The organism is Spirosoma koreense, assembly GCF_054777875.1.
Window position 1 is genome coordinate 173,015 of record NZ_BAAHAC010000022.1, and the last position, 57,671, is coordinate 230,685.

The 57,671-nt window shown below is 52.3% G+C and carries 38 protein-coding genes (2 of these 38 running past the window's edge); 20 read left to right on the plus strand and 18 right to left on the minus strand.

The annotated features are described in order from the left end of the window. From ACYVC2_RS14325 to ACYVC2_RS14345, 5 genes are all read left to right on the plus strand, one after another. Positions 1 to 202 carry the 3' end of a SusC/RagA family TonB-linked outer membrane protein gene (locus tag ACYVC2_RS14325; RefSeq protein ID WP_461103134.1) on the plus strand. 2,831 nt of this gene lie to the left of the window's left edge, so only the last 202 of its 3,033 coding nucleotides appear in the window; its start codon lies beyond the left edge, outside the window; it ends in the stop codon at positions 200 to 202. Between the two features lie 92 nt (positions 203 to 294). Beyond that, complete coding sequence (locus ACYVC2_RS14330) at positions 295 to 1,686, plus strand: RagB/SusD family nutrient uptake outer membrane protein (RefSeq protein WP_461103135.1); 1,392 nt, start codon at positions 295 to 297, stop codon at positions 1,684 to 1,686. A 91-nt stretch (positions 1,687 to 1,777) separates the two neighbouring features. Beyond that, the gene (locus ACYVC2_RS14335) at positions 1,778 to 2,686 is read left to right on the plus strand and encodes a hypothetical protein (RefSeq protein ID WP_461103136.1); all 909 of its coding nucleotides are present in this window, start codon (positions 1,778 to 1,780) and stop codon (positions 2,684 to 2,686) included. Positions 2,687 to 2,698: 12 nt separating this feature from the next. Further along, complete coding sequence (locus ACYVC2_RS14340) at positions 2,699 to 3,190, plus strand: hypothetical protein (RefSeq protein ID WP_461103137.1); 492 nt, start codon at positions 2,699 to 2,701, stop codon at positions 3,188 to 3,190. 136 nt (positions 3,191 to 3,326) lie between these two features. Continuing rightward, positions 3,327 to 5,702, plus strand: coding sequence for a M43 family zinc metalloprotease (locus tag ACYVC2_RS14345; protein WP_461103138.1), 2,376 nt, complete (start codon positions 3,327 to 3,329; stop codon positions 5,700 to 5,702). 298 nt (positions 5,703 to 6,000) lie between these two features. Here ACYVC2_RS14345 and ACYVC2_RS14350 read toward each other — a convergent pair whose 3' ends face one another. Both ACYVC2_RS14350 and ACYVC2_RS14355 read right to left on the minus strand, forming a co-directional pair. After that, positions 6,001 to 6,486, minus strand: coding sequence for a hypothetical protein (locus ACYVC2_RS14350; protein ID WP_461103139.1), 486 nt, complete (start codon positions 6,484 to 6,486; stop codon positions 6,001 to 6,003). A gap of 57 nt (positions 6,487 to 6,543) precedes the next feature. Continuing rightward, positions 6,544 to 9,027, minus strand: a complete 2,484-nt coding sequence (locus ACYVC2_RS14355) for a PA14 domain-containing protein (protein WP_461103140.1) — start codon at positions 9,025 to 9,027, stop codon at positions 6,544 to 6,546. 309 nt (positions 9,028 to 9,336) lie between these two features. Between ACYVC2_RS14355 and ACYVC2_RS14360 the strand changes: the two genes are divergently transcribed. The 3 genes from ACYVC2_RS14360 (at position 9,337) to ACYVC2_RS14370 (ending at position 12,904) form a co-directional block, all read left to right on the plus strand. Then, entirely contained in the window at positions 9,337 to 10,356 is a 1,020-nt protein-coding gene (locus ACYVC2_RS14360; RefSeq protein WP_461103141.1) for a LacI family DNA-binding transcriptional regulator, read from the plus strand. 67 nt (positions 10,357 to 10,423) lie between these two features. Continuing rightward, positions 10,424 to 11,830 (plus strand): glucuronyl esterase domain-containing protein, encoded by a 1,407-nt coding sequence (locus ACYVC2_RS14365; RefSeq protein WP_461103142.1) that lies wholly within the window; start codon positions 10,424 to 10,426, stop codon positions 11,828 to 11,830. A 78-nt stretch (positions 11,831 to 11,908) separates the two neighbouring features. Continuing rightward, positions 11,909 to 12,904 (plus strand): glycoside hydrolase family 43 protein, encoded by a 996-nt coding sequence (locus ACYVC2_RS14370; protein WP_461107133.1) that lies wholly within the window; start codon positions 11,909 to 11,911, stop codon positions 12,902 to 12,904. A 10-nt stretch (positions 12,905 to 12,914) separates the two neighbouring features. Here the strand turns inward: ACYVC2_RS14370 and ACYVC2_RS14375 are convergent, their stop codons facing one another. The 8 genes from ACYVC2_RS14375 to ACYVC2_RS14410 form a co-directional block, all read right to left on the minus strand. Then, the gene (locus tag ACYVC2_RS14375; protein ID WP_461103143.1) at positions 12,915 to 13,415 is read right to left on the minus strand and encodes a hypothetical protein; all 501 of its coding nucleotides are present in this window, start codon (positions 13,413 to 13,415) and stop codon (positions 12,915 to 12,917) included. Positions 13,416 to 13,564: 149 nt separating this feature from the next. Continuing rightward, a complete protein-coding gene (locus ACYVC2_RS14380) occupies positions 13,565 to 15,742 on the minus strand; it encodes a glycoside hydrolase family 20 zincin-like fold domain-containing protein (RefSeq protein ID WP_461103144.1) in 2,178 nt (725 codons plus the stop codon). Between the two features lie 7 nt (positions 15,743 to 15,749). Beyond that, positions 15,750 to 16,550 carry a polysaccharide deacetylase family protein gene (locus ACYVC2_RS14385; RefSeq protein WP_461103145.1) on the minus strand — a complete coding sequence of 267 codons (801 nt, stop codon included), beginning with the start codon at positions 16,548 to 16,550 and terminating at the stop codon, positions 15,750 to 15,752. 23 nt (positions 16,551 to 16,573) lie between these two features. Beyond that, a complete protein-coding gene (locus ACYVC2_RS14390; protein ID WP_461103146.1) occupies positions 16,574 to 20,011 on the minus strand; it encodes a VCBS repeat-containing protein in 3,438 nt (1,145 codons plus the stop codon). Between the two features lie 100 nt (positions 20,012 to 20,111). Continuing rightward, positions 20,112 to 21,650 carry a RagB/SusD family nutrient uptake outer membrane protein gene (locus tag ACYVC2_RS14395; RefSeq protein WP_461103147.1) on the minus strand — a complete coding sequence of 513 codons (1,539 nt, stop codon included), beginning with the start codon at positions 21,648 to 21,650 and terminating at the stop codon, positions 20,112 to 20,114. 34 nt (positions 21,651 to 21,684) lie between these two features. Then, entirely contained in the window at positions 21,685 to 24,825 is a 3,141-nt protein-coding gene (locus ACYVC2_RS14400) for a SusC/RagA family TonB-linked outer membrane protein (protein ID WP_461103148.1), read from the minus strand. A gap of 664 nt (positions 24,826 to 25,489) precedes the next feature. Beyond that, complete coding sequence (locus tag ACYVC2_RS14405; RefSeq protein ID WP_461103149.1) at positions 25,490 to 27,016, minus strand: NADH-quinone oxidoreductase subunit N; 1,527 nt, start codon at positions 27,014 to 27,016, stop codon at positions 25,490 to 25,492. A gap of 93 nt (positions 27,017 to 27,109) precedes the next feature. Next, on the minus strand, positions 27,110 to 27,922 hold the full coding sequence (locus ACYVC2_RS14410) for a TerC family protein (RefSeq protein WP_461103150.1): 813 nt from the start codon (positions 27,920 to 27,922) through the stop codon (positions 27,110 to 27,112). Between the two features lie 493 nt (positions 27,923 to 28,415). Between ACYVC2_RS14410 and ACYVC2_RS14415 the strand changes: the two genes are divergently transcribed. Both ACYVC2_RS14415 and tamL read left to right on the plus strand, forming a co-directional pair. After that, positions 28,416 to 33,500, plus strand: coding sequence for a translocation/assembly module TamB domain-containing protein (locus ACYVC2_RS14415; RefSeq protein ID WP_461103151.1), 5,085 nt, complete (start codon positions 28,416 to 28,418; stop codon positions 33,498 to 33,500). Between the two features lie 150 nt (positions 33,501 to 33,650). Continuing rightward, a complete protein-coding gene (gene tamL / locus ACYVC2_RS14420; RefSeq protein ID WP_461107135.1) occupies positions 33,651 to 35,954 on the plus strand; it encodes a translocation and assembly module lipoprotein TamL in 2,304 nt (767 codons plus the stop codon). Positions 35,955 to 35,959: 5 nt separating this feature from the next. On the opposite strand, the gene ACYVC2_RS14425 is transcribed toward tamL, so the two are convergent. After that, positions 35,960 to 36,685, minus strand: a complete 726-nt coding sequence (locus ACYVC2_RS14425) for an arylesterase (RefSeq protein WP_461103152.1) — start codon at positions 36,683 to 36,685, stop codon at positions 35,960 to 35,962. 123 nt (positions 36,686 to 36,808) lie between these two features. On the opposite strand from ACYVC2_RS14425, the gene ACYVC2_RS14430 reads away from it, so the two are divergent. After that, entirely contained in the window at positions 36,809 to 37,498 is a 690-nt protein-coding gene (locus ACYVC2_RS14430; protein ID WP_461103153.1) for an ABC transporter ATP-binding protein, read from the plus strand. A gap of 114 nt (positions 37,499 to 37,612) precedes the next feature. Continuing rightward, complete coding sequence (locus ACYVC2_RS14435) at positions 37,613 to 40,114, plus strand: ABC transporter permease (protein WP_461103154.1); 2,502 nt, start codon at positions 37,613 to 37,615, stop codon at positions 40,112 to 40,114. A 43-nt stretch (positions 40,115 to 40,157) separates the two neighbouring features. On the opposite strand, the gene ACYVC2_RS14440 is transcribed toward ACYVC2_RS14435, so the two are convergent. Continuing rightward, positions 40,158 to 42,128 (minus strand): CotH kinase family protein, encoded by a 1,971-nt coding sequence (locus tag ACYVC2_RS14440; RefSeq protein WP_461103155.1) that lies wholly within the window; start codon positions 42,126 to 42,128, stop codon positions 40,158 to 40,160. A 516-nt stretch (positions 42,129 to 42,644) separates the two neighbouring features. Here ACYVC2_RS14440 and ACYVC2_RS14445 point away from each other — a divergent pair. The 6 genes from ACYVC2_RS14445 (at position 42,645) to ACYVC2_RS14470 (ending at position 49,161) form a co-directional block, all read left to right on the plus strand. Continuing rightward, the gene (locus ACYVC2_RS14445; RefSeq protein WP_461103156.1) at positions 42,645 to 43,571 is read left to right on the plus strand and encodes a bestrophin family protein; all 927 of its coding nucleotides are present in this window, start codon (positions 42,645 to 42,647) and stop codon (positions 43,569 to 43,571) included. 209 nt (positions 43,572 to 43,780) lie between these two features. Continuing rightward, positions 43,781 to 44,119, plus strand: coding sequence for a PadR family transcriptional regulator (locus ACYVC2_RS14450; protein WP_461103157.1), 339 nt, complete (start codon positions 43,781 to 43,783; stop codon positions 44,117 to 44,119). Continuing rightward, positions 44,116 to 46,812 carry an ABC transporter permease gene (locus tag ACYVC2_RS14455; RefSeq protein ID WP_461103158.1) on the plus strand — a complete coding sequence of 899 codons (2,697 nt, stop codon included), beginning with the start codon at positions 44,116 to 44,118 and terminating at the stop codon, positions 46,810 to 46,812. The genes ACYVC2_RS14450 and ACYVC2_RS14455 overlap by 4 nt, the downstream gene beginning before the upstream one ends. Positions 46,813 to 46,936: 124 nt before the next feature. Further along, the gene (locus ACYVC2_RS14460) at positions 46,937 to 47,845 is read left to right on the plus strand and encodes a helix-turn-helix domain-containing protein (protein ID WP_461103159.1); all 909 of its coding nucleotides are present in this window, start codon (positions 46,937 to 46,939) and stop codon (positions 47,843 to 47,845) included. A 98-nt stretch (positions 47,846 to 47,943) separates the two neighbouring features. Beyond that, complete coding sequence (locus ACYVC2_RS14465; protein WP_461107137.1) at positions 47,944 to 48,708, plus strand: SDR family oxidoreductase; 765 nt, start codon at positions 47,944 to 47,946, stop codon at positions 48,706 to 48,708. A 111-nt stretch (positions 48,709 to 48,819) separates the two neighbouring features. Next, positions 48,820 to 49,161 (plus strand): hypothetical protein, encoded by a 342-nt coding sequence (locus tag ACYVC2_RS14470; RefSeq protein WP_461103160.1) that lies wholly within the window; start codon positions 48,820 to 48,822, stop codon positions 49,159 to 49,161. A 102-nt stretch (positions 49,162 to 49,263) separates the two neighbouring features. Here ACYVC2_RS14470 and ygiD read toward each other — a convergent pair whose 3' ends face one another. The 5 genes from ygiD to ACYVC2_RS14495 all read right to left on the minus strand — a co-directional run bounded on the left by ygiD (position 49,264) and on the right by ACYVC2_RS14495 (position 54,232). Next, positions 49,264 to 50,097 carry a 4,5-DOPA-extradiol-dioxygenase gene (gene ygiD / locus ACYVC2_RS14475; protein WP_461103161.1) on the minus strand — a complete coding sequence of 278 codons (834 nt, stop codon included), beginning with the start codon at positions 50,095 to 50,097 and terminating at the stop codon, positions 49,264 to 49,266. Between the two features lie 69 nt (positions 50,098 to 50,166). Further along, on the minus strand, positions 50,167 to 50,727 hold the full coding sequence (locus ACYVC2_RS14480; RefSeq protein ID WP_461103162.1) for an NAD(P)-binding domain-containing protein: 561 nt from the start codon (positions 50,725 to 50,727) through the stop codon (positions 50,167 to 50,169). Between the two features lie 139 nt (positions 50,728 to 50,866). After that, a complete protein-coding gene (locus ACYVC2_RS14485; protein WP_461103163.1) occupies positions 50,867 to 51,436 on the minus strand; it encodes a Crp/Fnr family transcriptional regulator in 570 nt (189 codons plus the stop codon). Between the two features lie 80 nt (positions 51,437 to 51,516). Beyond that, positions 51,517 to 53,292, minus strand: a complete 1,776-nt coding sequence (locus ACYVC2_RS14490; protein WP_461103164.1) for a DUF885 domain-containing protein — start codon at positions 53,290 to 53,292, stop codon at positions 51,517 to 51,519. 130 nt (positions 53,293 to 53,422) lie between these two features. Continuing rightward, positions 53,423 to 54,232 (minus strand): methyltransferase domain-containing protein, encoded by an 810-nt coding sequence (locus ACYVC2_RS14495; protein ID WP_461103165.1) that lies wholly within the window; start codon positions 54,230 to 54,232, stop codon positions 53,423 to 53,425. 231 nt (positions 54,233 to 54,463) lie between these two features. On the opposite strand from ACYVC2_RS14495, the gene ACYVC2_RS14500 reads away from it, so the two are divergent. Together ACYVC2_RS14500 and ACYVC2_RS14505 are read left to right on the plus strand one after the other, a co-directional pair. Next, positions 54,464 to 55,843: a Gfo/Idh/MocA family oxidoreductase gene (locus ACYVC2_RS14500; RefSeq protein ID WP_461103166.1), complete on the plus strand. Its 1,380-nt coding sequence runs from the start codon at positions 54,464 to 54,466 to the stop codon at positions 55,841 to 55,843. Positions 55,844 to 55,943: 100 nt separating this feature from the next. Beyond that, positions 55,944 to 56,819, plus strand: coding sequence for a glycoside hydrolase family 16 protein (locus ACYVC2_RS14505; RefSeq protein WP_461103167.1), 876 nt, complete (start codon positions 55,944 to 55,946; stop codon positions 56,817 to 56,819). 194 nt (positions 56,820 to 57,013) lie between these two features. On the opposite strand, the gene ACYVC2_RS14510 is transcribed toward ACYVC2_RS14505, so the two are convergent. Then, positions 57,014 to 57,671 carry the 3' portion of a zinc-dependent alcohol dehydrogenase family protein gene (locus tag ACYVC2_RS14510; RefSeq protein WP_461103168.1) on the minus strand. 314 nt of this gene lie beyond the right edge of the window, so the window shows 658 of its 972 coding nt (coding positions 315-972); its start codon lies beyond the right edge, outside the window; the stop codon is at positions 57,014 to 57,016.

Consider the following 57,671-nt stretch of genomic DNA (forward strand, 5'->3'; position numbering starts at 1 on the left):
TCCCAAAAAAGTAATAAGCAAGGCAAAGATTGCGAACGCACGGCTTTATGTATCAGCCACCAATATTCTGACCTGGACTCGCTATACGGGACCTGATCCGGAAGTAAGTACACTCGATGGGTCAACGACGGCACAGGGGATCGACTTTTTTACGTTCCCTCAGATCAAAACGGTGGTAGTAGGCGCAACAATTGGTTTTTAAACAGATGGAGGTCCGCGGTTAGCAGTCGCACTGATGGCTGCTGTTAGATCGCCTTCCGACGTCAATTTATAAATTTCGAATTCAGACCGGCAATGATTCGCTTTATACGATATAGTTTTTTCCTGACGCTACTCAGCCTGTCTTCATGTCAGGATGTGCTGCAACCGAAGCCAGCAACGTTGCTGGTCGACGATTTGGTCCTGAACGAACCCAACGATGTTCAGCCGGTTCGGCTTGGGCTCTACAGTGCCTTCCGAAGTTTGGCAACGCCGAACATCATTGCCGGCGACTTTACATCTGATTACATTCAGGCGAACGGAACGTTCCGGGATGAAATCGAACTGGGAACGAAAAAAATAACGGCCGCCAACGGGGCTGTCGATGCGCTCTGGATCGGTATCTACCGGACCATCTACGTAGCCAACTTTATTCTGGAGCGTTTGCCTAACATAGCCACGGTTACTGAGGCAACCCGAAAACAGGTTACTGCCGAAGCGTTGTTTATGCGCGCCTGGGCCAATTTTATCGGCGTTTATAGCTTCGGAGACATTCCGAAGGTTACTACCATCGATCAGCCTACCAACAGTAAAGTAGGCAGAACAGCGCAGGCTGACATACTGGCTTCCGTGATAGCCGATTATCAGGCCGCTCTGACGAATTTACCCGACGTTACGACGGCATCTACCAATGCCATAACGAATGCCACTTATCTCAATAAAGTGAATTGCCGGGCGGCTATGGCCCGCTATTACCTGTATCAGAAAAACTGGGCGCAGGCCGAACAACTGGCCACGCAGGTCATTAGCTCCAACGTTTACACGCTACAGACCAATTTTTCCGACGTTATTACCAAAGACTTTACAAGTGAGTCGATCATTGAAGTGGGTTTTAACCTGACAGATGACCCAGGTACGAGTAATGACCTGGTTACTGGTTCTCCCGGTTTAAATAACCTGCTGGTCGGCCGTCGGGAAGTGATTCCGTCGAACCAACTGGTGAACGCCCTGATTTCGAATGCGGCTGGTACCCGTAGCGCAACCATTACGTTCAATGCCCAGCAGCAACGGGGCAATGATAACGGCTGGACCGTGCGCAAATATGGCACAGCTTCCGAAGACAATAACAACGTGGTACTGATTCGGCTGGCCGAAATGTATTTGATCCGAGCCGAAGCTAGAGCTCAGCAGGGTAAGTTAACGGGCGCAAGTGGGGCCGTCGCCGATCTGAACGTGCTACGGACCCGTGCTAAGGCTCCGGCTATAACGGCAACAGCGCAGGCTGACATTTTGCTGGCAGTCGAACAGGAACGTGTCTACGAGTTAGCTTTTGAGGGGCAGCGGTGGTACGATCTCGTTCGGACAGGTCGGGCGCAGACGGTCATGTCGAATTTTACGCCCAACTGGGACAGCCATTACGAGCGCTGGCCGATTCCACAGCGGGAAATCCAGCAGAATCCGGCTCTAACCCAAAATCCGGGTTATTAACAGAGTGATAGTTGGGGTTAATGTCAACCATTGACGTCATATCTCAAACCAGTAGAAAAACAGCAAGCCTATAAGACCTTAATGGTTATTTATGAGACTTAATAATAAACCGACCCGTTCGAGCAAAATCGGCCACTGGCTGCTGGCCTTACTAGCTGTTGTGGCAACAGGCTGGGGAATGAGCAGCTGTGAGCAATCGGATGTCGACCGGACATTCGAAGGACCGTACTTCGTTCGATTTACGGACTCGACGCTGAACTACAAGGAAAGTTATAGTAAAACCATTCCAATCAAGGTTCATAATGTCGGGCCTATCCTCAATCAGCCGATTACGATTAACTATACAGTAAGTGGGACAGCACGTGAAGGCAAAGATTATTCGGTTGGCGATACGAAAGGAACGGTTACGATCCCGGCCAACCAGAGTTCGGGGGCCATTAACCTGAAACTCATCAACAATGCTAACAACATTCTGGAGTCGCAGACGATTATTTTCACCCTAACCAGTGTGCAGCCCAGTTCCCTGCAGGTCGGTTTCGGAAAAGATAATATCGTTGGGAAGCAACTGAAATTTACGATTCAGGACGATTGCCTGTTTGGTGGTCTTTATACAGGAAGCGCACTGGTACGGGGACGTACCTACACGGTGCCTGATGTTGAAGTCACCAGCACCGACTGCAAAACGTATACCCTGAACAACTGGAACATTGGTCTGACAGAATTTCCGGTTATAGGCAACAGTTCGCTGTTCTCGTTTGTGGCTCAGAAGCCTACCCTGACGTTTACTGATAACGGCGACAATTCACTGACCATACCGAAGCAGACCAATGATAATCTTGGTAGTACTGGTTCGTTGCAGGGAAATGGGGCCTGGAATCCTCGGAATCGCCAGCTTACCCTGAATCTTCAGGCTACGGTTCAGATCGGAACCCTCAAGGATACGACCGTGGTCTACCGCGATACGACGCTTCTTTTTACCCAGACCTACATTCCACAATAAAGCTGCTATCCTATGCGATACGCTATACGATTATTACTTGTGCCGGCATTGACCGCGTGGCTGCTAGGTGGCTGCTCCGAAAAGATCGATCCTAAGCCTGCTACGTATTCGCAACTGCTGACCGGTACCGATAAAAAAAGCTGGCGGACAGTAACATTTCAAATTATTGACGCAGGCACTGGCTCTGGTGTAATACCCATTACCCAGAGTGGGATAGACCCATGCATTACAGATGATCTGGTAACGTTCTACGCCAATGCCGAACATAAACTGGAGGCTAGCGAAGGCAGCACGAAGTGTAAGTCATCGGACCCCGATATCTACCTGACCGATACCTGGGCCCTGGTGAATGCAAACGCAACGCTTGACTTTTATCTGCCCGTTCTCAACGGCAAATACCCATGGACGATTAAGAACCTGACAGCAAACTCATTGACGATCCAGTACTATTTTCCGGATATTGACGCCAGCTACCAGTTTACGCTTAATTCAACGACTAAGTAAGTTAACAAACATGGTTCGCGGAATGTAAGTGTTTATCAACGGGTAGCTGATCGATAGGCTGTAAATCTATTCCTAAGGCTCTCTGGCTCTGCTCGGGCTAAGATGATAAACTAACCGCCCTCAACTAGTTAGATATATGGTTCGATCACTACTAAGCTTGTTTCTGGGGATACTTTTGATGTCAACGGTATACGCCCAGACAACAACGCCCGAATTTAAACGGTGTGGCACCATGGAGTTGGATAGCCAGCGCCGGGCCAGTCATCCGGAGCTTGGTTCGCTCAACGACTTTGAACGGGAACTGCAACTGAAAGTTCTTGATCTTAAAAAGAAAATGCAGGCTGGGCGGCTGGCCGCTACGGTGATCACGATTCCAATTATTGTGCATATTGTTCATAATGGCGAAGCCGTGGGGAATGCGCATAACATGAGCCTGGCACAGGTACAATCGCAGATTGCCACGCTGAACGAAGATTACCGTCGCCGGGTAGGCACTCGTGGTTATAATACAAACCCCGTCGGGGCTGACATAGAGATTGAATTCTGTCTGGCGGCTCTCGACCCACAGGGGCGAGCTATGGCCGAACCCGGTGTTGAGCGTATCAATGGAAACCGAGCCAGCTGGAGCCAGAGCGATATAGAAGGAGTGCTGAAGCCCGGTACAATCTGGGACCCCAACAAATACTACAACATTTGGGTACTCGATCTGCGCGAAGCAACGTCCGGTGGCGGAAGTATCGTTGCCTATGCTCAGTTTCCCAGCCAGTCCAACTTACCCGGTATTGGCACATCGTATGCCGCCAGTACCGATGGGGTGGTTTGTAACTTTTATGCTTTCGGCAATGCTGAGAAAGGAAACTTTGCCGGCTTGGTTGCCCCGTATAACCTGGGCCGGACGCTGTCGCACGAAACCGGTCACTGGCTCGGATTGCGCCACATTTGGGGAGATGCCAACTGTGGCGATGATTTCTGTGCCGATACGCCCCCGCAGGCATCTGAAAGCCGAGGATGCCCAACGGGCCGGGTGAGTTGCGGCAGTACGAACATGGTCCAGAATTATATGGACTATTCCGACGATGCTTGTATGAATATTTTCACGCTTGACCAGAAAGCGCGGATTCGGGCTGTTATGGACATTAGTCCGCGCCGGAATAGTCTGTTAAGCTCAAACGTCTGTGGAACTCTGGTTGTTGCGCGGCCACAGTCCGATTTCCGGTCCGAAACCCAACAGGTGTTGTTAGGAGGACAGGTTAAATTCAATGACCTCTCTCAGAACTTTCCAACCAGCTGGCAGTGGACGTTTGAAGGTGGTACGCCTGCGACCTCAAACGAGCAGAACCCAACGGTTACCTACACTCAACCCGGTAAATTCAAAGTAACACTGGTTACGTCAAATGCGGTTGGCGCATCCGATCCGGTCACCAAGACGGCCTACATTGAAGTGCTGAATCAGGGCCTTTGCAGCGATGTCACTAACTTCAATGGAACTCCAACCATAATCCGTGAGCCTGGCGGAACAGGGTATCTGGCTGGTCAGAATAGTAAACGCACCCAAGCCGTTTCGGAGTTTTTTGCCAATAAGCTGGGTTACCTGAATTTAGCGGGGGCATCTATTAAGTTTGGGATCGCTAAAGCCGCCAAAGGAACCGCTACTGAAGCGGTTGTAACATTTACCGTCTGGAACGGACGGGGTTTCCAGAGCGGACCCGGTGCTATTCTGGGTCAGAAAGACGTTCCGTTGCGTACTATTTTGGCCGATGTTGCCAATAATCGCGCCACAAACATCGTCTTCGATAAGACAGTGCCTTTGAGTGGTCTATCGTATCATATCGGTGTTACACTGCCTTACGCGACCGGCGATACAGTAGCCGTAGAAACGACGAAAAACGGAGAATCACTCCAGGCAACGGCCTGGCGGCAAAATAGACAGGGGGACTGGCTCCGCTACGCCGATAGTCTGGGGATCAACGTAGCACACAATATTGCTGGTCACGTTGGGCAGAAAGCATCTGTACAGGTGGCGTCGTCCGCTATTTTTGTAAATCCAGGAGAAACTGTAACGCTCAACGCTCGCGGAGCAGGTGTGCTGAACTGGGTAGGGCAGGGGCTAAACACCACTCTGGGCCCCCAAGTAATTGCGCAACCTACGCAGACGACTTCATATACGGTGTCTGGTTCGGGTACTGATCTGTGCACAGCTGATGCCGTAGTTCAGGTTTATGTCCGGACGGGAACGGTTACGGCCGTTACACCGCTGGCCGAACAGGCCCTGCAGATTTCACCGAACCCCAGTGATGGCCAGATGACCGTTACGTTTAGTGGTACACAGCGGGGTGCTTTGACACTGGGTGTGCGCAACGTCAATGGAGTGGAAGTGATGCAGCAGAAATATCAGAAAACGACAGATGTGTTCCAGCAATCGCTCGATATGAAGTCTTCACCCAGCGGAGTTTATTTTGTCGAGGTCCGGATTGGCGAACAGGTCTTCCGAAAACGGATTGTGAAGCAGTAGACTGGTGATAAGCCTGGGTGATATAGGTAGTAGACCCGCGTGTTTTACATAGATTCCGTTAGTTCTCCAAAAATGGAAGCTCGTCAATTAACAATTGACGAGCTTCCATTTTTAATATCAATATTTACCAATTCGATAGTAATCGAACTAGTTTGGTCAGATTTTTTGCCATTGTTATGCAGTCATCCACTTCTGATTTATAAGAAATAAATTTGGGCCGGTCTGACTACTGGAGAATTCAAATTTTCTATTGTATAAGTCAAATTACGGAAAAGAATATTTCCCAAAGCAATTGGCCTTAATTGTCTAATTTATTTACTACAATTTGAGTTCTGACCGCTTCGATCAAATCCTGAATACTAACTTCTATGGTATTACCATACTCAGTAAAGTATTCGTCCAAAATTTCAAATTTGTTATACCTCGATGGTACCATACCAGACAACCTCTGACTTGCTGCATACCTAACTTGTAAGTTATTTCCGACACGTTTTATCTTCAAAGCGCCTAAGTATTCATCCGCGAAGTCAAAAGGTAAATAATTGGTTTCGTTCTCATCAAGATTTTGTATTGAGACAATCCATTGTTCTAATAAATACTTTAATACCATTCTTACCTTATAATCAGTTCCGTTACCCGGTAAAATCCCATCGTCATCAATAAAGTTATATGTATCGGCTGGCCTGTTTATAGATAAGGAGGGAACGCAAACATGAAGATCTTTATGAGCAGGAAAATCTTCATTATCAATGTAGTTGATAGATAATATTGAGGCCTTTTGCATGTTTCTTTGTTTTTTGTTTTTCACTGCTCTCCAAAGTTGGAGAGCAGTGAAAAAATGTTACTTAACAATAAAGGGGTAAGCTGTGTTTAGGTTCGAAATCGTTCCGGGTTTGATTTTAATCAGTATAGTTGATGTTGTCTGATTATTCCCAATATTGTTTTTTCCGCCAACTTTGCCGATCTCTCTACCCATGTCCACTACGTAATTTATGAAACCGCTTCCAGATGGATCGGGGACACCTTGTATTCCTTGTACATTTATTTTCTCCCAAGCCTCATCGACAACGGACAGGACTTGTTTAGCATCGCCATAAAATACTCCATGATCAGGTTTAGTTAAATCATCTTTCATGTGATCAAATATGTGACTTAGTCTGTTCCCTTTATTTTCCATCGTGAAGACCAACCCACTCTTTGAAACCCAATTTCGGCCACCATCATATTTCAATATGTTACGACCCCATTTGCTAATTGTTGACAATTGACCTCCAATAGGAAGCATTGCACCAAAACTAAGCGCAGCGTCGGTTGCATTACCTTTAAGTATGTAAATTCCACCATTTATTGCATTAACAACGTCACCTGCTCCGGGGACCATTCCTGCTACATCAAAGATGAAATGTACAGTGTTACTTGACACATTTTTACAGGCAATCAACAAACACTTGTAGTCAGACCAACCTGGATTCTGTATTCTTAATACTGCCATTTCCCGGCTGACTTTGAAGACATAGCTCATGCCGGTCAAAATGGGTAACCCTGGATTATAGTCAAAGGGAGGTTGACTTAACTCAGAGTAGCCACTGATGTTAAGCTGGTTTCTGAAGAGTAGTACATCAATCGGAGCTTTCTGCTGAAAGTGATCAGTATAAACCATTACCGATTCCCCCAATTCCTGATTGACGGCTAAAAGTGCTTTCTCATCGTCCGAAAAAATCACATCCCAATAACGTGCTCGTTGGTAAAATTGGATTAACCGTAAATCGTACGAGGATTGATTGTAATTGGGAGGTGTCCCTCCGTCTAATCTTGGGGGTGTGTTACCACTTGGATTATAGGGATAGGGTGATACCGGATCTCCATCATCATCGTTACCACTTGGTGGCGTGTTTTCAAGATTACTGCAGGAAGATTCCTTATACATTCTTAGAACTCGATCATTACATATTTCGATTACTGTGCATCCAAGCTGATATCGCTCAATTGTGCATCCGTAGGTTACATCGAATGCTGGTCTGGCATTAGCATTTTCCGTTGTCGGATACAATCTACAGGTGGGTACTAATTGAGTGGCCTGTCCCGGATACTCCCAATAGAGTTGGGCTTGAGCGCCTGCGGTGTTATCATAAAAGAATAATTCTATTCTGCATCGCTGGCCTGCTGTCGAATAAATTGAGCCTTGTTGCCAGATAGGACCGTGTGAATTCCAGTCATCAATAATGAGCTGTCCGTTAATGAATAAACGAGTACCATCATCGTTATTGGTTTTAAAAGTATAGTTTCCACTGACTGGGGCCTCGATTTGCCCTGCCCAGAAAACATTGAAGTTGTCATCATTGATTGACCCAGGCATAGGAGAACCGCCCCAGGAAAAATTAATCATGGCATCTTTACGGACTGTTAGTGGCGCATTGGCAAAGATTGTTCCATTTGAGTAATATCCCGTCAAACCACTACCTATACCACAACCACTGGTTGGTGGATTTGGCGTTGTTCCTCCTGTACAGCCGATAGCTGTTCTGGGTGAACCCGGCATGTCATTATTCACTCCACACATGCGCACCGAAATGGTATGATTCTGCCCATTCTTCCAGGGAGCATCAGCAGGGAAAGCGTAGCTAAAACCATGATAACGGGCAGCTGGGTTATTGAAGTAATTGGCTACGTCTGGCCGGTCTACGTTGGCACTAATACCAGAGTAGGTTTTCACCCCATCGATGTAGATATCAATTGTCTGAGTTTGGCCCAGGTTATTCATATCCAAAGCCCAGCCCCGTATGCCATTACAATCGGCATCGTCCAGTGTACTTTGAGGATTGCTTACTGAACAGCTACCGGCTGGTGGATTACCGCCACAGCCTGGCGAAAAGGCTGTCTGCTGACTTGAACAGCCATTCAGGCTGGCGCTGATCGTAACGTTGGTGCCAGCAGGAATATTGACGACCTGGTTTCCCTGTACACTCCCTGCGCTGCTACTCACACTGGCGCCTGCCTGGGTACTAAAACTTACCGAGTAGGTACTGCTCCCATTGCAGGTAGGCGTACCTAAACTTAACCCCGGCGGTGTACAACCACCGCCACTGTTACCATCGACACACAGTCGATCTAGAATAAAAGTACCGCCTGCTCCCTGAATACGCAGGCTATTCGTACCCGCCTGTAAGTTGATCGGAATTGTTGTTTCCACGAATGGCCCTGTCCAGCTAGCGTTGCTACCAGCAGAAGCGGTTTGCAGATTGCCATTGACAACAATGCCGAATTGAGCTGTTTCACCGCTGCAATACCAGAGATGAAGTGGAATGACAAAGTCATTATTGACCAAGTAATTGAGAGCGCTATAGGTAGAAGTGTAAGTAACCTTCCTGGAATTGAATGAGGGCAAGCTTATGCTGCTTCAGAATTTGAGGCTTTAGAAGGTTACAGTCAGGCAACCGGTTGCAATCGAGTTAATTATAGAAAAAGTTCAAGAAATTTCTGTACTTGCAGGGAAAACCATATAAAGTGTTCCTTATCAGCTTGATTTCTGGTGTAATTACGCGCTGAAGCCTAGGTCAAGGGACTGAAATCATTTTTTAATTCAACCGATTGCAGCGTGCGTATTGCCTTCAGCAGTCGCACAACTATCCAGTCAATGCAACGAGACGTAACGATTTATGATATTGCCCGGCAACTACACCTCTCACCGGCCACGGTAAGCCGAGCGCTGAACGACCACCCGGCTATTAGCAGCAATACCAAACATATCATTGCCAACAAAGCCAGGGAAATGGGGTATCGCTCGAATACCTTTGCCAGCAATCTGCGTCGTCAGCGGACCAATACCATTGGGGTAATCGTTCCGCGGCTGGATAGTTCGTTTATGTCGACCGTGCTTTCGGGAATGGAAAAAGTAGCCAACGAGGCTAACTATAACCTGATCATCAGTCAGTCGCTCGAATCCGTTACGAAAGAAATAGCCAATGCAAAGACCATGTTCGATAGTCGGGTCGATGGCTTGCTGGTATCACTGGCTGCTGATACCGATGACCTCGATCATTTCAATACGTTTTTTCGCAGAGGCCTGCCCATTATTCTGTTCGACCGCGTCATGATGCAGAAGAACTGTACCAGCATCGTGATCGACAACGTAAAAGCAGGCTACGAGGCCACTGCGCATCTGATTGCGCAGGGGTGCCGGCGAATTATGCACGTAACGGGTAACATCAAGCGAAATGTATATCTCGATCGGATGAACGGGTATAAGCAGGCGCTGGCGGATCATCAGTTGGCAAACGACGAGGACCTGATTCGGGTGACAGACCTTACCCGCCAGGCCGGACTCGATGTAGCTTTTGAGATCAAGCAGATGGCTTCACCCCCCGATGGGCTGTTCGTATCCAGTGATTTCTGCGCCGTAAGCTGCATGGGAGCCTTGAAGGAAAGTGGCTTTGCGATCCCGAACGACATTGCCGTGGTTGGCTTCAACGACGACCCGGTTTCGCAGGTGATCGAGCCAAACCTGACAACCATTCACTACCCCGGTCAGGAAATGGGCGAAATCGCGGCACAAAGCCTGATCAACCACCTGAATGGACTCTTACTGCTGAATACGACCAACACCATTCTGCTGAATTATGAATTGATTGTCAGGCCGTCTTCATTAAAAAGCTAACAAGCTTTGCGGGGGCTGTTTCCGGTCTGACCAACCACGATACTCCTCAACCCTATCATCTCTGATTATGAAAACGATGCTGTATCTGTTGGCGCTGAACACCCTGACGGGCTGGTGGGCATTCGCCCAATCTCCGCAATCTCCGAATCCGGATTCGGCTCGAAAAGCGTTCATGGCGGCTCAGGCGGTTATTCAGAAGCAGTCGGCGGAAGACCATCGGCAAATGATGGACCAGCTGCACATTACCTCGCTACGACCTGGTCCTTCGGGCGATCCCAAAGCGCCCAATTTTGCCAACGTCGACGAAGCACAGGCAACGCCTTACACCAGCTTACCCGACCCACTGACGCTGAAGAACGGCCGGAAAGTGACTACCGCGAAACAATGGTGGAATCAGCGACGCCCTGAAATCGTGGAAGATTTTGACCGGGAGATTTACGGACGAATTCCTGAAAACGTACCCGGAGTAAGCTGGAAAGTGGTCAGTGAAACGAAGGAGATGAACGGTGATTTCGCAGTTATCACCAAAAACCTGATCGGGCATGTGGATAACTCCGCTTATCCGGCCATTAATGTGGATATCGAACTGACGCTGTCGACGCCTGCCAATGCGGCAGGCCCGGTGCCGGTTATGATGAGCTATGGATTTCGCTTTCCGGCCGGCTTCCGCATGCCGGCTCCGACGGCGCCCAACTCGGGTACGGCAACCATTGCGAAACCAGAGCCAACCTGGCAGCAGCAACTGCTGGCCAAGGGCTGGGGGTATGCAATTATATACCCGACCAGTTACCAGGCCGACAATGGGGCGGGCCTTACGAAAGGTATTATTGGACTGGTCAACAAAGGACAGCCTCGCAAAACCGACGACTGGGGAGCGTTGCGGGCGTGGGCCTGGGGGGCCAGCCGGGCTATGGATTACTTCGAAACCGACAAAGCCGTAAACGCGAAGAAAGTAGGTATCGAAGGGCTTTCGCGCTACGGAAAAGCGACTGTTGTTACCATGGCTTACGAACCTCGTCTGGCTATTGCCTTTGTCGGATCATCGGGCGAAGGGGGTGTTAAGATTCACCGCCGTAAATTCGGAGAGCAGGTCGAGAACGTGGCGTCGTCGGCTGAGTACCATTGGATGGCTGGTAATTTCATTAAATACGCCGGCCCCCTGACGCCCAACGATCTACCGGTCGATGCGCATGAGCTGGTGGCTTTGTGTGCGCCACGACCTGTTTTTATCAGCTCGGGTTCTCCGCAGGTCGAAGGCAACTGGGTCGATGCAAAAGGCATGTTTCTGGGGGGCGCTTACGCTGGTCCGGTATACCGGCTTCTGGGCAAGAAAGATCTGGGAACGATGGCGTTTCCGCCGATGGAAACTGCCCTGATTGAGGGCGACATTGCATTCCGCCAGCATAGCGGAGGGCACACGACTGGTCCTAACTGGCCTACCTTCCTGACTTTCGCCGACCGCTATTTTAAATAAACTTGACCTGGTTCGCTGTTAAATACTAGCCCCATGCTAATTCCGAATAAACAAGTGCTGGTTGTGTTCGGCTGCCTGATGACGACCATCGGCCTTAGTCAGAATGCTCCGATGAAGCCTAAGCCGCTGGTCACCAAGCTATATACGGCCGATCCGTCGGCTCATGTATTCAACGGCAAAATCTACATTTATCCCTCGCACGACATTGAAGCCAATGTGCCGGAAGACGACGAAGGTGGGCATTTTAACATGCGCGACTATCACGTTTTCTCGATGGATAATATCGGCGGAAAGGTCACGGACCACGGTGTCGCGCTCGACCTTAAAGATATTCCCTGGGCAGGTCGTCAGTTATGGGCACCGGATGTAGCTTACCGGAATGGGACGTATTACCTGTATTTCCCCGTCAAAGACAAAGAGGACGTTTTCCGGATTGGCGTAGCCACGAGCAAATCGCCAACGGGGCCTTTTAAAGCTGAACCCAGGCCGATTCCGGGCAGTTACAGCATCGATCCGGCCGTATTTGTCGATACGGATGGTACCGCTTACATGTACTTTGGCGGCATCTGGGGTGGTCAGTTACAGCGCTGGTCTACCGGTAAATACAACAAAAACCTGAAAACGGATCTTCAGAAAGATGCCGAACCGTCGCTAAGCGCTAAAGTCGTTCGGTTGAAGAAAGACATGCTCACCTTCGACGAACCCGTTCGGAATGCTCAGATTGTCGATAAAGCCGGTAAACCGCTGCTGGGCGGAGATCATGACCGCCGGTTTTTCGAAGGTGGCTGGATGCATAAATACAAAGGCAAGTACTATTTTTCCTATTCGACCGGCGACACGCATCTGCTGGCCTACGGCACCAGCAACTCGCCGTATGGACCCTTTACGTACCAGGGCGTAATTATGAAACCCGTTACGGGCTGGACTACCCACCACTCCATCATTGAATTCAAAGGCAAGTGGTACATCTTCTACCACGACGTCGAACTGTCGGGGAAAACGCACCTGCGAAACATCAAAGTGCGCGAGCTGAAACGAAACCCCGATGGCTCAATCGAAACGATAACGCCCTGAAAGCGCGTGGTCATAATGGCTTGAAGGTATACGTTATTTTCACGCCTTTCGAGCTATCGAGCCCCAGGTTCTGTATAATACCCAGCAGCACGCCCTGGCCGGGGTTGGTGGTAGTCGAGTATAAAAAATAACTAAGCGTAAGCGCTGAAGCCGACACACCACCCAGATTGTACACTTCTTTTGCTGAGCTGAGTGGGCTTAGCTCCAGTTGCGTTTCGTTGGTGATGAGTTGCCAGGTGCAGTTGATAGACTGATTGTCGTAATACGAGATGGCCGTTCCGTCTGCGTTGAATTGCAACTGATAACTGGATGCGTCCAGCGCATTGTTCGGATTGCCCCGGCTGTAGATAATCACTGATTTGTTATCGACCAGCGATTCAGCCGTATAGCTTTGGATTTGCCAGGTATTCACCATCAGTTGATGGGTAGCTGATGGCTGAGGATCATTTTTTTTACAACTGCTTAGCACAATGCTCAGCATTACCGTCAGGGATAGAATTGCCAGTCGCATGCTCAGGAACTATTGATGCGCAAATGTAGGCGGTTCGGCCATTCAAACAGAGCTTTTTACCGAAGCCGCATTCAGAACCGGGGCACGGCTTCGGCGAAAAACGTAATCCTTAAGGCAAAAATTTTCCAGAAAGTATCTTTCTACATTGGTCATTTCCCTGTAACGACCTGCGCCTGCTCAGCCAGCTCGATATCCCTGACGACGGCCGGGCGAAGTTTCTCCCAGTGAAACCGAAGCTTGTTGTTTTCTTCCCAGGTATGTCCTTTCTGCTCGGTCAGATGCACCAGAGGCATGTCGTTGTAGAGCGGGCGGGTGATGGCGACGACTTCGTCCCAATACCGAAGCGCAGCCTTCAGGTGCGTAATCGCCTGTTGTTTCTGAGCCTCCTGGCCGTTCGTGCGATAGGTTTGCAACGCAACGGCTGCTTTCAGTTTTTCAGCCAGATGCAGGCCCAGATTCGACCAGACTTTTACGTCTGCCACTTCGTATAACAACGACCGGTTGGCTGATGTGTTGATAGGATCTACGAGTTGCAGGGCTTTCCGGCAATCGGTTTCCAGCAGGTTGGCCAGTAAAGGAGGAGTGATTTTCGCGGCTTCGAACGTGCCGCCCGCCAGCGACGTTTTGACATAATCGCTGACAGATACGTAGTTGGGATCTAGCGTGGGCTGACTAATTTGCTGATCGACAGAAATATAGCCGACATTCTTGTTGGCATCGAAAGCCATCATCCCTTCGCTGTAGAGCGAAAAATCCCAGGTGAAGTCAAATGAAGCGGCCAAACGCAGAGCTGTAGCCGAAGCCAGTGAATACGCTTCCAGCAAATGACTGGCCGAAGGGCCGTAGCGCCGGACAAACTCCGCGTTGAAAACAGCATCAGGTGTGGCCGGATTGTACAGCAGTCGCCCCCAGAGTTTGTAAAATAACCACTGCCGTTCAAACGCATAGGTCCAATTGACTGCCCCTCCCGCTTTTGTAAAATAATCTTTTGCCGGAATGTACGTTTCTGAACCCAGAAAATAACCGCCGACGTAAGGCTGGTTGTTTGCCGCAATGTGCGCCCGGACAAAGTTGGGAACACCCCAGCGCAGGCAGAAGAAATCTTCGTTTCGGGCCGTCCAGGTAATTTTGTAAGCGGTTGATACAGGGTTGAAGTACGTATCGTACAGTTTTCCGCCATGCACTTTCACCAGGGTGGGCGTCGAGTGGGCGTGCGACCAGTTGTACTTCAAATCGGCCCAGATCGGGCCTTCAATAAACGGCAAAGCGGCTTCGCTCTCGATGGATTTACGGGTTAGTTTTTCCGTATCGATACTAGTAATACCTAGAGAACCCGTCGTGCTGGAGAACGGAATCCGGTGGACCAGCTTCGTTTTTCGACCGGCCTGACGCATGCCCTCAAGGATGGTAGCTTTCATCCAGTCTTCGCGTTTTTGTGGAGTCATGCCGCCCATAGCCTCGCCCAGGGTTAAGCCAAAACCCGTCAGTTCCGGGTATTCCTGCAGGACCTGCGTGACGCATTCGCGGGTGTATCGCCGGACAATCGCCGAGGTGTCGCCATCGATAAAATGGTGATGGGTCAGGTTGTTCAGTTTCGGATTGACATTGTACGCTTTCGAGAATTCGGGGCTGGTAAAAATGTTGAACGGAACCAGATACGTTTCGATCGCCCGCTCGTTGGCCATTCGGAAAATAGCCCGAAACAGCATCTGCCATTCGGCTAGTTGCTGGTCGTTGAAGGGTGTAGCCGCCGGGAAGTTGGTCGGCCGGATCATAAACGTGTATGGATGCAGGTTCCAGAGACTCAGCACGTTGAACCGGTTAGCGACCATCATGTCCAGAAACGCTTTCCAGTACAGGGTATCCCGGCAGGTGGCGTAGTGCAGATCGAGCGCGTCGCTGTGCCGGTAAGTATCCCACGGCAGATCGAACTTAAGGGCCCGGAAAGGCAGATGTGGGCGTTCGCTGCGGGTACTTATTTTCTGGAGCGAAAGGCCATTCTGCACGTCTTCGACGATGGATAAACTGCCGTAGATCAAGCCGCGTTCGTCGCCCCCGGTAATGATCAGCCGATTGCCTTGTTTTTCAATAGTATAGGCTTCACTTCCCAATTGCGGATCGGCCGGCGCCAGGCGGATCGCATAGTCCCAGGCACCAGCCCGTGCCAGCACGGTATAGGCTCGTGCTGCAAGCGCCTGGGTGAGCTTGGCCACGGCATAGCGGCTTTGCGCACTTGGGCTGGCCTGCTCGATAACGACGCGCTGGGCCGTTCCGGCAGAAACAAAGCCTATCCAGACGACCAGGAAAAACAGACGTTTCTGTATCATTGACTGACTAGTGCTGCTTCGATCGATAGTCTTTTGCATAGCGGGCCACGTCAATAAATGGAGCTACCCAGATATCGCCTTCGTGCTGCTTCAGGTAACGGATCAGCTTATTATGCTCGGGCAAAGCCGCATTAAGCGAATGGCCACCGCCTACGCCATGAAAGAGAAAGACAATCAGTGAGTTGGTTGCCTGCGCTTTCTTCACCAGATCGATCATTTCCTCGCCCGTTTGCCCGTTGATGGCGTACGAACCGATATTGGCGAAGTCGATTTCGGTGATCTTTTTCATTTCGCTCTTCGTGCCCCGAGCGGCTACAAAATCGGTTTCGACAAGTTTGTAATAATCCACATCCCCAATTTTCGTATCCCCGCAGGGGTAGGCAAACGTGCGGGTCGTCTGACCATCCAGGGTTTTGAGCAGAACGTTGGTCATCCGGATTTCGTCCGTCATGCGCTGGACGGTGTATTTGCTCAGATCGTTGGCCGGTTTGACCCACTCACGGCCGGGGGTGTTGCCCGTACACGGATGAAACAGGGTATGGTTGGATAACTCATGACCGCGGACCGCAGCCGCACGCCAGCGGGGAATGTTCTCGACGAAACCTGGAAAGTAACCGGATAAGTAAAAGGTCCCCTTCAGCCCCAGCGAATCCAGCACGGGAATGACATTGGTGAGATGAACCAGCAGGGCATCATCGTACGTAAGCGCCACGGCGCATTTCTTACCGTTCCAGACGGCTGCCGTATTCTGGGCAATCGTCAGCGTGTGCGCTAACAAAAGAGCGCTGAGTAAAATCGCTTTTTTCATACAAAGATTTTGTTTTGACAGGATTACCGGGCTGCAACTTCGGCTTTATCCTTAATCTTGTCAATCCTGTTCATCCTGTCGGGAAACGGAACGCACCGGTTCAGCCGCAACCCTTGTGAATTGACGGCCGTTACCAGCAACATATCCTTGTTTTTTCCAGTCATCAGGACCGACGCTCGGGCATCCCCCCGAATAACCAGGCCGCTGGCGATTGGGGCAGCCGGTTTAAAATGCCCTCGTCCATCACCCAGCAACACAACCCCAACCGACGCGTCTTCGCGGCCCATGTTGACTTCGTTGGGATAAAAATTACCGGTCAGTACCGCATCCAGGTGGCCATCCTGATTGAAATCGTGCACCACAATCCCAAAAACCGGCGATTCCTGCACGGTGCGGGGAAGGGCATGAACGCTAAATTTTCCCTGCCCCAGGTTTTCGATATAGGCACTTTGCAGATACGTCGCCCGCGCCTGGTAAGCCCCCGTCCGGTCGTCGTCGCTCAGCAGATCGTTAAAGGTAGCAACTGCGTAATCGGCATATCGCTGGTATTTTCGCCGAAATTGGATTACCTGCTGATTGAGCGCGTCGCGGGGAACGGCCGGATAGCAAACACCCTGGATGTAATAACCCATGAGCGGGTCGATGGTGCCATCGCTGTTGAAATCTTTGGCGATAACACTGACGGGCTCGTGCTCGGAAGCTCTGTACAAGGTGTTTAATCCTTCGTTGCCAGCCAGATAATCCAGATCGCCATCGTGGTCGAAATCGCCCTGTGCCAGACTGTTCCACCAGCCGGTCGTGTTCGGAATCTGGACGGGTGAAGTTGCCTTAAAAGTGCCCTTTACGTTTTTATACAGCGTAAGCGGCATCCACTCGCCCGCCAGCACCAGATCCGTCCAGCCATCCTTGTCATAATCGGACCACAGCGCAGCACAAACCATACCTACACGCATCAGAGATGGACAAAGCTGAGCCGTTACGTCGGTAAAGTGTCGTCCACTGGCCGATGCATCGTTTCGCAAGAGGTAGCTTCGGGCCGGAAAGGGATACTGACCGGGAATCTGGCGACCACCAACGAACAGATCGAGGTCATTGTCGTGATCGAAATCGCCCGCTACCACGCAGGAGCCACTGCCCGACAAATCGGGTAATGTGCCTTCCGGCGCCAGGCTAAAATCACCTTTACCGTTGTTGAGGTACAAGCGGTCCTGGTAAAAAGCGCGCTCGGTGGCCGGTCGTTCGTTACCGCCATTCACGACATACAGATCCAGGTCTCTGTCGCCATCGGCATCGAAAAACAGGGCATTGGTTGCTTCCTGGTCGACGGGCGCCGGAAACGATTTTTTCGTAAATCCGCCCGACGCCTTCTGAATAAACAGGCAGGCTTCGCTGCCCCGATACGACCCACCGACAAAACAATCGTCGAGCCCGTCGCCGTTGACGTCGCCCTTGGCCAGTGCAAAGCCCGACCGCGACAGCATTTTGTGCATAGCCGCCGTTTGTTTGAAATCGACAAAGTCCGACTCCCGATGCACAAAATCGATCGGATATACGCTCGTTACGTCGTCAAAAAGTCGTTGTTCTGCTTTGGGCAGCCCTGCTTTTGTTTCCGGATTCGATTGCCGGTACGATACTGTAAGCACCTGATCTGGCGTGACGTTTCGTTTGGTTTCCGTACGCCCGCCCGGCCAGTCGATTCGTACGGAGTCGATTTTGACCTGTCTGCCTATCCCGAAATGCAGAGAAGGGTCGATAGACGACAGGTATCCGCGAACGACGCTCTGCTCGGCGAACTGCATCTGACCACCCGCCCAGAGGGTTACCCGAGCGCCAAGGCCCTGCCGATTGGTCGAATCGCCCTGTAGTCGGATGGTTAAATAATGCTGATCCGGAGTTTGCTCACGGCTCCGGTTGCGGTAGATGAGTGCTTCGGCATCCACATTATTTACCGCCAGATCGAGGTCGCCATCGTTGTCGAAATCGGCGTAGGCGGCCCCGTTGGCGTACGATTTCGTGTTGAGCCCCCAGGCTTCGGAAACATCGGCGAACGAAACCGCGCCGGTATTGCGGAAGGCGTAGTGAGCCAGCGGAATCTCCGGAACTTTATCGAGCAGTTCGAGTCGTTTCCGGGTGTTGTACTCGGTGGTGCCGAAGCCAGAAAAATCCTCGTTGAAGTTGATGAAGTCCCGGTCGGTGACATTTTTGCGGTAGCCGTTGGTAATGTAGATATCTTTCCAGCCATCGTTGTCATAGTCGGCGAGCAGAGCGGCCCAGCTCCAGTCGGTCTGGGCTACATCGGCCATTAGCCCTACTTCGCTGAACAACGGCGTATTGTTGCCGCCCAGGTTTCCCAGATTCAACTGAAGGGAGTTGCGCATGTACTGCATCTGGTTGCCATACTGAGCTGAAACGCTCATTTCTTTCCGGTCGTAATCCTGTCCGGCCAGCATCATTTTGAGTCGGTTATTCTCTTTCGGCAGCATATCCAGCTGCATCAGATCGGGACGGGCGTCGTTGTTGAGGTCAGCGGCATCGATGCCCATACCGTATAGGCTCGTGTGGACCGTGGCCTGTTTGATGGCGTTGGTGAAATGGCCGTTTCCGTCGTTTAAGTAAAGAATGTCGCTGCTGGAGAAGTCGTTGGAGCAATAGATGTCCGGGTAGCCGTCCTTATTCAAGTCGCTGATGATCAGCCCAAGACCCAATCCGTCGTAAGTGATGCCGGCTTGCGCAGAGACGTCTTTAAAAACCGGATGCCCGGCCCGGCCCACGCCTTCGTTGCGGTAGAGCTTGCCGGTGCTGGGGTGTGTGCCATCCGACACCACCGGGCGGACATGGGCGGGATTCTGAAAATCGGGAGCTGTGTTCAGTAAAAAGGCGTCTAAATCGCCGTCGAGGTCGTAATCGAAAAAAGCCGACTGGGTCGTAAACGCCGGATCGGCCAGGCCATAGTCGGCCGCCATTTCTTTGAAAACCGGCTTCCCATTTGTCAAGCCCTGATGCACGAAGAGCAGATTTCTGGTCTCCTTGAGTGCCGGATGGCTTGCCACCGAAACATAAATGTCCAGCCAGCCATCCTGGTTGATATCCGTCACTACCACCCCCGAGCACCAGCGGTCGGTGGTCAGGCCGGCTGCTTCCGTGACGTCATCGAAAGCAAACGCATCGCCACCCGTTTTCCCTTGATTGAGATACAGCCGGCTGCTGGTCTGATTACCCGTGAAGAATACATCTGGATAGCCATCGTTGTTGAAATCGCCGATACCGACCCCCCCACCGTTGTAGAAGTTCGTGAATGTAAAGCCGTTCAGGCCATTGGTAGGCGTCAGATTGTTGGCAAACGTAACGTGGGTCCGACTGCTGGAAAGCTGTTCGAACAGGGTAGGGGAAGCCTGGTGGCAGGCTGTCAGAACACTGCCGAGTAAGGTTAGCCCAAGTAGCCAAAACCGTCTTGTCTGCATAGAGAGTGCCGCGAATCGATAATAATGGATAATGTAAAATGAATAATGGACAATGAAAATCCAGTCATTGTCCATTATTCATTTTACATTATCCATTCCGTTAATACCCAGGATTTTGTCCTTTGATTCCAATATTTGGGTTGTTGTCGATTTCCTGCTGAGGAATGGGCAGCAGTTCGTGCTTGCCTTTCTGGAAATACGAAATTGGCTCCGTCTTTAACTTACCCTGCTTCCGCCACCGCAGAATATCCCGGTTCCTGATCTCTTCCCCACTCAACTCGACCCGGCGTTCGTGCATGATGGCTGCAAGGATCTGATCTTTGGTCGAAACGGGATAATTCGCCGTTGGGTAAGCAGGCATCGCTACACTGGGACGAGCGCGGGTCATATTCAGGTACGAAATGGCGCTGGCGGTGTTGCCCAGCTCATTTTCGCATTCGGCCATCGACAGTAGCGTTTCGGCGTAGCGCATGATCCGCTGGTTGATACCCCCCGTTGTCGAAGTTCCCGCCTTATACATCAGGGTGAATTTCCGCCAGCTTACTTTCTGCACTTTGCCATCGACGGTCGAGCTGTTGCCGTTCTGAATCTCGTCGGTCAGAACCGTCTGGTCTTTGTTATACTTATCGCCGGTGGTGTAGAACGATTTAGCATAGCGAGGATCAGTCTTCGCATCGCCTTTACTGGGGCGCTCAAACTCAGCCAGCAAACTGTTCGACGGAATAATGTTCCGCCACCCAATTCCCGAATATTCCTGTGTCCGAACGGTTTCTTCGGCGCCCGCCGTACCGTCGCCATCACCATTCCAGTTGAATGAACCACCCGAGGGGAGAAAGTTTACTTCCCAGATCGACTCCTTGTTAAATTCGCCTTCTTCGGTAAAATTGTCATTGTACTCGTCGACCAGCGAATAGAGGCCTGAGCTAATGATTTTCTGAAGTTCGGTTTTCGCATTCGTGTAATCGCCCTGTTGCATATAAACCCGTGCCAGCAGCATCTGTGCGGCCCCTTTGGTGGCGCGTCCCTGATTGGACGCGTCGTAGGTGGCGGGCAGTACATCTTGTGCCGCTTTCAGGTCGGCAACAATGAACGCATAGACATCGGCTTCCGACGATCGGGGCAACGAACCCGCTACGGATGCAACGTAGTTTTTATACAGTGGAACGCCCCCCCACATACTCACCAGTTCGAAATAAGCCCAGGCCCGCAAAAATTTTGCCTCGCCCACGGCTTGGGTAGCGACGCTGGCGGTCAAGGATTTAGCGGCAGCCGTTTTATCGATGACCACATTCGCCCGGTGAATAATTCGGTAGGCTCCCGTCCAGACCGACGAGACCAGCGAATTATCGGTGCTCTGGACGCCCAGCAACAATTGGTTCCGGGGGGTTTCGAGCTGCCCTCCACCTGCCGCTACATCATCGGAACGGATATCGTGGGTAAAGAACCACTCACGGGCTACCAGGTTGGTAGATTGCAGAGCCGCATAAATACCATTGGTTGCGCTCTTCATCTGTACGTCATTTTGAAAATAACTGTCGGTCGTAACCGCGTTGGGATTGAGCTGATCCAGGCTTTTTTCGTTACACCCAACCGCCAGGCCCAGTAATAAAACACCGACTGAGAAATAGTGCCTTTTCATAAAAAAAGAGATGCTTTGAGTTCGATAAAGTCAGTTAGAACGTGAGCTGTAGACCAGCCAGTAAAGTGCGTGCCTGTGGATAGTTGGCGTAGTCGATACCGCTCCGCAACAGGGTTCCGTTGCGCGCGTTAATTTCTGGATCGTAGCCCGTGTATTTGGTCAGCGTCAGCAGGTTCTGGCTCGATACGTACACCCGCACCTTACTCACCACGCCATTGGTCAGACTTCCCAACGCCTTGACCGGAATCGTATACCCAATGGACAGGTTTTTGATCCGCATGTATGAACCATCCTCGATAAACCGGTCCGACGTACGGCTGTTGTTGTTCGGATCGCCAGCGACCGCCCGTGGCACATCAGTATTCGTGTTGGTGGGTGTCCAGGCGTTCAGCACAGCAGGGCCCGCATTGAATAGGCGAAGCATCCCCTGCGTAACGACTTTGGTACCGTTGTAGATTTTGTTGCCGTAGGTTCCCTGTAAATACAGTGTGAAGTCGAAGTTTTTATAGTTAGCCGTAAAGTTGGCGCCATAGTTGAACTTTGGCAGGTAGCTGCCCAGATAGGTCCGGTCGGACGCATCAATTTTACCATCGCCATTGAGGTCTTTAAAGCGAATATCGCCAGCCGACGTGTTTTTGGCCGGGTTGTCCGCATCGCGCGCAGCGGGCCGGTTCTGCACGGGCGCACTGTATACCTGGTCGATTGACTGGAAAATGCCGTCGGTTACGTAGCCGTAGAACGACTGGATCGGCTGGCCGGTTTCGGTTTTGGTAATATCCGATCCGCCGTAGTCGGCGTTCGAACCCGCATAAATCGCAGCGGTTGGGGTAGCCAGGCTCAGCACCCGGTTGCGGGTAATGCCGATGTTAGCCGATACGTTTCCACGGAAATCGCCTTTGGCGTAGTTATAGCCCGCCTGGAATTCATAGCCCCAGTTTTTCATGCTGCCAATATTGGCCACAGGAGCGTTGCTGTAACCAATCGAGTTTGGAATGGGAACCCCCAGGATCAGCCCGTCGGTAAACCGGTTGTAGATTTCGGCAGTAAACGTGATTTTGTTATTGAACAGCCCCACATCAATCCCCCCGTTGACCATGTCGGTCGTTTCCCATTTCAGCTCGGTATTCCCCAGCGAGTTGAAAAATGAACCCAGGGTATTGGTCGTACCAAATGGGTACTGGGTTGCATCAGCCGAAACCACCGACTGCCAGGCGTAGTTGCCAATGCCGTTAAAGCCCGTCTTACCATAGCTGACCCGCAGTTTCAATTCGGATACCTGGGGCATACCTTTCATGAAGGCCTCCTGATTGATGCGCCAGCCGACCGAGGCCGATGGGAAGTTCCCCCATTTGTTGCCCGGTGCGAACAACGACGAACCATCCCGTCGAATCGACGCGCTCAGGAGGTACTTGCCATTGTAATCGTAGTTGACCCGACCGATGTACGAAATCAGGTCCGTTTCGCCCCGCGTGCTCGAAACCGACGGATTGCTAACCCCCTGAATCATGTCCAGATCGTTGTTGGGCCGGGTGCCTGAACCGGTAAATCCAGTCGAGAGCACTTTCTGGGTTTCAGCCGCGGCCAGCACGCTCAGGCTATGTTTGCCAAAGGTCTTATCGAACGAAAGCTGGTTGGTAAATACCTGAGATATGGTGGTGTTGCGGGTTTGGGAAACCGTAGCCGAAGTCCGCGATACATAACCATCGTTGTAGATCGGGTTAAACGTGCCAATATTGGTGAAACCCATATCGACCCCGTAATTGAACCGGTATTTCAGGTAGTTGGTCAGGCGCACATCGGCGTAAACGGTCGCAAACGCTTTCAGGAATTTCGTCCGGGTAATGTCCTGGTTCGGAGCCCGCAGCGGGTTTTCCGGATCGGAGCCGTCGGCAGCCGTTGGCGCACTGTAGCCACCTACTTTGGTAGGGTCGGTCGTTGGCCAGTAGGGCATCATCCGCAGCGCGTGCATCAACTGCGACCGGTCGCCGGTGGTTTCACCCCGCTGGTTGCTGTAGGCCGCGGTGAGTGTTTGTCCAATGGACAGAAACTTAGCAACCTGATGATCGGAGTTCAGCCGTAGCGAACCGCGCTCAAAGTCGGTTCCGATCATGATTCCCTGCTGTTTAAAGTAGCTGCCCGACGCAAAAAAGCGCGATGCCGCATTGCCACCCGAGAGCGACAGTTGGTGCTGGGCGATGGGGGCGTTGCGAAACAGCTCATTCTGCCAGTTGGTCTCGGTCTGGGCGAAGGTCTGCGTGGCACCGGCGTAGATGGGCTGATTCAGGTCGTTCAGCCGGGCTGGTAGGGGAATACCCCCGCCGGAAGTCAGCGCTTTGGCGTATTGTACGTACTGATCACGATTGAGGACGTCGATCTTATGCCAGGCGCTTTGCGTTCCGACGTACGAGTCGAGCGTAATTCGGACCTTGCTGTCACGGCTCCCTTTCTTGGTCGTGATCAGAATAACGCCATTAGCTGCCCGTGAACCGTAAATAGCGGCCGAACTGGCATCTTTCAGCACTTCCAGCGATTCGATGTCGTTGTTGTTGAAGCTACTGATGTCGCCGGTCGGTACGCCATCGATGACGTAGAGCGGGCCCGACGCGTAGTTGATCGAGCCAATCCCCCGAATCTGCACGGTCGGTGCGCTTCCTGGATTACCGTTGTTGACGACCGAGACACCCGGAACCCGGCCCTGGAGCGCGGAAGCCACATTGGGTACCGGCAGAGCCGTGATTTCTTTCGGCGTAACTGTCGAAACGGCACCGGTCAGCGAAGAGCGTTTCTGGGTACCGTAGCCCACGACAACGACTTCTTCCAGCGAACCGGCATCGGCTTCCAGCGATACGTTGATAACGGATTGGTTGCTGATCGTTATCTCCTGTTTTCTATAGCCTATGTAGCTGAATACCAATACTGAACTGGCGTTGGGTACGTCGATGCGGAACGCCCCCCGTGTGTCGCTGGTTGTGCCGCGGGTTGTTCCTTTGATCTGGACATTGACGCCGACCAGTGGATCGCCTTTTTCGTCGCGTACGGTTCCCGAAACGGGCTGGTCGGCGGGGGGCGTGTAGGCCAAGCCGTTGGTGACCAGCGCTGTTATAACCAATAACGGGTAGAGGCCCAGCCGCAGAAACTGGCGAAACAGGCCACGAAGTGGTAGTTGATTTAGCATAATCATGAAGGTTGGTTTTTCGGTTTAGAAATGGCAGAAGCATGGCATCTGAGACGGGATGCCTTCTGTACAGGAATAGGAGGAGAGTTGCCGGAAACCTATCAGGCTTCTGGCGATGGCTTTAAAAAGTCAGTGGAGATGGGTTGGAGTAAGTAGTCGATCGGTCATAAGCAGGAACGGGTTTAGTAAAAAAGGATTAAACAGAATATCTATGAGTAAATCTTCCGCTGAATCCGGCCGCTGGTCATAAAGTGAGCCGGTCAGCATAGCCGGTTGTCGAAGAAGTGTCCTTAGATCTCACGGACTGGTTTATCTATGCACTTTTATTCCTGAATAATGTCTTGTCAATCACTATATTGGTTTGTGTCCAAATGACACTAATTAATTTAGACCCTTTACGAATTCTATTTTTACTTTACTTAGTGCAAATATCAGAATGATTTCGATATTCGCAATCGATTGCATTAATTTTATATTAAATAAGTTTATTCTGCAGCCATAATGCCCTCCACAACACAATATTGTAGACTAAAAGCCCCGCTAAGAGATTAGAATAGAAGAATCCGTAAAGCTAATGACAGGCGAAAAGAGCCTAATCTGTTTCTTTTAAATTGAGCTAGCCAGGGACGGCAGTCGAATACGCAGGTAATTAGCAGAAGAAGGGTTACCAGTTGGTCAATAACCTGAGCAGCACGTCCGGTTTGAGAAATAGGCCAATAATGGGGACGGTCAGACCAAGGGTTAGGTAGACAAGTGATTTGGGAAGGCGAACGGCTGCGGGCCGATCGGAAGTGTCCAGGGCCGGACGAAAGAAAAGCAGAAAGGGAATTTTGAGATAGTACACCAGCGAAATAAGCGCATTCAATAAGCCCAGACCAAAGAGCGCCAGCAACCAGTTATTTCCTGTTTGTTGGTAAGCATCGTAAAGCGCCGAAAAGGACAGGAGTTTTGCGGTGAACCCTACGGTTGGTGGCAGGCCTGTCAGCGCAATCATCACGATCGTCAGTGCAACGGAGAGCAAAGGTTGTCTGGGGCCAAGGCCCGAAAACTGGCTGATCGTCAGCGAATTTCCCTGGCTGCGGGCCAGCAGATCGATCAGGAAAAAAGCGGCCAGGGAGATAAACAGGTAGGTACCGGCATAAAAAAGGACCGCTTCAAAACCCGCCTGATTCATAGCCACTACGCCCACCAGCAGAAAGCCAGCGTGCGCAATCGTCGAGTACGCCAGCAGTCGCTTGGCATCGGTCTGCCGAAGAGCCGATAGATTTCCAATCAGCATGCCCGCCAGAGCCAATACCGCCAGCGGGGTTTGCAGGCTGGCCGCCGAAACGCCACCCATCGGCGAATCGGCTGGCAGGGCCGTCACGATTCGCATAAAGACCAGCACGGCCGCAGCTTTGGGGGCTACTGAAAAAAACGCAGCTACCGGCACCGGCGCAGCTTCGTAGGCATCGGGTGTCCAGATGTGAAAAGGTACCCCCGCCAGTTTGAATAGTAGGCCGGCCAGTGTCAGCAATAGGGCAACAGTCACTACAGCCGTATCCTGATTGGCCAGTTCAATACCAAACGCCGTAGCGGTTATATCGAGCGTACCTGTCATGCCATACAGCAACGACATACCGTAGAGCATGATTGCCGAACTGATGGCCCCGAATAATAAGTATTTGATGCCGCCCTCCGACGCTTTTCGGTCGGCGGAGAGGGCGGTCAGTAGGTAAGAACAGATAGAAACGAGTTCGATGCTCAGGTAGATACTGAGTAAGTTGACCGAAATCGTCATCAGAAAAAGCCCCAACGTCATGCCGATCAGTAAAGCGTGCCATTCTGGTGGTAGAGCCGGTCGATTCGTCGCGCTTACTGAAGACGGCTCGGTGTAGGCCAGCGATTCATAAAGCAAAACGAAAAGTGCGCTGAGCGCAATGAGGACCTGCATGAAAATGGCCTGATTATCAATAAATAACAGCCGCATGAACAGGAATCCCCGCGTGGTTGACAACCCCGCCCAAACGCCGGCGACTGCTACGGCCACAATTCCCAGTCCTGCCAGGATTCGGCGAGCCCGCATTGGGGCGTTGCGAAGCAGCAGCAGTTCGGTTACTAGCAGCACACAGAAAGCTACCGATAACCAGGCCTCTGGTCCGAAGCCACCCAGGCTGCTGAGAATGTCGTTTAATTGATCGGTAAGAGACAAGAGCTGAAAGTGTCGGTAGAAGCTAGCGGTCAGGAGTTAGTAAATAGTTCTCAAACAACTACTCCTGACCCCTGACCGCTAATTACGCTGTTTTTATATAATTCCGTCGCGGTTGGGCTGGCCTTCATAGCCATGCAGGTGAACAGGGGTCTGCTTTTTGCGCAGGCGGATATTCAGAAATTCGACCAGCAGCGAGAAGGCAATGGCGAAATATAGGTATCCTTTGGGCACCGCACCGACTTCCTGATTGAAGATCGACACTTCGGACAGGTGCGCGCCTTCGGCTATCAGCATAAACCCGATCATGATCAGAAACGCCAGACCGAGCATCTGAATCGTAGGATGTTCATTGACAAACTTACCCACGGGGCCGGCAAAGAACATCATGATCAGAATCGATAAGACCACGGCAATCATCATAACGGCTACGTTCTGCGTCAGACCAATGGCCGTCAGGATGGAGTCGATTGAGAAAACGATGTTCGTGATGGCAATTTGGGTCACCACACTAGAGACCGTCGTTTTACTTTTTGTGCCCTCCTGCGTCTCATCGTCAGCGTGTCCTTCGAGCTTATGGTGAATCTCCGACGTGGCTTTATAGAGCAGAAACAAGCCTCCGCCAAACAGAATCAGGCTTTGCCCGGTGAAGGCGGCTTTAAACCAGCCTGTATCGACGTGTGTGAATGGTTTACTTAAGGATATGACAAACGAAATACCCAGCAGCAGCAGCAGTCGGAAGGCCATGGCCAGTATCAGCCCGATGTTCCGGGCTTTAGGCTGCTCCTGTAACGAGAGCTTATTGGCCGCAATGGAAATAAAAATGATGTTGTCGATACCCAGCACGATTTCCAGAAACGTCAGGGTCAACAGACTGATGATGGATTCAGCCGTAAACAGGTCGCTCATAGTTGATAGAAGATCCAGCCCAAAATTACCGGCTGCGGACCGGGTCTGCAACAACTTGTGCAAGAAAGAACAACGGACCGGATAAAAGGTTAATGGGGTATATTGCTGGTAAAGTGAAGATCAATTGAAAAATCCGGCAACAATGGCCCGCTTAATTGCGTATATAGGAAGCAGGTGAGCCGCCACGAATCGATCCGTTCGATTCGTAGACAAGGCTTCAGACGCCGATTTTTTGTCGGGAGCCGGACCGTCGCTACGGTGGGCTGTAGTTCCTGGCAGCACCATTGGCAACCGGGGCACGGCTCCCGGCAAAAGTTTTAAGACATTTGGTAGCTTTTGCGTTAACCAGTAACATAAATTCAGTTGGGGTAGTTATGCAACAGGAACTTTAAGCGGGAAAAGGTGTCCCTCGACCTGACTAGTCAAAGGAAGTAGCGACCCGCGCTGATCGACCTTATAATCAGTCAGCTGCCTGTCAGAAAATTTACATACTGTGGCGAAAATTATCGTTCGTGTTTTACTGGGTTTGCTTGCACTCGTCCTATTGCTGGTCGGGTTTGTGGTGTTGGTCGCCACCACACCCTGGGGCCAGCAGTTTGTGACGAAGCAGGTCAATTCGTACCTGGCCCAGAAACTGCAGTCGCCTTTTCACATTGGGCGCATCAGCTATTCCATTCCGGACTGGATCGAGCTGGAAGATGTTTTTTTTAAAACGCCCAAAGGTGATACCCTGCTCAACGGCGGCCGAATGCGCATCGACCTCGATATGTGGGGGCTGCTCAACAACCGTGTGGCGCTGAATCAGATCGAGCTGGAACACATTCGGCTGAATGTTAACCGGACCTTGCCCGACACCACCTTCAATTTTCAGTATATTCTCGACGCCTTCGATACCGGTTCTGCACCGGAACCCTCCGATACGGTATCGACGCCAATGGCCATCAACCTAACGGGTATTGCGCTGCGCGACGTTCGGATCAAATACCTCGACGATGTGACGGGTGCCGATGTGAATGCCTACCTGGACAGTTTGCGGGCCAGGTTCAGCGAAACGGACGTTGCCAAGTCGAAATACCATCTGTCGGACGTAGCGGTCAATGGCATGAACGTGTACACCCGACTCTATGAAGGGCTGCCCACTCCGCCCAGTGCACCCGGCAAGCCCGGCGATACACTCGATCTGGCCCTGGGGAAGTGGCAGATCAATAACGCCAAATGGGATATCCGGGTCGAAACTGCTGATTTTCGCACGCAGGGTAGCGCAGAACGGTTGGCTATGGAGTCGGACTTTCTGTACCTCGAAGGAGAAAAAATCGGAATCAAATCGCTCGATTTAAGCAATGCCGACGTGGCGGCCATCCTGACCAAGCCAGCCAAAAAGTCGGTGCCTGCCCAGTCTGCTGCCGCATCCACTGCCAGTACGGGCGCACCCGGCTGGCAGGCCAAACTCACCAACGTACGGTTTGCCAATAACCGCATCCGCTACGATGATGAAACGGCCCCCCGCCAGAAGAAAGGACTGGACTATAGCCACCTCGATCTACAGAATCTGGGTATCGACGGGCGATTTCTGGTCTATCAGGACCTGGGTAAGCGTGGTCAGCGCATCAGTGGTCAGCTCCGTAACGGCCGGTTCCGGGCTACCAGTGGATTTGTGCTACAGAAACTTGAAGGAAATCTGCTTTATACCGACACGACCACGACCCTGACGAAGCTATACATCCAGACGCCTACTACGCTCCTGCGTGATCAGGTGGTGCTACGCTACGATTCGCTGGGGCAACTGAGCAATCCACGATTTGCCAAACGGGTGGGCGTACGCGTGAACCTGCGCCAGAGTCGGCTTTCCGTCGAAGATGTGCTGCAACTGGCCCCCTTCCTGGCCGACACGCCCCCGTTTGCGGGCAATAGCGGGGGCGTGTTCAGGGCAAACGCACAAGCGTCGGGTACACTGGCTGCGCTGAACATTCCCCAACTGGAATTCGATATGTTGTCGGGTACGAAGCTGGTTGCCAGCGGTCGGCTGACCAACGTGACCGATCCAGACCATCTGGGGGTCGACATGGACGTGAAGGAAGCTGTTACCAACCTGGCAGACATTAACAAACTCGCGCCCAAAGGCTCTATTCCCTCGTCGATCGCGCTGCCGCCGGGTATAAAATTGACCGGTAAAATCAGTGGTCAGTTGAACGATCTGGTGCTGGATGCCAACGTCAATACGGTCTGGGGGACGGCTAGTTTCGACGGGCGGCTGGCCGGATTTGTAGCCGGCAAAAACCAGACCTATAAAGGCACACTCAACCTCAACGATTTCGACGCAGGAAAGTGGCTCAAACAAACAGGCACTGTCGGTAAAATAACCGGTCGGGCCACGGTCGATGGGCGCGGCATCGATGTCAACACGCTTACGACCAATTTTGATCTGGCCATTCAATCTGCCGAACTAAGCGGCTATACCTATCAGAACCTGACCGCCCAAGGGAAACTGGCGGCCGGAAATCTGGCCCTGACCGGAGCGCTCAAAGATCCCAATGCCAACCTGGCCCTGGACATCAAAGCCGCATTGAAAGGCGATTTTCCTTCCGTAGCCGGTGAGACAGTGATCAATGAACTGAATTTACAGCAACTGAAACTTTACAAAGACCCTCTATCGCTCAAAGGACGGATATTATTGGATATGGCTTCGACTGATCCGGCCAAGCCGGTCGGTACCGTTTCGGCGAGTGATGCCGTCGTGACGTTACAGGGGAAAAGCTATCCTGTCGATTCGTTGTACGCCCAGTTGTCGGCCAATGGCACAACCAAGGGGGTGGTTGCGCAGTTGCCGGGGGCCCGCCTTAAACTCGACGGACAGTTCGAGTATGCGCAGCTCTACGACATAATCCTGGGCGAAATCGGTAAGTACATTTCCCTCCCCGATCTAGCGTATAAAAAAATACCGCCCCCGCATGCTTTCGCCCTGTCGATGAAAGCCTATCAGAATCCACTGATTCGTGCGTTCGTGCCGGATCTGACCCGGATGGATACCGTTCGCTTCAACGCGTATCTCGATAATACGCGGGACACGACCCTGTCGGCCACGCTCCGAACGGGCGTAATCGTTTACGACACGACGACGCTGCAGGGAAGTCGTTTGGCCCTGCGCGGTGTCGGAAACCAATTGCAAATCAACGGGAAGGTCGATGGCGTGCTGTACAATGGCATGACCATCCGGGAAACTGACTTGACCGGTACGGCGGCCAATAACCAGCTTCGGTTTGCGGTAGTCAATAAAGATTCTATCGACCAGGATCTACACGGCCTGGCCGGAACGCTCAGCATTGTCGACTCCAGCTACCGGTTTCAGTTTGCGCCCAACGGCCTGCTGACCAATTACCAGCGCTGGCAAACCGACACGGCCGGATTTGCGCAGTATGGCAAAAGTGGGGTGCTGGTCAATAATCTGCACATCGAAAATAAAAGCCAGGCGCTGGACATCAGCAATACCGAGAGTTACGGCAATGCCCCGATCCGGGTGACGGCCCACAACCTGGATGTCGAGAACCTGGCCCGGCTCGCCAACCAGGACACGACACTGGCCAGTGGCCTGCTCAATGGTACGATCATTGTCCGCGATTACATGGCGACTGACCGGAAGCTGGCTTTTATCGGATCGATTTATGTCGATAGTCTCAAGGTCATGAGCCAGCCCATCGGTAACCTGACCGCCCGGCTCCGCAATACAGACGATGGTCGCATCAATGTCAACACAACCCTGGTCGGACCGTTTAATGATGCCAGCGTGACAGGTTTTTACAACCCGGAAGATGCCAAACAGGCGCTCGATCTGGCTATCAAGCTAAACCGACTGGATGCGCGAACCATCGAGGCTTTTAGTTTCGGAGAACTCCGGCAGGCTAAGGGCAAGCTTACAGGTGCGTTCGATGTGGCAGGGGCGATCGACAATCCTCAAATGAACGGGAACGTAGCCTTCGACTCAGTAGCCTTTAACATCAAACAACTGAACGCTACGTATCACATCGATCAGGAGAAGCTGGCGTTTGCCGGCCAGACCATCACACTGGATAATTTCAAGCTGCGGGACGATCAGGGACGGACGCTGTCGACGGATGGCAAAGTCGTATTGAAAAATTTGCCCAATGCAGCCTACGACCTGCGCGTACGGGCCGATCATTTTCAGGTGTTGAATGCCGCCCGGAAAGACAATGATTATGCGTATGGACAAGCGGCCGTATCGACCGATCTGCGGATCAAAGGCGCGGGTTCCAATGCGTCAATATCGGGCAACGTACGGCTGGAAGATGGCAGCAAGATTTCGCTGGTATTGCCCGATCAGGAAGCTGGTATCGAAGAATCGAGTAAGATTGTTACGTTCATCGATCATAATGATTCAACGGCCATCGCTAAATACATCAGCCGGCCGAAGCAGGACAGCGTCAGAACGACCCCCCGACTGGCTTTCGATCAGTTAAGCAACTCGACGATCTCACTGGACCTGGAAGCCGACGAAAAATCGGAGCTGACCATCGTGGTCGATGAACTGAACGGCGATTACCTGCGGGCTCGCGGCAATGCCCGCCTGAACGTGGGCATGAATGCCTCCGGGCAGCTGACCGTTCTGGGTCGGTACGAGGTAACCGAAGGAGAATACTCCATGACGTATCAGGTGCTGAAACGCCAGTTTAAAATTCAGAAAGGAGGCTACATCAATTTCTCGGGCGACCCGCTCAAAGCCGACATCAACATGACGGCAATCTACCAGGTCTCCACGTCGCCGGGCGATTTGATCGGAAGCGAAACGACCAGTATTCCCTCCGCAGCGGCCAGTCGTAAGCTTCCGTTCGATGTGGCGCTGACCATCAGTAATAATCTAGCCGCCCCGAAACTGGATTTCGACATTCGTCTGCCCGAAGTTGAAGGTGACAATACGCCTGCGTCATCGGCTGCGGCATCGAGCGAACTGGGTGCCACTATCGAGAATAAACTGAAAACCTTGCGGCAGGACCCGTCGCAGATCAACAAGCAGGTGTTTGCGTTGCTGGTGCTGAACCGATTCCTGCCCGAAAACACCGCCGACTTCTTCTCCGGATCGAATTCTGGGGGCGGGCTGAATTCACAGGCCGAGAGTGTGGCCCGCAGCAGCGTCAGTAAGCTGATTTCAGACCAGTTAGGGCGGCTTGCCTCCAACGTACTGAAAGGATTCGACGTCAATTTCAATTTACAGTCGGAGAATGGCATCGCAACGAACGACGGAGGAAGCGGTGCCCGAACAGACCTGAACATTGGCTTATCGAAGAGCTTTCTGTCGGGCCGCTTAACCGTATCGGTAGGAAAAAATTTCGTGCTGGAAAACACCACCGGGACAGCAAACCCGAATCAGGTCTTCGACAACGTATCCCTGAATTATAACGTCTCGCGCGACGGCCGTTACGTTTTGCGGGCCTACCGCCATAACGACTACCAGGCTGTACTGGACGGCTATATCGTTGAAACGGGAGTCGGGTTCGTCATCACCATTGATTACAATACGCTGTCCGACATTCTGCGCCGATCGCCTGGTGCCCCCTCGGCGAATTGATTCGTTATGAAGAATTTATCTGGAATAAAACGTTTTGTTTATGCCCTTTTTGCTGCTTTTTCATGGGGAGCAAAGCAGGTAGCTTGCCCTTTTAGCTTAACTCCTTTCCGTTCTTTACTGCCTGCTCTTTGTCTTCCTGTTCTCGCTTTACTGCTCAATAGCTGCAACATTGCAAAGCATTTACCGGCCAACGAGCGCCTGTATATGGGTACCGATGTGACGATCAAGGCCGACTCGGTTCCGGCTGGTGAGCAGAAGGCGATTCAGGAACAACTGACGAGTATGGCTCGGCCAAGGCCAAACAAGCAACTTTTTGGCTATCCGTACAAAGTAGGATTTTATTACCTGTTCGGCGAGCCGCGCAAGAACGGTTTCCGGGCCTGGTTCCGTCGGAAGTTTGGCGAAGAGCCGGTGTTCGCCAGTGCGAAAGCGATCTCCTCAAATATTCCGGTCTGGCAGGCCTTTCTGGTGAATGAAGGCTATTTTGGTTCTACGGCTACCGGGTCATTGAAAGAAGAGGGGTATAAAGCGCGGGGTGTGTATGAGGTAAACGTGAAGCCACGCTTTTACGTCGATTCGGTCACGTTTGTCGTCGATTCGACCCCCGTCCGGAAAGCACTCCAGTTTTCGTCCAGACGCCCTGTCGTTAAAAAAGGTGATCCATATCGTCTCGATAATCTTAAGATCGAGCGCGAACGCATTAGCCAGGTCATCAAGCAGCGCGGCTTCTATTATTTTCTTCCCGATTACGTAGGCATCCTGGCGGATAACGACTCCATCCTTCATAAAACGAAGCTGTATTACTACATCAAACCCGACATGCCCGATGCGGCTGGGGTACCTTATTCCATCCGCGACGTATTCATCTACCCGAATTACAACATCTCAACGGCCCAGCAGGACACGAACAAACGCCGGGCCGTTGAGTCTGAACAGCGGTTTCGAATTGTCGATTCGACGCATATGTTCAATCCCAAATTGTTTCGCGACATCGTAACGGTACGGCCTGGAAGCCGCTACAACAGCCGGATGCAGGATTTGACGCTCTCCCGGTTTATCAACGTGGGGGCCTTTAAGTTTGTCCGCAACCGTTTCGAACCCGACCAGCAGGGCGACTCGGCCGTATTGGATGTTCATTATTACCTGACGCCTTATCCGGAGAAATCGATTCGCATAGAGCCGGATTTCACCTCGCGCTCCAATAACTTCAACGGGACGCAGATGACGCTAAGCTGGCGGAATCGGAATGCGTTGCGTCGGGCGGAATTGCTGACCATCAACGGCACGGCGGGGATCGAATTTCAGGTCGGAGCGGGTGATCAGGGGGTAACCAACTACCGCTTCGGACTCGACGGAACACTTAGTTTCCCCCGATTGGTCAGCCCGCTGGCCTTCCGCTATGACCGGCGACAGGCCCTGCCCAAAACGAACGCAACGCTGGGTTACCAAACCATCATTCGGGGTGGGCTGTACCGAATCAATTCATTTCAGACCACATTCGGCTACGCCTGGCGACAGAATCAGCAGGTCGAACATGTTTTCCAGCCCTTCAATGCCAACTACGTGTATGTGCCCGACGCCAGCATAGGGCAGCGGGTTTACGATATTCTGCTTGATCCGGAGATATTGCAAATCGTTAAAAACCAATACATCAATACGGTTTTTAACTCGAATCAGCTTATTCTTAGCTCACTTTATAGTTTCAATTACAATACGCCCCCCCGGTCTAATTCTCCCAACACCTTCCGGCTGACGACCAATGTGGAGGTCGCCGGCAATCTGGCCAGCCTTTTCTTTCGCAAAGACACATTTCCAGATGGGCGACGAACCATCTTTGGGGTTCCTTACGCCCAGTATTTCCGAATCGATGCCGATGCGCGCTTCTACCGGAAACTGAGCAGCAATATAACCTGGGCGAATCGACTCTTTGCTGGCCTGGGACTTCCTTACGGCAATTACAATGGGTTCCAGTTGCCGTTCACAAAGCGGTATTTCGTGGGCGGAGCCAACAGCATTCGGGCGTTCCGGCCTCGTGCCATTGGCCCTGGTCTGTTTACCAGCGATACGCTTCAGAACCTACCTACCTTTCAGGATGGCGGTGGTGACATTAAGCTGGAGGCCAATACCGAGCTGCGGGTCAAGTTCACGAAATATTTGGAGGGGGCCGTATTCGTCGATGCGGGCAACGTCTGGACGTACTACAATATCGAGGCCTTCGAAGGTAACGTCGAATCGTTCACGCCCAATTTTTACAAACAGATTGCCATCGGTACGGGAGTAGGGCTTCGGATCGATTTGTCGTACTTTCTGGTACGCTTCGACCTGGCGACGCCCATACGCAAACCTTACAAAACCAACGGCAACGAATGGGTGCTGGATCAGTTTGATTTTGGCAGCTCCGCCTGGCGAAAACAGAACCTGATCTTCAACATCGCCATTGGGTATCCATTCTAGCCAAATTACTCTTTTTTCAGCACTGGCCGCAGCACGTTCCAGACCGTGTTGGCTACAATTTTATGACCGGCTGGGGTGGGGTGAATGCCATCGGGCTGGTTCAGTTTGGGAATGCCGCCAACGCCTTCAAGCAGGAATGGGATCAGCAGCACGTTGTTTTTATCGGCCAGTTCTTTAAACAAACTCCGAAACTCTTTGGTGTAGGTTGTACCCATGTTCGGTGGAATCTGCATACCGGCCAGCACAATAGTCGCCTGCGGGCTTTTGCGACGAACCGTATCCATAATCGCCTGTAGATTCTGCCGGGTGGCCGACAGTGGAAGCCCGCGCAGCCCATCGTTACCGCCCAGTTCGAGTACGAACACCGCCACCGGCTGGCGCATTACCCAACTGATGCGGCTTTTGCCCCCGGCCGTCGTTTCGCCACTCAGGCCCGCATTGACAACCTGATAATTCAGCCCGGCAGAGTCGATCTTTTCGCCGATCAGAGCCGGAAACGCCTGTGCCGGTTCGACGCCGTAGCCCGCCGTCAGGCTGTTGCCGTAGAAAAGAACGATCTGTTTTTTGCCCGACTGGGTCGGCTGCGTATCCGCCGATGTTGCGGTTGACGAATCGGATGGCTGCTTTGAGTCGGTTTTAGAGTCGGATGACCCACAGCCCCAGACCGTTAAGATCAGCATCAGGCCGCTTATCACAGAATGCGGGATTTGCGCTAATTGGAAGAACTTCATTGATTTTGTGTCGGTTTAGCTTAAACACAGAGAACACCGCGACGCGCACAGCGTTTTGGAATTCATCGTATTCTCCGTGTAAATCTCCGTTATCTCCGTGTTTGGAACAACCTTTTTTGCTACATGAGTATTCTGCGCGTCGAAAATCTGACGAAAACCTATGCAAGTGGTGGTCGGGAACTGACCGTTCTGCACGGGGTAACTTTCACCCTGGAACCCGGTGATACCTTTGCGATCGTTGGTCCGTCGGGCAGCGGAAAAACTACGTTGCTGGGCTTATGTGCTGGCCTGGACCGTGCATCGTCGGGTAGTGTTTACCTAAACGATGTGCGCCTGGATACGCTCAGCGAAGACCAGCGAGCCGCTTTGCGCAATCAGCACGTTGGCTTTATTTTTCAGAATTTTCAGTTGTTGCCTACGCTCACCGCCCTGGAAAACGTAATGGTTCCGCTCGAATTGCGGGGCGAAAAAGGGGCTGCGAAAGCAGCTCAGGCGTTGCTGGAGCGCGTTGGGCTCGGGTCGCGTGGACATCACTATCCGACCCAGCTCTCGGGTGGTGAGCAGCAGCGGGTTTCGTTGGCGCGGGCCTTTGCGAACCGCCCTAAATTACTGTTCGCCGACGAACCGACCGGTAATCTGGATGCCGATACCAGCGCCACCGTAGTCAATTTGCTTTTCGAACTGAACCGCGAGGCCGGCACGACCCTGGTACTCGTTACCCACGACCTGGAACTGGCTTCCCGTACGCAACGCATCATCCGCATCAAAGGCGGCACCGTGATCCAGGATACGGGCGTATTATCTGAAAAATAAGTCATTATTAGTCACTGAATCGTCATTAAGTAGTAAAAGCAACTAACGTCGATTTAATGACTAGGAACGACCCCTTACTGACTAAAAATGACTTCGTTCGGTTGGCTTTTTCGAATGGCATGGCGCGACAGTCGCCGGAGCCGGCAGCGGTTGCTGCTGTTCATGTCGGCTATCGTGCTGGGCATTGCCGCCCTGGTAGCGATTAACTCGTTTGGCGATAACCTGGCCCGGAGTATCGATGATCAGGCCCGGGAGCTTCTTGGAGCCGACATGACCCTATCCTGGAGTCGCCCACCTGGCCGCTCTACGCAACAACTGGCAAAGACATTGGGTCGCGATCGGGCTTATGAAGTCTCTTTTGCCTCGCTGGTATCGATACCCAAAACGGGCGATGTGCGCCTGGCACAGGTGAAAGGCTTGCAGGGTAATTTTCCGTATTATGGCACCTGGGAAGTAAATCCGCAGGCGGCTATTCAGACATTCCGACAGGCAACCGAGCGGGTAGCGCTGGTCGATGATGCGCTGCTGGTGCAACTGGGCGCGCAACCGGGCGATTCGGTGCGGGTGGGCAATCAGTCGTTTCTAATTACGGGGCGGGTCGTTAAAACGCCCGGACAGACTGCCGTTGCCGCGACTGTAGCACCGACGGTGTTTATTCCGGCCCGCTTCCTGGCCAATACGGGGCTGTTGCAACGGGGAAGCCGGGTGGCTTACAAATACTATTACCAATTTGCACCCGGTACCGACGTTGAAAAATACGTCAAAAGTATTTCAGCCCGATTAGATAAGGATGGAGTCAGTTATGACACCGTAGCAGGACGCAAACGCCAAACGGGTCGCTCGTTTGCCGATTTGACAAAATACCTCAGTTTGGTCGCTTTTGTGGCGTTGCTGCTGGGCTGTGTGGGGGTTGCGAGCGCAGTACAGCTTTACGTAAAAGAAAAAGTAGCGTCCGTCGCCATTCTGCGAACGCTCGGGGCCAGCGGCCGGCAGGCCTTCCTGATCTACCTGCTCCAGACAACGCTGATGGGCCTCATGGGGGCTTCGGTTGGCGCGCTCCTTGGCTCGGTAGTTCAACTGGTACTGCCGCGGGTATTCGGTAATTTCTTACCCATTACCGTGGAAACTGCCCTGTCAGGGTCGGCTATTTTAGGAGGCATCGGTACGGGTTTGCTGATTTCTATTTTATTCTCGCTGCTGCCGTTGCTGGCTATCCGGAATGTATCACCCCTGCGTACACTTCGGGCCTCCTACGAAGCCGACGTTGCCGGACGAGATCCGCTGCGCTGGCTGGTCTATGGGTTGGTTATCGGGTTCATTGTCGGCTTTGCTTACCTGCAAACGCATAATCTACCGCTGGCTATTGGGTTTACGGCTGGTCTGGCCATCGCATTCGGGATTCTGACGGGTCTGGGTCTGGGTCTGATCTGGCTCGTTCGGCGGTTTTTTCCGGCCTCGTGGAGTTACGTCTGGCGGCAGAGCTTAGCGAATTTATACCGGCCTAATAACCAAACGCTAATCCTGGTTACGTCCATTGGCCTCGGCGCTTTCCTGATTGCCACGCTGTATCTGACGCAGGGCTTGTTGCTGGGACGGGTAGAGCTGTCGGGTAGTGGGAAACAGCCGAATATGGTCCTGTTCGATATTCAGAACGAGCAGATCAAAGGAGTACGGGATCTGGTGAAAACGCAGAAATTACCGGTTTTGCAGGAAGTTCCGGTGGTCACGATGCGTTTGTCGGACATCAACGGAAAGTCGACCGGGGTAAGCCGCCGGGATACCTCGGCCAAAGTGCCGAACTGGGCCTTTACGCGGGAATACCGGGTTACCTACCGCGATTCGCTGATCGCTTCAGAAAAGTTGGTTTCCGGTCAGCGCGCGCATCAGGCTAATGGGGCCGTCTATGTTTCGATGGAGAAAGATTTTTTCGAACGGTTGCACCTGAAGCTGGGAGACACCCTTAATTTCAATGTGCAGGGCGCTCCGGTCCAGACCATTGTCGGTGGCACGCGCGAAGTAGACTGGAACCGGGTACAGACTAATTTTCTGGTGGTGTTTCCGTCGGGAGTGCTGGAGCAGGCTCCCCAGTTTCATGTGCTGATGACGCGGGTGCCCAATACCCAGGTTTCGGCCCAGCTACAGCGCGAATTGGTACGTCGGTTTCCAAACGTTTCGGCCATCGATCTGGGGCTGATTCTAAAAACAATTGATGAAATCCTGGATCAGATTTCGTTTGTCATTCAGTTTATGGCACTGTTCAGTATTCTGACTGGGCTGTTGGTACTAGCCAGTTCGGTAGTGATCAGCAAATACCAGCGCCTGCGCGAAAGCGTGCTGCTCCGGACGCTGGGTGCCAGCCGCAACCAGATTTTTCGGATCACGGCGCTGGAATACGGGCTGCTGGGGCTGCTGGCCGCTTTGTCGGGTATTCTGCTGTCGCTGTTCGGTACCTGGGCGTTGGCGCAGTTTGTCTTCGAGGTTCCTTACCGGCCCAATGCGGTGCCATTGGTGGTGGTTGCGCTCGTCGTTACGGGTTTGACCATCCTGATTGGTTTGTTCAACAGCCGGGAGGTGCTGGTTCGACCGCCGTTGGACGTGCTGCGGGCCGAAGGGTAAACGCCTGCTGCGGGCCACGGTTCGAACCGTGGCCCGCCTTCGTTCAGCGCTGGACCAGTACTTTGTGCGAACTGACGGACCCATCTTTTTGTGTAATGTGTACCACGTACAGGCCGGTCGCCAATTGTTGCACATCGATCGTGTTGGAAGCCAGGCTATCCGAGTCGTACACACACGCCCCCAGTACCGAATAGATTCTGACCTGCTGAACCTCCCCCCGAATCTCCAGGGTCGTACTGACCGGATTGGGGTACAACTGAACGGCCGTGGCGAAGGATTCAATGCCAATGCGCTGAATGGGGCTATAGGAAATAGCGTTGTTGTTATCCGTTACTTTCAGCCGGTAGTAGATCGCTGACGTAATGGATTCGTTGTCTGTAAAGGAGTAATGACAGGCTGTCGAGTCGTTAGTCAGTACGCTGGACGGAGTGAGAGTGTGCCAGGTTAAGCTGTCGGCGCTGGCTTCTACATCGAACGACTGAATAGCTGCGCAGTTGGCGCTCCAGTTCAACCGCACCGACGATGTCGATAGGGCAGCGGCATTGAAGTTGTACACGATTGGTTTGTTGCTGACCAGGGCCTGAAAATAGCCGTCCAGCCACGATACCCGCGATCGGACCCAGCTTTGGATGTAGTCCAGTTCATCCTGACCGTAAGAAAGTGGATCACCTGCCCAGACCATGTTCTCCCGTTCGTAAACCCCGTTATTCATCAGGAAGCTGTGGTTGGTCTGGATGGCGGTCGTCAGGCTGTCGATCGATAGCAGGTTAGCTCGTAACGCAAACCAGCGGGTAGCCAGCTGCATCTTGAAATCATCGGTGCCCAGCAGCCGGTTGAACAGATTATTCGTTAGTACGTCGTCCGTAACGTTCTTGCGGGTGCCATCGTAAAAATAGCCCCACGTGCCATCCAGGTCCCAGGGTGCAATGAAATAAGGGCTCTTTTCGTCGTAGCGAGCCAGGAACAGATTTTTACCCGTATTGTCTTCGGCCCGTAACAGATTCAAAAAGATGAAATAATCCGCAAAATTATCTTCCCTGATTTTGGTAGAAATCTGCTTTCTGAATACACTATCTGGGCTATTGACAGCGAAGTCGGTGAAATTATAAAGGTTTTTCCAGTCAGTCTGATCTGGGTCTGGATAGGTCAGATCCCAGCCGCTCCACAATTCGGTTACCTCCGTAGGTAAAGGGTCCAGACCCGTAAACAGCGTGCCTGCGCCCCACGAATCACCTTTATACAATTCTCCTCCTGTGCCCGCCGTCGATTGTTTTTTTAGCTTCAGCTGTTTCCGGTCCATATCTTCGGTAAACAGGTAAACCCCCTGATAGGCGCCGTTGATTACTACCTCGACGTATCGGGTACGGATGGCCGAATGCGCATCGGGCTCCTTATCTGCGTAATAGAGCTTATGCAATTTCAGCCACAGGTCTTCCGACACTTTATTATTCAGTCGAAGTTTTTCGTTGTACATCGCCAGCAGCAGCCAGCGTTTGTCGCTGCGCAGACCAAAGAGCGACTCGTCCTTGGTAGTGTTGCCGGTACTGTCTGTCCAGAGCTGAACCCGGTATGATTTCTTCGGGAAGGTTCTCGAATAAGATCCTCTGAATTTAACCCCGATATCGGAGTGATAGGTATTGCCGGTCGTGTCGGTTATATCGATCAGGCTGCCAATTTCGTCGTCGTTGATCGCTTTGTTTTTGGTGTCGATGCCGATGATGGGCAGGCGGGTGAAATAAAGCTTGTACGTGGTGTCGTTGCTCGAAACGCTATAGGCCGTGCCTGTCTTTACGGTTGTCGGAGGGGTTGAAAACGTAAACGCCTTTCCTAAATCAATGGTCTTGGTACCCGCTGAGATTGTAGTGGGAAGTTCGTTGCAGATGATCAGCCGAAGGTGTTTGTCGATCTGGTAATGCCCTGGCGCGACGGTAAGCTGGGCGCTAGCGCTGGCCACCATAAAAAGAGCAACCGTAGTGAAGGCAATTCGTTTCGGCAAAGAGTAAAGAGCTGCCATAGCAATAGTACGTTTTGCTTTAAGGATGAAAAGTAGTAGTGTACTCGCCGACTCAGTTGGCTTAAGAGGCTCTCCAACTGAATAGGTTTTGCTGATTCACAAGCAACATGGTTCGCCTGAATGATCAGACGAACCGTTTCTGTTGAATAAATAATGGGTTGCAAACCAGGTATTTAAAGTAGTATTACTCCGCTCTATAACGAAGTGTTGCATTAAATTTTTTTAATACAATCGGCGGAGAGCCATCCAAGAGATTAATAGAGGATTAAAACGATAAAACTAGCTGATATATAGCTGTTTAGTCGGTGTATTTGCCGGTTTTTCGGTCGCTATATGCTAAAGAAATTAGGGGTCGAAAATTTAATTTTATCGGGATGAGTGAATCAGGTGATACCTGTATATAAGTGCCGGCAACATGAAGTTGTATCAAGAGATCATCGGCCGTCCGGATTAAAATCTGTTCGATGTATTCGTATCTTGAAGCCAAAAAACTGCCTACCTTTAGTTTAACCGACGGTGATTATATACGAAGCCAAAGAATGGGTCGGAGCACTCCGGCATTTTCATACTAGTTTTAGTATTCGGGTGCTGCTGCGCCGGGTGGGCTATGTCAGCCTCTACGGTATATTACTTACGCTGGTCGATCAGCACGTTGCCGATATTCACATCCCATTCGATGGAACCTTGTTTTCGCTGCTGGGTATCACGTTGAGTTTACTCCTGGTGTTTCGTACCAACACGGCCTACGACCGATTCTGGGAAGGACGACGGCAGTGGGGCGCGCTGGTAAATTACAGCCGCAATCTGGCGGTGCTGCTGGATGCCCTGCTGCCGGACGACGCTACCACCAACCGAATTTTCTTTGCCCGATGCCTGTCTAATTTCGCTCTGGCGCTAAAGGGGCATCTGCGGGCGGGGGTCGACTTTGCCGAACTGGAAGAGATGGGCGACGACGACGTCCAGCCTCTACATCAGTACGCACACATTCCCAGCCGGATTTCTGCCTTATTTCTGCGTCGGCTTCAGGTATTACGCCAGGACAACCTGGTAAACGATGCCGACCTGATTACCCTCCGGCTTTATCATCAGGCATTGCTCGACATAACGGGCGCCTGCGAACGCATCCGGAAAACCCCGATTCCTTTCTCGTACAGCTTCTTTATCAAGCTTTTCATTACGGTCTACGTCCTGCTGATTCCGTTTGTGCTCGTCCAGACATACGGTTATTTTGCCATTGTCGCCACCGTACTGGCCGCTTATGCCCTGATCGGTATCGAGATGATCGGCGACGAAATTGAAGAGCCTTTTGGGTTGGATTGCAACGACTTACCCTTGAACCAGATCGCCCAGACAATCCGTCGGAATGTACACGAGATTCTGGCCGTGACACCTTCCGCCATCCATTTACCCAAGCCCGAGACCGAGTACGTCAAAGTGAATTAGGGTTGGGCAAAGGGCGATGGGTTTAGGGCAGAGGGTTGTTTCCTGATACTTACTTTATTTTCCTGTCCATTTGAGGACGGCAGCTGTCCATTTACGGACAGCTGCCGTCCTCGTTTCTGTTAAAAATGGCGATTAACGGGCTTGTGAAAGGCTATTTCATTTTTGGCAGCGGATTTGTACGATAAAATAGAGACTAATAGCTGAAAGGTATGCGTCGCACCTATTTAGGCGAATTCGAAGAGATTGTATTGCTGATGGTAGCTATCCTGGACGGACAGGCGTATGGCGTTACGGTGTCGCAGGAAATCGAGCAGCAGACGGGTCGACAGGTCACCTTCGGTACGGTACACAATACGCTGATCCGGCTGGAAGAAAAAGGATTTGTTCGATCCGATCTGGGAGGAGCCACCGCCGAGCGGGGCGGTCGACGCAAGCGGCTATTCACGGTCACGGCCCTGGGTAGCCGGGCGTTGCAGGACATCCAGCATGTGCGTAGTCAGCTCTGGCAATTGCTGCCGCCAAACTCGCTAAAAGTAAGTGGCTTATGAAGGCTCCTGATCCAAATCCGCACGGGCAGACCGATAAACCACCTCGCTGGGCCGAACGGTTGCTGCTCGGGTTACACCCTGCCGAAACGCTGGAAGAAGTCCAGGGTGACCTCGATGAGTTATACGCCTACTGGCACCAGCGGGCGGGTAATTCGCAGGCCACGCTTCGCTACGTCCTGAATGTCGTTTCCGTGCTTCCACCCTTCGTGCGTCGACGCCCGCAAAAAGTCCAGTATCCGCAACCCCCATTATTCCATCCTGCTATGTTTCGTAATTACTTAAAAATCGCCCTTCGTAATCTCTGGAAACGAAAAGGATATGCCGCCATCAATGTGGTTGGCCTTTCGGTGGCCTTTTGTATCTGTGTCTTCCTGTTCCTGACGGCTTATCTGCAGCTGACCTTCGACTCATTTCATCAGGACGGCGACCGAATTTTTAAAGCGTATTTATTCCTGAACGACCCGGAACGACCCATTCGAAACGGGACGATGTCGTTGCCGGTCGTTCCGGCTCTGAAGGCCGATTATCCGGAAATCGAAGCCGCTACGCGCATCGCGTCGGGCCGGAAAAGTCTGGTAGAAGTGAACGGAAAATACGTCGATAAAATGATCAGCCTTACCGATCCGGATTTTCTAAAAATCTTTTCATTTCCACTGATCAAGGGTACTCGGGAAACCGCCCTGCGCGATCTGAGCAGCATCGTCATTAGTCAGAATATGGCCAGCACCCTTTTCGGTACGGAAGATCCGATGGGTAAACCGGTGCAGGTTGGCAGCGATAGCGACAAAAAACGATACATCGTCTCCGGTGTAATAGGCGACGCGCCTTACAACTCGTCCGTTCAGTACGATGCGCTGGTTCGTATTGAAAATGCAGCTGATTACCAGGCCAACAAAGACGTTTGGTACGCCAACTCATTGGCCGTCTTTCTGAAGCTGCCTGCTCAGGTCAATCAGTCTGCGTTTGAAACCCGACTGAAAGCGTTTACCCGCAAATACTACCAGGCTAGTCTGGAGGAGCTTACAAAGAAAGGAGCCCAGGCGGATGCCAGGGGCGACAGGGTGGCTGTTCGGTTGCAGAAACTTTCCAATATCCACTTCGATCGGGATATTGCAGACGGCAAAGGAACCCCGCTCGCGGCTGTGTACGTACTGCTGGGCATCGGTCTTTTTATTCTGCTGATTGCCTGCATTAACTTCATCAACCTCAACATTGCGCAGTCGTTTACCCGCGCTCGTGAGGTGGGGGTTCGTAAGTCGCTGGGTGCGCTTAAAAACCAGCTTTTCGTACAGATCTGGGGCGAGTCCATTTTCATTTGCCTGATTGGGTTTGTGGTTGGCCTACTGCTCACCTACCTGTTGTTTCCTTTGTTCAATGCGACGTTTGCCGCCCGGATCACCTTCGACCATGTGCTCCAGCCGGGCTTTATGGGCCTGATTCTAGCCGTGTTCATGTTGGTTACGCTGGTGGCGGGTGGCTACCCGTCCTGGCGAATGGCCAGGTTCAATGCGGTGGAAGTACTGAAAGGGAAGGTCTCTCTGAAGCGTCCCGGACTGCTGCGTAATTCCCTGATCGTTACGCAATTTGCGATGGCGAGTTTGCTGGCCTGCTGCACCGTCATTGCGCTTCAGCAAGTAAGCTATCTGCGAACAAGACCGCTTGGGTTTACCAAAGAAGAAGTGATCAGTATTCCGGTAGGCAATCAGGCCAACGGTCGGCAGGTGCTGCAGCGGCTGCGCAACAAACTGGCCACAGACCCGACGGTGCTGGCTATAACCGGTACCGACGTAAACCTGGGGCGCGGTAAGGATCATGTCAGCTCGCGTTCGTCGATTGGCTTTACCTTCAAAGGCCGGAAAGTCTCGACCGACTGGTTGCTCATCGATTACGATTATCTCAAAACCTTGGATATCAAACTACTGGCTGGCCGTGAGTTCAACCCGGCTTATGCCGCCGATTCGGTAAACCGGGTGGTTATAACGGAAAGTATGGCTAAAATGCTGGGCGAGGCCAATCCGGTCGGTACGTTCTTTCGCGACGATTCGGATACGACGGGTGCTAAATCCCAGATTATCGGGGTGGTTTCCGATTTTCATTTGTACTCGCTCACCGACCAGATGAAACCTATTACCATGCATCTTTCTCATTCCGATCCGATTCGCTATATTTTTGTGCGCGTCGCTCCGCGAAGCCTGGCTGCTTCGATGGACAAACTGCAACAGGTCTGGAGTGAGGTGGCTCCACAGGCGGAATTCATGGGCTCGTTTCTGGACGAAAACGTAAACGACTGGTATCAGAGCGAAGAAATGCTGTCGAAGTTGTTCAGCCTGGCGTCGGGCATTGCGATTCTGTTGTCCTGCCTGGGGCTATTCGCCATTGCCCTGATGGTGATCGAGCAGCGCACGAAAGAGATCGGTATCCGCAAAGTGATGGGCGCCAGCGTGCCGGGTATCATTGTCGTGCTCTCGCGTGATTTTGTCAAACTGGTACTGATCGCGCTGGTTATTTCAATCCCATTAGCCTGGTTTTCGATGCATACATGGCTGGCTAATTACGCCGAACACATCGAGATAAGCGCGTGGGTCTTTGTATTGGTCAGCGTTGCCGCCCTCCTGATTGCGCTGGCTACGGTCAGTTTTCACAGCATCAAAGCCGCGCTGGTAAACCCGGTAAAAAGCCTGCGGAGTGAGTAGGTGGCATAGGGCGTAGGGGTGAAGGCATAGGGTATATCCGTTAACCAACCTCCACCCTTTCCCCTTCCCTCTATGCCCTCTGCCCAAAAACACCTATATTTGATTTTTGCAAATCAGATGCGGGATGGAAACGACTACACTGGAAGGGTTTTATAAAGAGACGGCCGCCCTGATCCCGGAGGGGATCAACAAGGAGATCGGTCATTTCAACGTATTTAAAATCGACGAGCTACACGCCAGGATCAGCAAGAATCCCCTCGTGATGCCGTACAACCGGCGGGCCTATTACAAGATTAGCCTGATCAGCGGTCGCAACAAGGCCGAATACGCCGACAAGGTGATCGACATCGAGAAAAATGCGCTTTTGTTTGCCACGCCCAAGATTCCGTATCACTGGCTTCCCCAGGACGACAACCAGTTCGGCTACTTCTGCATCTTTACAGCCGATTTCCTGATTCAGAACAAAAGTGGCGTCGTGCTGGATGAGCTACCGATTTTTAAACCAGGTGGTTATCCGGTTTTTCAACTGGCCGACGACGAAGCCGACGACCTGACATACATCTTCCGTAAGATGCACAAGGAGCTATCGTCGGACTATGTCTACAAGTATGATCTGCTCCGTAACTATGTCCTCGAACTGATCCATTACGGACAGAAATTGCAGCCCGCTTCGGTCCTGTATCCTAGCCATACGGCTTCGGCGCGGGTTTCTTCGCTGTTTATCGAGTTGCTGGAACGCCAGTTTCCGATCGAATCTCCGCATCAAAAGCTTTCACTGCGAACGGCTAAAGATTACGCCGACCGACTGTCGGTTCACGTCAACCACCTGAATAAGGTGCTGAAAGAAAATACCGGGAAAACCACGACCGACCTGATCAGCAGCCGCATCGTTCAGGAAGCCAAAATCCTGCTGAAGCAAACCGACTGGACTATTTCCGAAATTGCTTACTCGCTGGGCTTCGAAGAAGTGGCTCATTTCTCTAACTTTTTCAGGAAACAGACGTCCATGGCTCCGGTCACTTTCCGGGTGTAAAGCCTCAGATTTGAATTTTGCAAACTTCGGATTGATGTTTGCAAACAGACCGTGGCCGTTTCGTATCAATTTTGTCTCATCAAATTTTGGACAAAATGATGGAACAGAACAGTAAAATTGCCTTGATAACTGGCGGAAGCCGCGGATTAGGTAAAAACATGGCCCTTAGTCTGGCCAAAAAAGGTATCGACGTCATTCTGACGTACAACCAGGAAAAAGCGGCTGCCGATGCGGTTGTCGATCAGATTCAGCAAATGGGTCGGCAAGCCGCGACCCTACAACTCAACACAGGTGAGGTGAGCGGCTTCGATGCTTTTTTTCAGCAGTTAACCGTGGTGCTGAAGGATACCTTCCACACCGATCATTTCGACTTTTTGATCAATAATGCCGGTATTGGTGTCTATAAGCCCTTTGCTGAAACCAGCGAAGCCGACTTCGATCAACTGATGAATATTCACGTCAAAGGGGTTTACTTTCTGATTCAGAAAGCACTGCCGTTCATCAACGACGGTGGCCGGATCATCAACCTGTCGACGGGACTGGCTCGGTTCAGCTTAGCAGGGTATTCGGCCTATGCATCGATGAAAGGGGCCATCGAAGTGTTGACCCGCTACCTGGCCAAAGAGCTTGGCGCACGGGGTATCGCCGTAAACACGGTAGCGCCGGGAGCCATTGAAACCGACTTCGGGGGTGGTATGACCCGCGACAATGAGCAGGTCAACAAGCACATTGCCAGCCTCACAGCGCTGGGCCGGGTCGGTCTGCCCGACGACATTGGTGGCGTCGTGGCATTCCTGTGTACCGAAGAGGCCCGCTGGATCAATGCGCAGCGGATCGAAGTATCCGGTGGACAAAGCCTGTAGTACCGACCGGGACGGTCGGGTCTGATACCGTTACGTTTCACCCGACGTCCGTACTGCAAATGACCGCTCAGTTGTCACATTAATTTGAAAACCAGATCGAAACCGTTCATCATGAAAATTATAAGTAGCATGCTGCTGTTGATCACCGTCTTTCTGAGCATCCGGCACGGGTGGGCGGGCATCTCGATGAAACCAGCCGAAACGGCTATGTTTGCGGATCTGGGTATCAGCAAACCGGTGGTCTACGTGATGAGTTTCCTGACCCTGGCGGTTGGCGTTATGGTCCTGTTTCCGGCCACGTTTTTTGCGGGCAATCTTATCAATGCAGTCATTATTCTATTGATTATGGCGCTGGCCCTGCAAGCCGGTAATTTTAGAATGGCTCTGACTGAAATTCCGTTTCTGTTGATTCCCCTAGTACTCATTTGCCTCGGTCACCCACTGGGAAAATAGGGGAGGGGAAAGGGGGTAGGGGTAAGGGCAGGGGGCAGAGGGTAATGCAAATACTATTTTTAACCCTTTCCCCCTTACCCCTACCCCCTTTCCCCTCTGCCCTTACCCCAATTTCACCGAGGTCATGGTCAGTGAACCCGCAACGGCGCGGTCGTTGAAGAAGGATACCGCATCGGTGCTGCCTTTGAGACCCAGTGAATACAAGAGCGGCAGGTAATGCTCCGGTGTCGGAATGGCCAGCGCAGCATCCCGACCCAGCAGGTCGTAATGAATCAGCGGTTTGGTGTCGCCATCGCTGATCAGTTGCTTGAAGCGGTCGTTCAGCGCATGCGTCCAGTCGTACCCAAAATCAGGCACATCCATTTTGTCCCAGGCTACCATCCGCAGGTTGTGGACCATGTTGCCGCTGCCGATGATCAGGACTCCTTTCCGACGCAGGGCGTATAATTCGTGGGCCAGATCGTAGTGGTACTGCGGTCCTTTGGTATAATCGATGCTCAGTTGCAGAACCGGAATAGTGGCTTCGGGGTACATGTGCCTGACGATGGTCCAGGTACCGTGATCCAGGCCCCAGTCGTGGTTCAATTCGACATGGGCCGAGTGAAGCAGCGACGCGGTTTCTTTGGCCAGGGCCGGGTTGCCGGGTGCCGGATACTGCACCTCGAACAAGGCCCGCGGGAAGCCACCAAAATCATGAATGGTTTCCGGAAAATCCATGGCCGTAATTTTCGTGCCCCGCGTGAACCAGTGCGCCGAAATGACCAGCACCGCCGTGGGCGTTGGAATTTCCTGTGCCATCTGCTTCCAGCGACGACTGAATTCATTGTCCTCAATCCCGTTCATGGGCGATCCGTGACCGACGAACAGCACGGGCATCAGCGGGCCCTGCTCGGTCAGGTCGTTGGTAAATCGTTTGAAATCTGCTAAGCTATTCATTGTAATTGCGCCTGTTAACAGAGTATTTATAAATTGCTTCCGCTTCATAACCAGCTTATTGTATCTGAGTCAGTCGGCAGTTTGGTTCGTTGCTGACCAATCTTCGATAATGACGGGCGCCCATCCTGCCGCCTGAACCAGCGCCGAAACCGTCGTGAGGGCTCCGGCATCTGCGCCGATCAGTAAGGCGTCGGCCGGTTTTTCATCAGCGGCTGACTGGCTGGCGCTAACCACCGTAACTACTTTGGAATTGGGTAGACACTGCTGTAGTTCTTCGCTGACAATCGTCGATATGAAACCCGAATCAGCCGCTGTTGGACCGACGGATGCCCAGGTAAGGCTAACAACGATTTTACAGGTTGCCACCTCTCGTATTCGGTCGATCAGTTGTTTTCGGGCTGGTTCTGAAACGGCCAGCACAATGATATCGGCCTCCCACGAAGCATTCACCTGGCAGTCGATCGCTTCCAGATCAGCCAGCGGATTGGTGCCTGAAAGCTGAGCGGCCAGTGCCTGTGCCCGTTGTATATCCTGATCGAACAGAAGAAGCCGGTACGGTTGACTCGTCAGACGAATGGCCAGGTCTGAACCCGCCGGGCTCATGCCAAGGATAGCGAGGGTTGGCTTCATAGGATGGTTTTGTTTGCCGAATGATTGCGTCGACAGGGCAAAATTACCACCACCAGGGAGGGAGAAACGATGGCTTAAGCCAAGAAAAAACCTTGTACTAGTACAACGGTATCACAGTACGCCAGCCCGTCCGCAATACCTATTTGCGGCCGCGAATCCGGCTCAGAAAGGCGGGGGTAATGCCCAGGTAGGAAGCGATCATGTGCTGGGGAACACGCTGCACAATGTCCGGGTAACGCGCCACGAATTCATCGTACTTTTCTTCTGCCGACTGGCTCAGCGTAGTCACAATCCGGCGGTGGGTAGCTATGTAATTGTTTTGGAGCGTAATCCGAAAAAAGCGTTCCATTTTCGGGATGCTGGAAAGCATCCGCTCCATGTTGGTCTGTTCCAGCAGGAGCAGTTCGGCGTCTTCCAGCGCATCGATGTTGTATTCAGATGGTTCACCCGTCAGGTAGCTATACATATCGCTGATCCACCAGCCTTCCGGCGCAAATTGTACGATATGCTCTGCCCCCTTCGTATCGACCGTGTATGAACGCAGCATGCCTTTATCGACGAAAATAACGTATTTACAGACGTCGCCCTCCTGCAGGATGTACTGTTTCCGACGGAGTTTTTTGGGGATAAACATCGTCTTCAACAGCCCAAACTCCTCCTCCGTGAGCGTAACCAGTCGGGAAATATGATGCTGAAGTCGGTCGTACATGGTGTTGGTTAGTTTTTCCGACAGGATGGACAGGATTTAGGTTGGTAGATGAATCCTGTCCATCCTGTCAGAAAACAGAGTTATTTCTGTCGGGCGGCCCAGGCGTCCATTTTCCGTTCCAGTACGTCCAGCGGCATGCAGCCATCTTTCAGGAACTCATCGTGGAAAGCTGCCAGACTAAATTTAGAACCGAGTTCTTTTTCGTATTTCGAGCGCAGTTCCCGGATTTTCAACGCACCGATTTTGTACGACAGGGCCTGCCCCGGAACGGCCATATACCGTTCGATTTCGGCCGTAGCACCCTGCTCAGAAATGGGTTCGTTTTCCATCATGTACTTGATGGCGGCTTCGCGGGTCATGTGCTGGGTATGGATACCCGTATCGACCACCAGCCGAATGGCCCGGTGCATCTCGTCGCCCAGCGCACCCATGTACTGATACGGGTCGGTGTATAAGCCCAGCTCTTTCCCGAGCGATTCGCAGTATAGAGCCCAGCCTTCTCCATAAGCTCCATACCAGGCAAAACGCCGGAATTTGGGCAGGCTGGTGTTTTCCTGCTGCAGCGACACCTGATAATGGTGACCCGGAATGGCTTCGTGCAGAAACAGCGATTCCATACCCGATGTAATGTTGAATTGGGTAGCGTCGGGAATGGGCACGTAGAAAATCCCCGGCCGGCTCCCATCGGCCGAGGCCTGATTGTACTCTGCACTGGCCGAGGCCTCACGGAATTTTTCGGTCTGCCGAATCTCAAATTTAGCCTTTGGGGTATTCGTAAAATAAGTCTTCAGGTGCGGTTCGATCTTCGCCAGAATGCCATGGAACGCATTCAGCACATCCTTCGGCTGTTTATATGGATAAAACGTTTTATCCGTTTTGAGGTGGTCGAAAAACGCGCTCAGACTTCCTTTAAAACCTACCTGCGCTTTCACCTTCTCCATTTCACCCCGAATCCGGGCCACTTCCTTCAGGCCGATCTGATGGATGGCTTCAGGCGTGTCGTTGGTCGTGGTCCATGTTTTGACCAGGTATTTGTACAGATCGGCTCCCTGCGGAATGGCATCGATGCCCGAGGTCGTGCGGGCTTTAGGCAGGTATTCGTCTTTCAGAAACGCTCCCAGTTTCCGGTACGTCGGTACAATCTGTTCGGTAATGGCTTTCCGATAGGCGGTTGTCAGCCGCTCTTTGTCGGCCGCACTGAACGAGGCCGGGAGCTTTTTGATTGGCCCGTAAAAGAGGCTTTTCGTTGGGTCGCTCACGACCAGGTCCGTCATCTGGGGAATCATTTTTACCACCAGGCTTTTGGGCAGAACGCGACCGGTGGTCATGCCCCGCCGAAAGGCGACGATGGCGGTGTCGCCCCAGACGGTAAACGCCGTAACCCGCTTCAGCCAGTTGTCATAATCCTTGACTGTTTTGAACGGCTGAGCGCCTTCGCCACTCCCAAACTGACCAAAGCCCAGGGTATTGCCCGTGAACTGATTGAACGGCATTTCTTCCTGATGAAACGGATACTGCTCGAGCTGAAGCTCCATTTCGCGCTTTAGGATATCGTACGAGATCTTGTCTTCTTCGGAGAGTTTCTCCCGGTCAAAGGCGTTCAGTTTTTCCAGCGTACTGGTGTAGAATGACTTCGTCTGAGCCAGAAACGCCTGCGAAATGTCGTTCGGAAACTGGTCGTTATAGCGGTTATCGCCCTGCAGGGTTGCCTCAGCCGGAAACAGCTTCAAGCGTTGTTCGTAATAATCATCCAGTACGCTGGCAAAGTCAGCAGATGACGTCTTCTGTTCCTCTTTGTTCGATTGACAATTGATGAGTGTGGCCATAATCAGGGCAACCAGCAGGCTTTTTTTCATGGGTAGTTAGGCGTTGTGAATAAGTAATGTAAACGATTCTTTTTTCTTCTATCCGCTATGCGTGCCACGGTTGTAAGACGCGCTATCAGAAACCGTGGTACGCGTAGCGATTAGTCGCAAAAACAGTGAACTAATGAACCTGCCGGGCTTCGACGGCCAGCAGATAAACCGACATCGATTCGCCTACCGTAGCAATCCAGTCGTCATAATCGGCAATGGCCTGGAGCCGCTGGTCTTCGGTAAGATAGCCAGCCTGTACTAACTGAGGGCCCCGCAACTCGGCGACTTCGGCCCACAGGCGACTACGGACCGGGAAGTCCGGGTCGGTCCGTACCGATACTTCGTGCTGCGCTTCGCTCAGGACGTTGGCAAAACCAATCTGTTGCATCAGCACGCTCAGGTGGTTGGCGATGGCGTTGTCGAAGCCCGCATCCTGCCGCCATTGCAGAAAAGCGTTATAAAATAACCGCATGGCCGCGGGCGGTTCGGGGGTCCAGGAAAGTTTCTCGTGGTTGAAATCGAGGATGGCCAGATAGCCGCCGGGCTTTACAAACCGCTTCATGTTGGCCAGTGCCTCCTGGGGGCGGGCCAGCCATTGCAGGGTTCGGGCGCAGGTCACCAGGTCGAAGCGCTCGGTCGTATCGAACGTATACACATCCGCCTGCGCGAAGGAAAGGCTGGCCAGATGACCCGCGTTCTGCCGCGCCTGTTCGATCAGACCTTCGTTCGGATCGATGCCCAGCACCCGACCGGTGGGTCCTGTCTTTTCGGCAATGCTCCGGGTAATGGCTCCTGAGCCACAGCCCACGTCGAGTACGTGGAGGCCCGGTTGCAGGTATTTCAACAGATTTCGGTTATCCTTCTCAACGGTTCGTCGTTCCAGAACCGGATTATGAGCGGCAGGCATCGTAGCTCGTTCAGAAGCTATTGGAGTAGACATCGGCAGATGGGTTATGGCTATGCAAGTACGGATTTATTCAGACAGATTCAGCGCTAACTTCCCCGGAATTTCCGAAATCCGAAGAGCCGTCTGGCTGAATATTTTAACGGCTCCATAGCAGTATGTACGTCGTGCATCGGCCTTTCTTTCAAGGATTTCATCGGTAGACCGCTGATGACCATCCCGATCTCAACTATAAACCGGCATTTGCCATCCGAACCCTCTACGTGCATGCATACGTTCAATATTAACCGCCGTCATTTTCTTAAAGGGTCTTCTGCTGCCCTGGCGCTTTCGACCTTTGGCGAGCGAGGCTTAGACCTGATCAATCCGACCAAAACCATGCGCGTTGGGTTGATCGGTACGGGCTGGTACGGCAAAAGTGATTTGCTTCGCCTGATTCAGGTGGCACCCGTGGAGGTAGTAGCCCTCTGCGACGTCGATAAAAACATGCTCGACGCTGCGGCCAAGCTCGTCAGTCAGCGGCAGAAATCCGGTAAAACGCCCAAGTTATACGGCGATTATCAGAAGATGCTCAAGGAGAACGAAATGGATATTGTGCTGATCGGCACCCCCGATCACTGGCATGCACTCCAGATGATCGACGCGGTAAAAGCGGGCTCGCACGTGTACGTGCAGAAGCCAATCAGCGTCGACGTAATGGAAGGGGAAGCGATGGTGGCGGCTGCCCGGAAATACAACAAGGTGGTGCAGGTTGGTACGCAGCGGAAAAGCACGCCCCACCTGATTACGGCCAAGAAAGAAATCGTTGATGCGGGTCTGCTGGGCAAGGTGTCGCACGTGGAAATGTGCTGTTACCTGCACATGCGGGCCAATGGCAATCCGCCGGTTCAGGCCGTGCCCGATTTTCTGGATTACAACATGTGGACCGGTCCGGCCCCGCTCCGGCAGTACGATGGGCTGCCGCACGTGCGCTGGTGGCGTACGTTTATGGAGTACGGCAACGGCATTACGGGCGATATGTGTATCCACATGTTCGACACCGTGCGCTGGATGCTCAAACTTGGCTGGCCCAAGCGCATTAGCTCCGAAGGCGGAATTTACGTGCAAAAGGAAGGTAAGTCTAATATCTCCGATACACAGTCGGCTGTGTTCGAATACGATGGCCTGAACTGCGTCTGGCAGCACCGCACCTGGGGAACGCCCAACAATCCGGATTATCCGTGGTCGTTTACGCTCTACGGGGAAAAAGGAACGTTGTGGGCCAGTACGATGCAGTGCGATTTCATTCCGGATGATAAGGAAGGCAAGAAGATTCACCTGGACGTGGTCTACGAAAAAGAAAAATACCCCGAAGACCTGACCGAACCGACTAACCCGAAAATTGAGCTAAACGCAGCACCGGCCACCCGGTTGCACATGCTTAATTTCCTGGATGCCATCGACAAAAACAGTCGCCCCGTGGCCGACATCGAAGAAGGACACATTTCAACCGCGAGCTGCATCATGGCGAACTTATCCATGAAGACGGGCCGCCCTGTGGTATATGATCCTAAAAAGCGGGAAATCGTGGGCGACCGGGAAATGACCAAGATGCTGGCGCGCGACTACCGCGATCCCTACAAACATCCGGACCCAAACAAAGTATAGCTATTTGACTCATTGACCTACCCCTAAAGCCGTCTGCACTACCAGACGGCTTTAGGGGTAACTTGTGTTAAGGAAGGTATCTTTTCAACCGAATCTGTGTATGCACCGGCTGTTTTTTCTTCTGTTCATGCCTTTCATCATCGGTGCAACGACTGCGTTGAACGAGATTGGTTCGCACGACCGTAAAATAACGCTATCGGCGCAGGCGCAGCCCGATACAGCCTGGAAGCTGGTCTGGGCTGACGAGTTTAACACCGACGGCGCACCGGACCCGAAAAACTGGCAATTCGAGCGGGGGTTCGTTCGCAACCACGAAGATCAGTGGTACCAGCCCGACAATGCCCGTTGCGAAAAAGGCCTGCTGGTCATCGAAGGGCGTCGGGAGCACCGCGCCAATCCGAATTATCAGCCCAACAGTACCGACTGGAAAACCAACCGGGCGTTTATCGAATACACAGCTGCCAGCCTGCACACGCGGGGAGTACACAGCTGGCAGTATGGTCGTTTTGAGATGCGCGGGCGTATCGACATCCGTCCGGGTCTATGGCCTGCCTTCTGGACCTTGGGTGTATCGGGTAAATGGCCTGCCAACGGTGAAGTCGATATCATGGAATATTACCGGGATATGCTGCTGGCGAATGTAGCCTGGGCGACCGCACGACGCTATAAAGCAGAATGGCGCAGCACCAAAAAGCCGATGAACACGTTCAGTGACGCCGACTGGGCAAAGAAATTTCACGTCTGGCGGATGGACTGGGACGAAAGTGCCATTCGGCTATACGTCGACAATCAGCTGTTGAATGAAGTGCTGCTGAGCGAGACCATCAATCAGGATGGGACCGGCCGCAATCCGTTTCGTCAGCCCCACTATTTGCTGCTGAATCTGGCTATCGGTGGCGACAATGGGGGCGATCCGTCCGCAACCACTTTCCCGAGTCGGTTCGAGGTCGATTACGTACGGGTCTATCAGAAGTAGTTGTAGGTGTACATTGGATACCCATTGATGATTGCCTTCTTGTCAAGAGATTACAAGTTTTTTGTCATCCCGACGCAGGAGGGATCTTAACGTTTCTCAATACTCTGGTAAGAATGCTTTAAGATCCCTCCTGCGTCGGGATGACAAAAAAAGACAAAAAATAGTATCCTCAGTTCGCATTATTTACTGACAATTTACGGTTTCAGTAAAATTTTACCCCAGCGTCCGTGCTGCTCGGCATGCGTAACGGCTTCGACAATCTGATCGAGCGAATAGGTGGCTTCGACAGGCAACTGAATTGTTCCCGACGCGAGTAGGTCAAGCACATTTTTAGCAACTTCCTGCCGTGTCTGGCTATCGACCCGGCGCATCCAGTCGGTCAGCCAGAACCCTTTGACGGTCAGTTCCCGAAAGATCATCAGACCGGCGTTGATGCTGGGGTCCTGCAGGCTCAATAATCCGTAGATCAGCATCGTGCCACCCCGGCGCAGGCATTTAAAGGCTTCCGTGGCCGTATGTCCACCCACCGCGTCGAGCACGCAGGCAACGCCGGTGCCGCCTGTAATCTGTTTGACACGGGCAGTCAGGTTATCCGTTTCGGTATTCACGACCTCAGTCAGACCCAGCGCTTTCAGATCATCGTTGAGGTCGTCGCGCCGGACCGTACCGATGGTTTTAATCCCGCGCATCTGACACAACTGAATGACCAGTTTACCAAACGCAGAACCAGCGGCCGTAATCATCAGCCAGTCGTCGCCCGATACGCCCGACTCCTGCACCATGGCGTAAGCCGTAAACGGATTGACGAATAACTGCGCGGCCATGTCGTCGGAAATCGCATCGGGCACCGGC

What these genes read in the sequence shown, in the direction of transcription:
- ACYVC2_RS14430 (WP_461103153.1), top strand. Translation starts at nt 36,809, where the DNA reads ATGAGTATTCTGCGCGTCGAAAATCTGACGAAAACCTATGCAAGTGGT.
- ACYVC2_RS14365 (WP_461103142.1), top strand. Translation starts at nt 10,424, where the DNA reads ATGAAAACGATGCTGTATCTGTTGGCGCTGAACACCCTGACGGGCTGG.
- ACYVC2_RS14480 (WP_461103162.1), bottom strand. Translation starts at nt 50,727, where the DNA reads ATGAAGCCAACCCTCGCTATCCTTGGCATGAGCCCGGCGGGTTCAGAC.
- ACYVC2_RS14485 (WP_461103163.1), bottom strand. Translation starts at nt 51,436, where the DNA reads ATGTACGACCGACTTCAGCATCATATTTCCCGACTGGTTACGCTCACG.
- ACYVC2_RS14490 (WP_461103164.1), bottom strand. Translation starts at nt 53,292, where the DNA reads ATGAAAAAAAGCCTGCTGGTTGCCCTGATTATGGCCACACTCATCAAT.
- ACYVC2_RS14435 (WP_461103154.1), top strand. Translation starts at nt 37,613, where the DNA reads ATGGCATGGCGCGACAGTCGCCGGAGCCGGCAGCGGTTGCTGCTGTTC.
- ACYVC2_RS14335 (WP_461103136.1), top strand. Translation starts at nt 1,778, where the DNA reads ATGAGACTTAATAATAAACCGACCCGTTCGAGCAAAATCGGCCACTGG.
- ACYVC2_RS14360 (WP_461103141.1), top strand. Translation starts at nt 9,337, where the DNA reads ATGCAACGAGACGTAACGATTTATGATATTGCCCGGCAACTACACCTC.
- ACYVC2_RS14385 (WP_461103145.1), bottom strand. Translation starts at nt 16,550, where the DNA reads ATGAAAAAAGCGATTTTACTCAGCGCTCTTTTGTTAGCGCACACGCTG.
- ACYVC2_RS14340 (WP_461103137.1), top strand. Translation starts at nt 2,699, where the DNA reads ATGCGATACGCTATACGATTATTACTTGTGCCGGCATTGACCGCGTGG.
- ACYVC2_RS14440 (WP_461103155.1), bottom strand. Translation starts at nt 42,128, where the DNA reads ATGGCAGCTCTTTACTCTTTGCCGAAACGAATTGCCTTCACTACGGTT.
- ACYVC2_RS14425 (WP_461103152.1), bottom strand. Translation starts at nt 36,685, where the DNA reads ATGAAGTTCTTCCAATTAGCGCAAATCCCGCATTCTGTGATAAGCGGC.
- ACYVC2_RS14460 (WP_461103159.1), top strand. Translation starts at nt 46,937, where the DNA reads ATGGAAACGACTACACTGGAAGGGTTTTATAAAGAGACGGCCGCCCTG.
- ACYVC2_RS14465 (WP_461107137.1), top strand. Translation starts at nt 47,944, where the DNA reads ATGGAACAGAACAGTAAAATTGCCTTGATAACTGGCGGAAGCCGCGGA.
- ACYVC2_RS14330 (WP_461103135.1), top strand. Translation starts at nt 295, where the DNA reads ATGATTCGCTTTATACGATATAGTTTTTTCCTGACGCTACTCAGCCTG.
- ACYVC2_RS14390 (WP_461103146.1), bottom strand. Translation starts at nt 20,011, where the DNA reads ATGCAGACAAGACGGTTTTGGCTACTTGGGCTAACCTTACTCGGCAGT.
- ACYVC2_RS14395 (WP_461103147.1), bottom strand. Translation starts at nt 21,650, where the DNA reads ATGAAAAGGCACTATTTCTCAGTCGGTGTTTTATTACTGGGCCTGGCG.
- ACYVC2_RS14370 (WP_461107133.1), top strand. Translation starts at nt 11,909, where the DNA reads ATGACGACCATCGGCCTTAGTCAGAATGCTCCGATGAAGCCTAAGCCG.
- ACYVC2_RS14400 (WP_461103148.1), bottom strand. Translation starts at nt 24,825, where the DNA reads ATGCTAAATCAACTACCACTTCGTGGCCTGTTTCGCCAGTTTCTGCGG.
- ACYVC2_RS14375 (WP_461103143.1), bottom strand. Translation starts at nt 13,415, where the DNA reads ATGCGACTGGCAATTCTATCCCTGACGGTAATGCTGAGCATTGTGCTA.
- ACYVC2_RS14380 (WP_461103144.1), bottom strand. Translation starts at nt 15,742, where the DNA reads ATGATACAGAAACGTCTGTTTTTCCTGGTCGTCTGGATAGGCTTTGTT.
- ACYVC2_RS14495 (WP_461103165.1), bottom strand. Translation starts at nt 54,232, where the DNA reads ATGTCTACTCCAATAGCTTCTGAACGAGCTACGATGCCTGCCGCTCAT.
- ACYVC2_RS14450 (WP_461103157.1), top strand. Translation starts at nt 43,781, where the DNA reads ATGCGTCGCACCTATTTAGGCGAATTCGAAGAGATTGTATTGCTGATG.
- ACYVC2_RS14500 (WP_461103166.1), top strand. Translation starts at nt 54,464, where the DNA reads ATGCATACGTTCAATATTAACCGCCGTCATTTTCTTAAAGGGTCTTCT.
- ACYVC2_RS14345 (WP_461103138.1), top strand. Translation starts at nt 3,327, where the DNA reads ATGGTTCGATCACTACTAAGCTTGTTTCTGGGGATACTTTTGATGTCA.
- ACYVC2_RS14505 (WP_461103167.1), top strand. Translation starts at nt 55,944, where the DNA reads ATGCACCGGCTGTTTTTTCTTCTGTTCATGCCTTTCATCATCGGTGCA.
- ACYVC2_RS14410 (WP_461103150.1), bottom strand. Translation starts at nt 27,922, where the DNA reads ATGAGCGACCTGTTTACGGCTGAATCCATCATCAGTCTGTTGACCCTG.
- ACYVC2_RS14350 (WP_461103139.1), bottom strand. Translation starts at nt 6,486, where the DNA reads ATGCAAAAGGCCTCAATATTATCTATCAACTACATTGATAATGAAGAT.
- ygiD (WP_461103161.1), bottom strand. Translation starts at nt 50,097, where the DNA reads ATGAATAGCTTAGCAGATTTCAAACGATTTACCAACGACCTGACCGAG.
- ACYVC2_RS14455 (WP_461103158.1), top strand. Translation starts at nt 44,116, where the DNA reads ATGAAGGCTCCTGATCCAAATCCGCACGGGCAGACCGATAAACCACCT.
- ACYVC2_RS14470 (WP_461103160.1), top strand. Translation starts at nt 48,820, where the DNA reads ATGAAAATTATAAGTAGCATGCTGCTGTTGATCACCGTCTTTCTGAGC.